Origin of the sequence: Alterinioella nitratireducens, assembly GCF_013155465.1 — a bacterium.
GTDB classification, from domain to species: Bacteria; Pseudomonadota; Alphaproteobacteria; order Rhodobacterales; family Rhodobacteraceae; genus Alterinioella; species Alterinioella nitratireducens.
On record NZ_JABJVX010000004.1, the window covers coordinates 276680 to 331482 of the forward strand.

The following is a 54803-nucleotide window of genomic DNA, read 5'->3' on the forward strand; positions in this document are numbered from 1 at the left end:
ATCTCTACATGGCGCAGGGCCTGATCGACACGATCGGCAAGGATCATGAGTTGCGGCTGGTGGCCCCCGAGGATGTGGCCGACGCGATCGGCGAGGATGTCGCCGCCGTCCTGCTGACCGAGGTCGATTTCCGCAGCGGGCGAAGGCATGACATGGGCGCGATCACGCGGCAGGCGCATGAGGCGGGCGCGGTGATGATCTGGGATCTCGCCCATAGCGCGGGCGCGGTGCCGGTGGACATCACCGCCAGCAACGCGGAATTCGCCGTCGGCTGCACTTATAAGTACCTCAATGGCGGCCCCGGCGCGCCGGCCTTCATCTATGCCAGGCCGGACATCGTCGAGGGCCTGCAACCGGCGCTGGCCGGGTGGCTCGGCCATGCCAGCCCGTTCGACATGGAACTGGCCTATCGTCCGGCCATGGCCACCGAACGTCTGCGCGTCGGTACCCCGCCGATCCTGCAACTGGCGGTGCTGCAACAGGCGCTGGAGGCCTGGGACGGGGTCGATATGGCCGATCTGCGCGCCGCCTCGGTGACGCTGTGCGAGAGGTTCATCAGGGAGGTCGAGGCGCGTTGCCCGCAATTGACGCTGGCCAGCCCCCGCGACCCCGAGGCGCGTGGCAGCCAGGTCTCGTTCGCCTTCGAGAACGGTTACCCGGTGATGCAGGCCCTGATCGCGCGCGGCGTGATCGGCGATTTCCGCGCGCCCGACATAATGCGCTTCGGCTTCACGCCGCTCTACCTGGACGAGGGCGACGTGATCCGCGCCGCCGAGATCATCGAGGAGGTGATGGTCAAGGAAATCTGGCGCGATCCTGAATATAACAGGCGTTCCCGCGTGACCTGAGTTTCACGCCCGCGTCGACGCAGCGCCCACCAGGATCAAATGCAGGCGCGCAACAAACCCGCCACGTTCTTCTCGGTCAATTCCACCGGGTTGCCGCCGCAGGAGGGGTCTTGGAGCGCCATCGCGGTCAACTCGTCGATCCGGTCATCGCCGACGCCCATATCGGCCAGCCTCCGCGGCACGCCGAGACGGTCGTTGAATTCCTGTACGAAATGCCGGAACCCGTCGAAGCCGCCCTCGATCCCCAGATAGGCCGCGACGCCCGCGAACTTCTCCGCGATCGCCGACGCGTTCATCTCCAGCACCGCAGGCATGCAGACCGCGTTCGTCGTGCCGTGGTGGGTGTTGTAGACCGCCCCGATGGGATGGCTGATCGCATGGATCGCGCCGAGCCCCTTCTGGAACGCGGTCGCCCCCATCAGGGCGGCGGCCATCATCTGGGCGCGCGCCTCGAGATCGGTGCCATCTTCATGGGCGCGCGGCAGATAGTCCTTGACCAGCCGCATCCCCTCCAGCGCGATGCCCTGGGACATGGGGTGGAAATGCGGGCTGGCATAGGCCTCGACGCAATGGGCGAAGGCATCGAGCCCGGTGCCCACGGTGATCGGCTGCGGCATCCCCACTGTCAGCTCAGGGTCGCAGATCACCACGCTGGGCAGCACGCGCGGGTGAAAGATGATCTTCTTCACATGGGTCTCAGAGTTGGTGATGACGCTGGCGCGCCCGACCTCGGACCCGGTCCCTGCCGTGGTCGGCACCGCCACGATGGGCGCGATGGCGGCGCTGTCGGCGCGCATCCACCAATCGCCGACATCCTCGAAATCCCAGAGCGGGCGCGTCTGGCCCGCCATGAAGGCCACCATCTTGCCCAGGTCCAGCCCCGAGCCGCCGCCGAAGGCGACCACCCCGTCATGCCCGCCCGCGCGGTAGGTCTCTACGCCCGCCGCAAGGTTCGCCTCGGTCGGATTCGCATCGACCTCGGCAAAGACCGCCCGGCCAAGCCCCGCGGCCTGCATCAGGTCCAGCGTGTCACGGGTGATCGCCATCTCGGCCAGGCCCCGGTCGGTGACCAGAAGCGGGTTGGTGATTCCCGCCTGCGCGCAGGCCTGCGGCAATTCGGCGATGCGGCCCGCGCCGAACTTGATCGCGGTGGGGTAGGACCAGTTGGCGGTCAGGGTCATGTCGTCACTTTCCTTTCGTCGCGCAGAGCCTCGAATTTCTCGCGCTCATGCCATCATCTTCGTTGCCCAAATACCTGCGCCGCAGGCATCCGAGCCTTGCCAGGGCGCCGAAGGGTCAGGCCCTCTCAAACCCCCGTGCGATCTCGTAATCCGTCACCACGCGGTCGAAATCCTCGATCTCCACCTCGGCGGCGCGAACGTAGTGATCGACCACCTCGTCGCCCATCGCCGCGCGCAGCATGGTCGAGCCCTTGAGTGTCTCGCGCGCGTCGCGCAGGGTGCCGGGGATCTCGGCCACGTCGCCATCATAGGCATCTCCCTTGAAAGGCGGGGCCAGCGCCAGCCCCTCCTCGATCCCGGCAATCCCCGCCGCGATCTGGGCGGCCATCGCCAGGTAGGGGTTCAGGTCCGATCCGCCGATCCGGCATTCGACGCGTACCGCCTTGCTGCCATCACCCACCAGCCGGAAGCCTGCCGTGCGGTTGTCCACCGACCAGACCGCGCGGGTGGGGGCGAAGGTGCCCTTCTGGAACCGCTTGTAGCTGTTGATGTAGGGCGCCAAGAAACAGGTGTAATCCGAGGCGTATCGGATCAGCCCGGCCATGTAGGATTTCATCACCTCCGACATCCCGAGCGCGTCGCCTTCGTCGACGAAGGCGTTCCCCCCGTCCTTCCAGAGCGACTGATGCACATGCGCCGAACTGCCGACGCGATCGCGGTGCCATTTCGGCAGGAAGCTGGCGGCGTGGCCCTTCGCATGGGCGATCTCCTTGACCGCCTGCTTGGCGATCGTGTGGTGATCGGCGCAATCCATCGCGGCGGCATAGGTGATGTTCAACTCGGATTGACCGGCCTCGGCCTCGCCCTTGGTGTTTTCGACCGGGATGCCCGCCGCGAAGAGTTGATTGCGCAGCGGCCGCATCACATGTTCTTCCTTGGTGGTCTGGAAGATGTTGTAATCCTCGTTATAGCCGCTCAGCGGGTGCAATTCGCGGTAGCCCTGCTTGCGGAGGGTCTCGAAGCTCTCCTCGAAGAGGAAGAACTCCAGCTCGGTCGCCATGCGCGCCTCGTATCCCATCTCGGCCAGCCGCGCGATCTGGCGTTTCAGAATCGCGCGGGGGGAATGGGCGATCTCGGCCTGCCCGTGATGATCCAGAACATCGCAAAGCACCATCACCGTGCCCTCCAGCCAGGGCACCGGGCGCAGCGTGGCCAGATCGGGGCGCATCGTGTAATCGCCATAGCCCGCCTGCCAACTGGTCGAGGCATAGCCCTCGGGCGTCGCCATCTCCAGATCCGTGGCCAAGAGGTAGTTGCAGCAATGCGTCTCGCGCCAGGCCGAGGCCACGAAATGCGCGGCGTGAAAGCGTTTGCCCATCAGGCGGCCCTGCATGTCGACCATGCAGACCAGGACCGTATCGACCGCGCCGGCGGCGGTCTGCTCTTTCAGGTCGTCGAAGGTGAGGGCAGCGGTCATGGGCAATGTCTTTCCGGGTCAGAGGGCGCGCGCCACCGGGGACAGCCCGAGGGCGATCAGGGCGGGCGTCAGCAATGTGTCGATCTCGCCCGCCAATCTGGCCTGATCGGCCGCGCTTGTCAGCAGGTCATTGCGAATCTCGATCATCACGTTGGGCAGGGCGCGAGCCAACCCGTGCAGGCGCAGGCTGTGGGTGACGCCATCCTGCGGCCCGTAGGGCGCGTTGCGGGCGATCTGGCGATGCGGCAGGGCCGGGGCGTTCTGCAGCATCAGGTCGGCCAGCCGCGTGTCCTGATCGTGCAACAGGCCGATCTCGACCGCGCGGGGCTGGCCGTTGAATACCGGCGTGAAGCTGTGGATCGTGACCAGAACGGTGCCGACCCTTGCCGCGCGGCGCGCCTCCAGCACGCGGGCCACCGCGGCACAGAACGGGCGGTAGACCGAGACCTCGCGTTCCGCGCGCGCGTCGGGCGAGAGGTTGCGGTTGCCCGGCACCTCGATGCGCTCCGCCCGTGCGGGCATGGCGCTGGCCGCATCGGGCGGGCGGTTGCAATCATAGACCAGCCGCGAGACCGCGCCCGCCACCAGCGGTGCGTCGTGACGATCCGACAAGGCCCGCGCGATGCCCAAGGCGCCGGGATCCCAGGCGGCGTGGCTGTCGCGCTCGGCCTCCGCCAGCCCCAGGCCGCCATAGCGCGCGGGGATATGGTTCGAGGCATGTTCGCAGACCAGCACCAGCGGCCCGCCGCCGTCCGGGTTCACGACCGCGACGGCACTGTCGCCTGGGGGAATCGGTGTGAAGGCCATGCGTTCTCCCGCGTCATTTGCCCGGACAGTTCCGCAATCGCGCGCGGGTTGCAATGCTTGACCCGGAGCGGTCCGGCCCCACCTTTTCATTATCAGGAATGCCAAGGCAATCCTTCATGGTTTTCAGGCCCGGTTTGCTATTGGAAAGCAGGCGGTTGCAGGGTCTGATGGCGGCCAGGTGCAATCGTAGGAGTCTGCCGATGTCAGGGCGTAGATATGTCGGTCCGCCGGGTGGGTTGCCGCCCCAAACGCAACTGCTGACGGACCGTGCGGTCTTTACCGATGCCTATGCCGTGATCCCGCGCGGCACGATGTCGGATATCGTCACCTCGCTGCTGCCCTTCTGGGACAAGGCCCGCTTCTGGGTCATCGCGCGGCCCATGACCGGCTTTGCCGAGACCTTTTCGCAATATGTGGGCGAGGTGGAACCGGGCGGTGGCAGCGACCGGCCCGAAACCGACGCATCGGCGCAGTCCGGTATCCTGGTGATGTCCGGCACGCTCAGCATCGCCATCGACGGCACCGCGCATGAGGTCGGCCCCGGCGGCTTTGCCTATATCCCCGCCGGCATGTCCTGGAGCCTGCGCAACAAAGGCGACGCGACAGCGCAGTTCAACTGGATCCGCAAGAGATACCAGGCGGTCGAGGGGCTCGGCACGCCCGAACCTTTCGTGGCCAACGATGCCGATATTGCGCCGAACGAGATGGTCGATACCGACGGGGCCTGGGCCACGACGCGCTTCATGGATCACGACGACCTGCGCCATGACATGCACATCACCATCGTCACGCTGCAACCCGGCGCGGTCATCCCCTTCGCCGAGACGCATGTGATGGAACACGGGCTATTCGTGCTGGAAGGCAAGGCGGTCTATCACCTCAACCAGGACTGGGTCGAGGTCGAGGCGGGCGATTTCATGTGGCTGCGCGCCTTCTGCCCGCAAGCCTGCTACGCGGGCGGTCCGGGGCCGTTCCGCTATCTGCTCTACAAGGACGTGAACCGGCATATGCCGTTTCTCTGACGCCCGGTCCGATCCGAAACCGTGACGCCCGGTGCCAGTGATGGCGTCGGGCGTTGTCGTACTGCGGGTCTAGGCCCTTCCGCGAACAGCCCAAGCGCGCGCGGCCAGCAGGATCATACCGTCGGGATCAGTCGGCAATGTCTCGATCAACCGGTCTTTCAGGGCCTGGCGCGCGGTGTCGTCCAAAGACGCACAATACCCCGGGGCAGGTCCAACACCGGACAGGAACGGCGACCAATAGTCATCGAAATCCGCAAACGGAGTCACGATGTCGATGGGTGCGGTCGAGACCTCGGTCAGCCCCGCCTCCGAGAACAGGGCCGCCAGCGGGTCCGGGCGGCAGACCGGGAACCTGACCCCCTCGTCATTGTCAGCGGCGGAAGGATCAAGCGCTGTGGCCGCATCCCAGAAATAGCGCATGAACTGGACATGGCCGGAATAGTCCCAGACATAGGCCGCAACGGTTCCGCCGTCCCGAACCGCGCGTTTGAGCTCGGCGATGGCTGCCGGCTTGTCGGGAATGAAGTTCAGGACCAGCCCCGACACCGCCACATCGAGCGAGCCATCCGCCACCGGGATGCTCTCACCCGTGCCTTGCACGAAACTGGCGCGATCATCGTCGGCGATCGCGCGCCGCGCCAGGGCCAGGAACCCTTCGGACGGCTCGACTCCCACCACGGAAACCGGATCGCATCCTGCAATATCCGCGACGTGAGCGCCCCGGTCCCGCAGCCGAGGTCAAGCCACCTGAACCGATGAGGCGCGTCTATCCAGGACAGGAAGCTTTTTCCGGTCTGCCTGCTCCAACGGCCGACATACATCTCGTAGGCATCGCCATCGGTCCATTTGTCTTGCATGATCCCATCCCGCTGCAGGGGGTGCAGACGTCGGACCCTAGCACATGTTTCGGGCCGTGTCCGATTGCCGCGACGGGGGGCTGTCCGGTTCGCCATGTCTGTCAAGAAAAGCCCCGCCAGCATGTCGCGGGCGGGGCCAGGGTCTTTGCTGTCGGCCCGCATTCTTGGCGGACCATCGGTGTCTTCAGTCCGGGTGCAACCTCCCGACACCATGACCAGCATGGCCGCCCGACACTTCCTCGGTCGCTTCCGCGGCGAGGTCTTCGGGCAGGATCAGGTTCAGAACGATGGCGATCAGCGCCGCGGGCAGCAGGCCCGAGGTCAGCAGGACACTGGCCGTCTGCGGCAGGTGCTGCAACGCGCCGGGCTCCAGTTGCAGGCCCAGGCCGATCGACAGCGAAATCGCGAAGATCACCATGTTGCGGCGGTTCCAGTCCACGTCCGACAGCATCGAGATACCGGCGGCCACGACCATGCCGAACATCACGATGACGCCGCCGCCGAGCACCTCGATGGGCACCGTGCGGATGACGCCGCCTACCTTGGGGATCAGGCCGCAGATGATCAGGAAGATCGCGCCGCAGGTCACGACGTGGCGGCTCATCACGCCGGTCATCGCGATCAGGCCCACGTTCTGGCTGAACGAGGTGTTGGGGAAGCCGCCGAAGACACCGGCCAGCGCGGTGCCGAGACCGTCGGCATAGGTCGCGCCCTGGATCTCTTCCTCGGTCGCTTCACGGCCCGCGCCGCCCTTGGTGATACCGGACACGTCGCCCACCGTTTCAATCGCCGAGATGAAGGCCATCAGGCAGAAGCCGATGACCGCGGCGGCCGAGAAGGTGAAGCCATAGCGGAACGGATCTGGCAGCGCGAATGCGGCGGAGTTGTTCCAGGAACCCGCGATGGATTCGAAGGACAACATGCCAACGCCGATGGCGTAGAAATAGCCCACGATGAGGCCGATCAGGACCGCCGAGATCGACAGCATTCCGCGCGTGAAGAACTTGAGGCCGAGCGTGACCACGATCACGACCAGGGCCGCCGACCAGTTCAGCAGGCTGCCATATTCCTCGGTCCCGATGGCCGGAACACCGCCCGCGGCATACTGGATGCCGACCTTGACCAGCGCCAGACCGATCATCGTGACCACAAGGCCCGTGACCAGCGGCGGCAGGGCAAAGCGGATCTTGCCGATGAACAGACCGATGCAGGCGTGGAAGAGACCGCCGATGATGACGCCGCCAAAGAGGGCCGCGAGCGCATCGACGCCTTGGCCCGCAACCAGCGGGATCATGATCGGCAGGAAAGCGAAACTGGTGCCCTGCACGATGGGCAGCGCCGCGCCGACAGGGCCGATCGTGATGGTCTGCAACAGCGTCGCAACGCCGGCAAACAGCATCGACATCTGGATCAGGTAAAGAAGCTCGGGGAAATCGGGCGAGTTTGACCCGAAGCCGAAGCCCGCCGCGCCGGCCACGATGATCGCGGGCGTGACGTTGGATACGAACATTGCCAGCACGTGCTGAATCCCGAGCGGGATCGCCTTGTGCAGCGGCGGAGTGAAATTCGGATCGCGCAGTTGTTCTGCGGTCCCAATCGAATGATCAGCCATTGGTTGTTGTCTTCCTTCGTTTGGATTTGAGTGTAGTGTCGATCCCCGCTCTTTTGCGGCGGGTTCGCTAATCCAACTGGCCGACCGATAGCGGCTGGTCGAACCAGTGTTCTTCGAGGTTGGGGCCGTCGCCGATCCGGTCGATGACGGCGTATTGGCCCGGCGCATCGAGGGGCCAGAGCACCCCGTGCCAGACATTGCGATGCAGGTTGATGGATTGGCCCGGCCGGGTGACGAAAGCGCGCGGGTTGATGGGCGTGCCGCCCGCGTCCTCGGCCACCAGCACCAGGAACGGCGTGCCGCTGATCGGGATGAAGGCCTGGCTTCCCTTGGGATGGCGCTCCATCATCTCGACCTGGCAGGGCAGGGACCGGGCCTTGGCGTCGAAAAGGCTTATGCCCGCGCGCCCGTCCGAGAAATCGAGCCGCGCCAGATCGTGGTGCCGCCCGCACATGCCCTGATTGATCAGCTTGTCGGGTGCGCCGCCGATCTCGATCACCTCGCCGAACGGCGCGAAATCCTCGGCATTCAGCGGCACGGGGATCAGGGGCGCGCTCACGGCAGAAGATCCTTCAGCCGGAACTCCGCGATGCGCTCGACCTGGCGGCAGGCCTCCGCGAACTCGGTCTCGGTGTCGTTGTCGATGCGCCGGGTGAAGGCGGCCATGATCGACGCCTTGTCATGGTCGCGCACCGCGATGATGAAGGGAAAGCCGTGCTTGGCGACGTAGTCCTCGTTCTGACGGGTCAGCGTCTCACGCTCCGCGTCGGTCAGCATGTCGAGGCCAGCGCCCGCCTGTTCCGCGGTAGATTCCGCCGTCAGCTTGCCAGCGGCGGCCAGTTTCCCCGCCAGGTCGGGATGCGCCGTCAACACGCCGAGCCGTTCCTCGCGGCTGGCGCTGCGGAACATCCGCGTCAGCGCATTGTGCAGCCCTATGGCGCTGTCATGGGCGGGCCCAAGCTCCAGATCATGGGCGCGCTCGGCGATCCAGGGGCTATGCTCGAAGATCGAACCGTATCGGGCCACGAAGGTCTCAAGATCCATCTCTGACGGACGCTCGACATGCTGCGGCGGGTGGTTCAGGATCCAGTGCTCGGCAATGTCGATGCGGCGGGCGAACCAGACATCCGTGTGCGACTGCGCGTAGTCCAGAAACCGCTTCAGCGCCATGACCCGGCCCGGACGGCCAATGAGGCGGCAGTGCAGGCCGATCGACAGCATCTTGGGCGCGCCTGCCGCGCCCTCGGCATAGAGCGCATCGAAGCTGTCCTTGAGATAGGCAAAAAACTGATCGCCCGAGTTGAAACCCTGCGGCGTCGCAAAGCGCATGTCGTTGCAATCCAGCGTGTAAGGAACAATCAGCTGGTCCTTGCTGCCGAAGCTCGTCCAGTAGGGCAGGTCGTCGGCATAGGTGTCGGCGACGTAGTCGAACCCGCCTTCTTCGGCGGCCAGCCGCACCGTGTTGTCCGAGCAACGCCCGGTATACCAGCCGCGCGGGCGTTCGCCCGTGACCTCGGTATGCAGGCGGATGGCTTCGGCCATGTCGGCGGCCTCGGCCATGGGGTCGGCATCCTTGTATTCGATCCATTTCAGCCCGTGGCTGGCGATCTCCCACCCGGCATCCTGCATGGCGCGGGTCTGTTGGGGGCTGCGCGCCAGCGCGCTGGCGACGCCGTAGACGGTCAGCGGGATCTTGTGCTCGGTGAACAGCCGATGCAGCCGCCAGAACCCGGCCCTTGCGCCGTATTCATAGATCGATTCCATGTTCCAGTGACGCTGCCCCGGCCAGGCCGCGGCCCCCACGATCTCCGACAGGAATGCCTCCGAGGCGGCATCGCCATGAAGGATGCAGTTCTCGCCGCCTTCCTCGTAGTTCAGGACGATCTGCACGGCGATCCTGGCCCCGTTGGGCCAATTCGCATTGGGGGGCGTGGGTCCATACCCGCGCATGTCTCGGATGTATCTTGTCACTGTGAACGCTCCTCTCCTTGGCGGCCACCTTAGGGCAATAAAATCTTTTTGACTTATCGGAGTTTTTTGAAACTGCTGTAGCGGGGAAGGACGTGCGGCGGCCCGGTTTGCCCGTATAAAGGGCAGGGACAACAGCAAGTGAGGGAATTATGGCCGGATATCTGACCACGCATGTTCTGGACACCGCGACCGGGCTGCCCGCCTCTGGGCTGCGCATCGTGCTCTACCGCCTCACGGGCGAGGCGCGTGACAAGATTGTCGAGATGGAAACCAATTCCGATGGCCGCACCGACAGCCCGATCCTGCCGCAAGACAGCTTTGAGACCGGGCAATATGAGCTGGTCTTTCACGCGGGCGACTACCTGCGCCGCACGGGGAATGGGGGCGAGGAGCCGCTGTTCCTCGACCAGATCCCGATCCGCTTCGGCATGGCGGATTCCGAGGCGCATTACCATGTGCCGCTGCTCCTGTCGCCCTACAGCTTCAGCACCTATCGGGGCAGTTGAGACCGAAAAATCTTGGCCAAGATTTTTGGCCCGGAAAACTTTTGACCAAAAGTTTTCGCGGGGTCACGGCAATTCCCGGCGGATATGCTCGGCCATGAAGTCGATCAGCAGGCGGGCCTTCGGGTCTTGCCTGCGCCGGTGCATGTAGAGGCAGGCCATCTGGATCGGCACTGGCGGCTCGTGCTCCAGCACCCGCACCAGCGCCCCCGAGGCCAGGTGATCCGCGACCTCGAATTCGGGCTTCAGGATCAGCCCGTGCCCGGCCAGCGCCCAGGCCGTCAGCACGTCGCCATCATCCGATTCAAACGGCCCCTTGACCGCGATGCGGGTGACCCCTTCGGGCATCTGCAGCGGCCATTGAAACTCGGGCGCGCCGGGATAGCGCAGGTTCAGGCAGTCATGCTTGCCCCCGGTCAGGTCACGTCCCGTTTGCGGCGTGCCCTTCTGCGCCAGGTAATCCGGCGCGGCGCAGATCACCCGCGGGCAATCGGCGATCTTGCGGATGCGCAGCGTGCTGTCCTCGGGCACGCCCAGGAAGAACGAGACATCCAGCCCCTCGGCGGCCATGTCCAGACGGCGATCGGACAGGCGCAGGCGAATGTCGATCAGCGGGTATTTGCGCTTGAAATCGGGCACCGCCGGGGCGATCAGCCTGCGGCCCACGCCTAGGGGCGCCGCGATATAGAGCGTGCCGCGCGGCGTGTCCGTGACATTGCTGATCTCGCCCTCGGCCTCTTCCACCGCCTCCAATATCTTGCAGGCCCCGCGATAGAAGATCTGGCCCTGCTCGGTCGGGTTCAACTGGCGCGTCGTGCGTTGAAAGAGGCGCACGCTCAGATGCTCCTCAAGCTGCGAGATGCGTGAGGACGCGACCGCCGCCGAAATCCGCTGATCCCGCGCCGCCGCCGACATCGAGCCAAGCTCATACACGCGCACGAACGTTCTGATGTTGTCGAGATAGGCCATGGGGCATTCTTAGCGGATTTTTGAAACAGCTGGGCAATTTCTTGCAATACCGACAAAAGCGCCTTTCAGATAGAAATGCCACAGCGATTTTCACGATTCCGAGGGGACCCGCGCGATGCAAGATTTTCTGATCATCTGGGATTGGCTGGGCTTCGCCGTGCGCTGGCTGCATGTCATCACCGCGATCGCCTGGATCGGCTCCAGCTTCTACTTCGTGGCGCTCGACCTGGGGCTGCAAAAGGCCCCCGACATGCCGGAAGGCGCGCATGGCGAGGAATGGCAGGTCCATGGCGGCGGCTTCTACCATATCCGCAAATACCTGGTGGCCCCGTCCGAGATGCCCGAGCATCTGACCTGGTTCAAATGGGAAAGCTACATGACGTGGCTCTCGGGTGCGGTGCTGCTCATGATCGTCTACTGGGCGGGGGCGGAGCTTTACCTGATCGACCCCAACAAGGCCGATCTCGCCACCTGGCAGGGCATCGTGATCTCCGCCGCGTCGCTGACCATCGGCTGGCTGGTCTATGACTTCCTGTGCAAGTCGAAACTGGGCGAAAGCCCGACCACCCTGATGCTGCTGCTGTTCGTCCTGCTGGTGATCATGGGCTGGGGCTATGACCAGATCTTCACCGGCCGCGCCATGCTGCTGCATCTGGGGGCCTTCACCGCCACGATCATGACCGCCAACGTGTTCTTCATCATCATGCCAAACCAGCGCATCGTGGTGAAGGATTTGCAGGAGGGCCGCACGCCCGACGCGAAATACGGCAAGATCGCCAAGCTGCGTTCGACCCATAACAACTACCTGACGTTGCCGGTCATCTTCCTGATGCTGTCCAACCACTACCCGCTGGCCTTCGCCACCGAGTATAACTGGATCATCGCGGCGCTGGTCTTCCTGATGGGCGTCACCATCCGCCACTTCTTCAACACCATGCACTCCCGCAAGGGCGAGCCCTACTGGACCTGGGCCGTGACCGCCGCCCTCTTCATCGTGATCATGTGGCTCTCGACCGCCGGGATCCAGCAAGACAGCTGGGAGGAAAGCGAGGCCCGCGACCTGACCGCCCGCGAGGAGGTGCTGGTCGCCGCCGCCGGTTTCGAGGATGTGTCGGCCATCGTTCCGGGCCGCTGCGCCATGTGCCACGCGCGCGAGCCCTCCTGGCCCGGTATCCGCCGCGCGCCGCGCGATATCTTGCTGGAAACCCCCGCCGACATTGCCCGCGCGGCGCAGGTGATCTACCTTCAGGCGGGGCTGACCGACGCGATGCCGCCCGCGAACGTGTCCTACATGGAACCCGAGGAGCGCGCGATCATTCGCAGCTGGTATCGCGCCGCGGGCGAGGAGGCGGCGCTTGGCATGGCGATGCTGGACAGCCTGGTCTCAGGCGCGGCCAGCCAGTGAATCGCGGATCGCGCGGATGTTCTCGCCATAGGGCGCGGGGTTGGAGACCGAGCCGCCCCTGAACACCGCCGATCCGGCAACCAGCACGTCGGCCCCGGCCTCGACCACCATCGGGGCGGTGTTCGGATCGACGCCGCCATCGACCTCGATATGCACGGGCCGGTCACCGATCATCTTGCGCAATTTCCTGATCTGCTCCACCTGGGTGCGGATGAATTTCTGCCCGCCGAAACCGGGATTCACCGTCATCACGCACACCAGATCGCAGAGATCCAGCAAGGGTGCCGCCGCCTCGACCGGCGTGCCGGGGTTGAGCGCCAGCCCCGCCTTGACGCCCGCGCCGCGAATGGCCTGAAGCGTGCGATGCGTATGTGCGCCCGCCTCGAGATGCGCGGTCAGGATGTCAGCACCCGCATCGGCAAAGGCGTCGATATAAGGGTCCACCGGCGCGATCATCAGATGCACATCCATCACCGTCTTGATATGGGGCCGGATCGCCTTGCAGAGCGCCGGGCCGAAGGTGAGGTTGGGTACGAAATGCCCGTCCATCACATCGACATGGACCCAATCGGCGCCCTCAGCCTCCACGGCCTCGATCTCGGCCCCGAAATTGGCGAAATCGGCGGAGAGGATGGAGGGCGCGATCTTGACGGTGCGGTCAATGGGCATGGGATGATCCTTGGATGCTAGAGTAGGGCGGAGTTACCCCTCCACACCGGTTTGTTCAAGCGGCCCAAGCTCTTTCGAAAGAGCTTGCACGCGATTTGGAAATCGCGTTCCCGCGCGGCGTCGACGCCGCGCTTACCCGTGCCAGGCCGCAACCGTCTTCAACACAGAGAACCCGTAAAGCGCCTCGAACCCCTTTTCGCGCCCATGCCCCGAATGGCCGACCCCGCCAAAGGGCAGTTCCACACCGCCGCCCGCGCCGTAATTGTTCAGGAAAACCTGGCCCGCGCGCAGGCGTTTGGCCAGCCGCATCTGCCGCCCGCCATCCGCCGACCAGACCGAGGCGACCAGCCCGTAGGCGGTGCCATTGGCGATCTCGACGGCATGCTCCTCGTCGCGGAAGGGGAGGATCACCTGCACAGGCCCGAAGATCTCGTCCTGCGCCAGCGCGTGATCCGGGCCAATACCGGAAATCAGGGTCGGCGCGACGTAGTGGCCACCACCCGGCGCATTATCGACGATGCGCCCCCGGCTCAGCACGTGGTTGTCGTCGGTCTTCGACAGGAACCCCTCGACGATTTTCTTCTGTTTCGCCGAGATCAGCGGCCCGACCCGGTGATCCTCAATCGCGGGGCCGACCGTCAGCCCGTCATAGGCCGCCGCCATATGGGTGCAGAGCTCGTCATAGATGCTCTCATGGACCAGGATGCGCGACGAAGCCGAACAGGTCTGCCCGGCATTCTGGATCCCCGCGTTGACCAGGAAGGGCAGGGCGCGGTCGAGGTCGGCATCGGCGAAGACCAGTTGCGGCGACTTGCCGCCAAGCTCCAGCGTGACCGGCACGATATTGTCGGACGCCGCCCGCTGCACCAGCTTGCCGACGCCCACCGATCCGGTAAACGAGATATGGTTGACGCCGGGATGCGCGGTCAGCGCCGCGCCCGCCTCCTCGCCCAGACCCGGCACCACATTCAGCGCCCCATCAGGCAGCCCCGCCTGCCGCGCCAGATCGGCGAAGGCCAGCGCCGACAGGCACGCCTCCTCGGCCGGTTTCAGTACACACGCATTGCCCATCGCCAGCGCCGCGCCGACCGAGCGCCCGATGATCTGCATCGGGTAGTTCCACGGCACGATATGGCCCGTGACGCCATGCGGCTCGCGCAGGGTGTAGACGGTGAACCCGTCCTGAAACGGGATCGTCTCGCCCATCAACTTGTCGGCGGCCCCGCCATAGAATTCCATGTAGCGGGCCAGCGCGACGGCGTCGCTCTTCGCCTGCGCCAGTGGCTTGCCTACATCGGTCGCCTCAATCTCGGCCAGCGCGTCGATCTTCTGGCTGATCAGCCAGGAGAGCCGCATCATCACCCGGCCCCGTTCTGCGGCTGTCATCGCGCCCCATTCGCCCGCCAGCGCCTCCCGCGCGGCCTGCACCGCGGCGTCGATATCGGCGGCCTGCCCGCGCGCGATGCGCCCGATCTCCTCTCCGGTCGAGGGGTTCTCAAGGGGCAGCGTCTCGCCGCTTTCGGGCAAGTACCAGCGCCCGCCAATGAACACCTCCGCTGAATCGAACCAAAGCTGCATCTCAGGACTCCTTTCGGGAAAACGCGGGCAGGCGCGGGGCAGCGGCCAGAAGCGCCTGCGTATAGGGGTGCCCAGGCGAGTCGAAGACGGTTTCGGTGGCGCCTTCCTCGACGATCTCGCCGGATTTCATCACCAGCACCCGGTCGGTGATGGCGCGCACCACGGTCAGGTCATGGCTGATGAAGAGGTAGCTTAGGTCGAGACGCGTCTGCAAATCCGCCAGCAGATCGAGGATCTGCGCCCGGATCGAGACGTCCAGCGCCGAGACCGCCTCGTCCAGCACAAGGATACGCGGGTTGGTGATGAGGGCGCGGGCAATGGCGATGCGCTGGCGTTGCCCGCCGGAAAACTCATGCGGGTATTTCTCCATATCGCTGGCCGACAGCCCGACCTCCTCCAGCGCGCGCCCGACCTGTTCGCGCCGCTCAGATGCCTGCGGCTTGTCGCTGATCAGGTGAAAGGGCTCGGCCACCAGATGCTCGACCTTCCAGCGCGGGTTGAAGCTGCCGTAAGGGTCTTGAAACACCACCTGGATACCTGCGCGCATGGCATGCGGCATGGTCGGGCTGACCGCATTGCCGAAGGCGCGGATCCCGCCGCCCTGGATCGGGTCGAGCCCCAGGATCGCGCGGGTCAACGTCGATTTCCCGCAGCCGCTTTCGCCGACAAGCCCCAGGCTTTCGCCCTCATGCAGGGTCAGGCTGACCTGGTTGACGGCCTTCACCGGCGGGCCACGCCGGACCCCCTTGCGCGGGCCGGGATATTCGCGGGTTGCCTGTCTCACCTCCAGCAGGGCCTGCCCGTGCGGGGCGGAGCGGCGGGTCGGCTGGTGGCGCGATGCCTCGAACAGCGACCGTGTATAGGGGTGGCGTTGCTCGCGCAGAACCACATCCGTCGCGCCATGTTCCACCAGCACGCCGCGTTGCATGACCCCGATATGGTCGGCCATGTCGGCGACAACGGCCAGGTCATGCGTGATGAGCAGCAGCGCCATATCCTCATCATCCACCAGATCGCGCAACAGCGTCAGGATTTGCGCCTGCGTGGTCACGTCCAGCGCTGTCGTCGGCTCATCCGCGATCAGGAGGCGCGGGCGCAGCGCAATGGCGGTGGCGATGCAGACGCGCTGCCGCTGGCCACCCGACAGCTCATGCGGAAAGCGGTCCAGATCAATCTGGGAAAGCCCGACCCGGTCGAGCTTTTCGCGCGCCAGGTCCAGCGCCTCGCGCCGCCCTGCCGCGCCGTGGATACGCAGGGTCTCGGCCACCTGGTCGCCGATGCTGCGCACGGGGTTGAGCGCGGTCATCGGCTCCTGGAAGATCATGCCGATATCATTGCCGCGCAAACCGCACATATCGCGCTCGGACAGCGTCAGCAGGTCGCGCCCATCCAGCCGCGCCGCGCCGCTGGTCCGCGCCCCCTGCGGCAGAAGCTGCATCAGGCTGAGCGCCGTCATCGACTTGCCCGAGCCGCTTTCGCCGACCAGCCCGAACACCTCGCCCGCGCGCATCTCGAAAGTCACGCCCTTCAGGATCTCCATCCCGTAGATATCGAGCGAGAGCCGGTCGATCCCGATCATGCGCGCACCCGCCTCAGGCGCGGGTCCAGCATGTCGCGCAAGCCGTCGCCCATCAGGTTGAGGCCAAGCACCATGAAGACGATGGCCAGCCCCGGCAGCACCGCCAGCATCGGGTGGCTGTAGATCATCGTCTGCGCATCGGCCAGCATCCGGCCCCAGCTTGGCACCGGTGGCTGCACCGAGAGGCCGACATAGGACAGCGCCGCCTCGGCCAGGATGCCGAGCGAGAACTGGATCGTGGCCTGCACGATCAGCAGGCTGGAGATATTGGGCAGGATATGCTCGGCGCTGATCCGCGTCTTGTTCTTGCCCGCCACCCGTGCGGCGAGGACGTAATCGAGCGTCCAGAGGCTCAGCGCGCCACCCCGCGCGACACGGGCGAAGACGGGGATGTTGAAGATGCCGATGGCGATGATCGCGTTGAAGGCGGAGGGGCCGAACACGGCGGTGATCAGGATGGCGATGACGAGGCTGGGGAAGGCAAAGATCAGGTCATTGCCGCGCATGATCACTTCATCCAGCAGGCTGCCCCGGTTGGCGGCGGCCGCCAGGCCAAGCGGCACGCCAAGCGCCACGCCGATCCCCACCGCGACCAGCGCCACCGCGATGGAAATGCGGGCGCCCACCATCAGCATCGACACCATGTCGCGCCCGAACTGGTCGGTGCCAAGCCAGTATTCCGCCCCCGCCGGGCGCAGCCGGTCGGCGATGATGAGGGTCTCGACGTCATGCGGCGTCCAGACCAGGCTGAGCAGCGCGATGACAAGGAAGAGCACCGACAGCACGGCTCCGATGACCAGCGAGAGGGGGAGGCGGGTCATGACGCGCTATCCTTTACCGCAGGCAGCAGATCCCGATGCCGCAGAACTTCGAGGCGTTGGGTGACACGCGACTGAAACCCCCTGCGCAGGGCCGGGGTCGGGGTTTCCTCCCAGTGCCTCATGCAGGCCCGCGAGATCCAGCGCGGCACCGGGGCGGGCCGATGCGTCAGGCAACGGGTTTCCCCGGCCTCGCGGATGCCCTGCTGGTCGGCAGGATCGGACAGATGCCCCAGCCCAAGCGCCGTCAGATGAACGCAATGCGTCATCCAGGCCGCCGCGACATTGGCGTCCGGGGTCTTCTTCCATTCCGTGTGGGTGTTGGCGCCGTGATAGTGCTTGCGGTAGAGCGGGCGCGGCACGGCGATCATCGGCCCCAGCACGGCCTGCTGCATGATCCAGGTGCTGTCGACGAACAGATCCCCCATCGGGTTCGGCTGCAACGCCAGCGCGCGCCAGCAGGGGGGCGTGCGGTTGACGGCGCGAATGCTGACGCCCGGATAGTCATCCGTGATCACATCCATGATCCGCTGCCGCAGCGTGCCGGTATGTGCCTTGGCGGCGATCCTGACCCCCTCCCGGTCCTGCAACCCGGCCAAGGAGATGTCGCTATAGGCGGCCGAGGCACCGGGGTTGTCCTGCAACGTGCCGACCAAGGTGGCGTAGTAGGTGGGGGCGGGCTCGTCATCATGCGGCAGGATGGCGAAATAGGGCGAACTGGCCAGCGCGACCAGCCGGGTCTTGTTGCGCACCCATCCAAGTCGGGCCGTCTGATGGATCACCCGGATTCCGGGATCGGCGCAGAGCCGGTCGATCTCGGGCGCGTAATGGCCGCCGTCATTGGACAGGATCACCTGGAAATCCCGAAAGGTCTGGCGGCGCAAGGCGTTCAGTGTGCGATCCAGGAACGGCGTTGCGCGGTAGGCGGGAATACAGATCGTCAGCGCCGGTCGTGCACGGTAGCCGATCGGACCGGTTGGGGCGACGGCGGGCGGGCTGCGGTCAGATTGCGGCATGGATCACCTTGCGGGGCAGGAGCGCATCGGCGGTGGCCAGGGCCAGGGCGGGGGCGGTCGTGTACTTGCCGGTGTCCAGCGTGAAATAGCCGGGGGCCAACCGGTGCAGCCCTATGGCATGGCGTTCGTGCAACTGGCTTTTCGTGTCGTCGATATCGGATGTGCCGCGTGCCACGATGAACCCGCCGCTGACCGTGTAGGGCCTGTCGAAATCCGGCACCGGCAGGTCCGACAGCGCGGGATAGAGGCGCGACAGGTTGGCGACGGTCTGGCGATGCAACCTGCGGGTTTGCGCCGCGGAGGGCTGCGGCGGTCGCATCTCGGGGCCGGTCGTCGCCGAGACCATTCCCGCCGGGTACCAGGACAGGTAGACCCGACCGCCAGGATAGGCGACCACATCGCCATAGGTGCCGAGAAAGGCGGTCATGTTGCGCAGATCCTTGCCCCCGGGGCCGGTCTCGATATTGACGCTGAACTTGAAGCGCGTGAACCAGTCGGCCCCGTCGTCAAAGCCCGAATCCCGGTCGATCTGCCTGCGTCCGGCCCAGGCCGCGTTCACGACCTGGCGAAACGGCCCATGGTCGGTGACAGCCGAGCCGTCGCATTGGATCGACCAGCCGCCCTTCCGGGGCGAACACCGGCGCACCCGGCTGTTCAGACGGATGCAAATGCGCGGATGCCGATGGATGGCCGCCGCGATCGCATCGGCCAGCGCGAAGGTATCGACCGCCCGCTCCGGCGTCGTGTAGGCCGCCACGACATCCCGAGGGCCCATACGGTAGGGCGACGGATCGAGCCGCTGCCAGGGTTCCAGCCGGTCCTCGCCCAGATAGCGCCGCGAGCCGTCCGACGCCTCCGCGATCAGTCGATCGACGGCGCTCAGATGTGCCTCCAATTGCTCGGGCGACAATTGGCTGTCATGGGGCACCAGGTAGTCGAACGGATCGGTAAGGGCCGCGTCGAATGCCCTTGCGCCGACCCACCGCTCGATGATTGGGCGAAACGCCAGCGCGCCCTCGATCATCCGGCGCGCCGTCTGACCGGTGGAATCGGCGGCGTAGACGTAACCGAGGTGGATCTTGCCCTCGTTCACGCGCGACGCGTGGCGCAGCACGTGGCTATCGGCCTCGAACAGCACGACCGAAGCGCCCCGGTCGGCGGTCTCTAGCGCCACCAGCGCACCGGCCATGCCGCCGCCGATCACGGCGATGGTCTCGTCCGCTCGTGCGGCGTGTTGGCCGGGAGGAAGGACAGTCATGACCGCCTCCGCAATCTCGGATCGGCCAGCGCATAGGCGATATCGACCAGGAAAGTGACCAGGATCACGGCGAAGACCAGCAGCATGGTGACAGATTCCACCACCACCAGGTCGCGCTGCGTGATGCCCTGAAAGATCAGCCGCCCGAGGCCGGGCAGGAAAAACACGTTCTCGATGATGATCGCGCCCGCCAGCAGGAACGAGAATTGCAGCCCGATGATCGTCAGCACCGGGATCAGCGCGTTGCGGAGCGCGTGGCGCAGCGTCACCTGGCGGCGTGTCAGCCCCTTGGCCCGCGCGGTGCGGATGTAATCCTGCCCCATGGTCTCGATCAGGGCGGAGCGCATCACGCGCGCCAGGATCGCGGCTTGCGGCAGGGCAAGGGCCACGGCGGGTAGCAGCAGGGATTTCAGCGCCGCGCCGGGCGCCTCCCAGCCCGGAAAGCCGCCCGCGTTGAACCAGCGCAGGTTGACCGCGAAGACCAGCACCAGAAGCATGGCGAACCAGAAATTCGGCACCGCGATGCCCAGTTGCGTGCCGCCCATGATGGAATAATCCGCCGCCGTGCCGCGCTTTGACGCCGCGATCAGGCCGATGGGAAACGCGATCAGGGTGGACAGGATCAACGCGAACCCCGCCAGAGGCAAGGACACCCAGAGCCGTTGCAGGATCAACTCCGACACCGGCACGCGGTAGGTGTATGAGGTGCCGAAATCGCCCTGCACCAGTCCGGTGATCCAGGTGATGTAGCGGCTGACCTTGCTGCCTGTCAGGCCCAGGTCTTCGCGCAGGGCCTGCACTGTCTCCTCGTTGGCGTTGAGGCCGAGCATGAAGGCCGCCGGATCGCCCGGAACCACCTCGATCACCACGAAGATGACAAGGCTTGCGGCAATCAGGCTGAGGCCGAGCGAGACAAGACGCCCGAGGATAAAGCGCAGCATGGGCGCGACGTTAGAGGGCGGCGCGCGCGAGGGCCAGAGGCTTGTTGAGCGCGCAGGCGAAGATTGCGTATCGCCGTGATTTCGGATACCGATCGGCGCGAGACTCAGGGCGATGGCGTCGCCCCGGCAGGTGGGTTCAGTCTGCCGCAGCATCCGCCCTGAACGCCGGGGCCTTTCTGAAAGGGAGGGTCCGCGATGTCCAACACGCGCCCGGAATTCTATCGTTTTCACAATGGCGACAAGCCCGCACTGCAATTCGCGCAGACCGAATATGACGCCCGCCTGATGGGGCTGCGCGCGATCATGGACGCAAACGGCGTCGATGCGGTCGTGCTCAGCTCCATGCACAACATCGCCTATTACTCGGGCTTCCTCTATTGCGCCTTCGGGCGCGCTTACGCGCTGGTCGTGACGGCGCGCGAGGCGGTGACGATCTCGGCGGGCATCGACGCGGGCCAGCCCTGGCGGCGGGGGGCGACCGACAACATCACCTATACCGACTGGCAGCGGGACAATTACTGGCGCGCGATTGTCCATGTCGCGGGCAAGGGCAAATCCGTGGGGATCGAGGGCGATCACCTGACCCTGGCGCAGAGCGAGAAGATGCGCGCCTTCATGCAGCCGTCCTCGGTCACCGACATCGCGCCGATGACGATGCAGCAGCGGATGCGCAAATCGCCCGCCGAGCTGGAGATCATCCGGGCGGGCGCAAACACGGCCGATGTCGGCGGCTACGCGATCCGCGATGCGGTGAAAATCGGCGCGCGCGAGATCGACATTGCCATGGCGGGCCGCGATGCGATGGAACTGGAGATCGCCAGGCGCTTCCCCGATGCCGAATATCGCGACACCTGGGTCTGGTTCCAGTCGGGCCTGAACACCGACGGCGCGCATAACCCGGTGACGGCGCGCAAGCTGGAACGGGGCGATATCCTGAGCCTCAATACATTTCCCATGATTTCAGGCTATTACACGGCGCTGGAGCGCACCATGTTCGCGGGCGAGGCCGACGCGGCGTCGCTCAAGATCTGGGAGGCGAATGTGGCCGCGCATGAATATGGCATGAGCCTGCTGAAACCGGGTGCCAGCTGTGCCGAGGTGACGCTGAAGATCAACGATTTCTTCGCCGAGCGCGACCTGCTGCAATACCGCACCTTCGGCTATGGCCATTCCTTCGGGGTGCTGTCGCATTACTACGGGCGCGAGGCCGGACTGGAACTGCGCGAGGATATCGACACGGTGCTGGAACCCGGCATGGTGATCTCGATGGAGCCGATGCTGACGATTCCCGAGGGCCAGCCGGGGGCGGGTGGCTACCGCGAGCATGACATCCTGTTCATCACGGAAGGTGGCAACGAGAACGTCACGGGCTACCCCTACGGGCCGGAGTTCAACGTCGTCGGATAGGCCAAAACGGCCGTGCACCCTGCGTACACCCCCCGATACACCCCCCGTGCATACCGGGGATCGCAGGGCGTGGCTTGGGCGCCGTCTTGTCGGGCGGCGCCCATGTGGTGTCTCGGCGCTTGCGCGCCGACCGGCGGGCGGCCCGCGTCAGGCCCCCTTCGGGAGCCCTCCTTGGGCCGCATTGCCATGCGCGTGGGGCAGGGGACGGTATTCGGGTTGGGACCGTTCCAGCGCGGGTCAGGGGGCGGAGCCTTCCCTTTCAGCGGCATATGCCGCCTATCGGGCACTGGGCGGAGGTATTTATCGGCAAAATGAAAGCAGAATCAGCCGAGGAGCGCCCGGCACCGGGGGCGAGGAGGCCCCCGCGTTCGGGCGGGGGCCCCAAAGGCCGTGTCAGTCGGTCCAGCGCACATCCGTCAGGTCATTGGCCTGGGTCGGAGAGTTTTCCCACAGACCTTCGATATCGGCATTCGCGACGCCGATCTTGGCCAGCTGGAACAGGAACCCGTTGACGTAATCGGCGGCGATCATCTCCTGCGCCTGTTGCAGGAGGGCCGAGCGCTCCTCGGGATCGGTGGTCAGGGTCAGCGTGTCCATCAGCGCATTGAACTCGGGGTTGTCATACTGGAAATAGTAATCCTCCCGCGCGTAGATGCCGATATCCATGGGTTCGGTATGGCTGACGATGGTCAGGTCATAGTCATGGCCCCGGAACACCTGTTCCAGCCATTGCGCCCATTCCAGGTTGGTGATCTCGATATCGAGCCCCACGTCACGCAGTTGCGCTGCCACGATCTGGCCGCCCTGCCGCGCATAGGAGGGCGGCGGCAGCATCAGGCGCAGGGTGATGCCCTCGGCCCCTGCCTCGGCCAGCAGGGCGCGGGCGGCGTCGGGATCATATGGAGAGTTGCCGGTGAGGTCGACATAATCGGGGTGGTGCGGCGCGAAATGGCTGCCGATGGGGGTGCCATAGCCGAACATCGCCCCGTCGATGATGTCCTGCCGGTTGATCGCATGGGCAATGGCCTGGCGCACGCGGATGTCGCTGAGATACTCGGCCTGGTTGTTGGTCGAGAGGATGGTTTCCCCTTCCGTAGAGCCGACGATGACGTTGAAGCGGGGGTCGGCCTCGAACTGGCCCAGGGTCTCGGGCGCGGGGAAGTTGGGGAAGGCATCGACATCGCCCGCCATCATCGCGGCAAAGGCCGCGTTGGGGTCCGAGATGAAGCGGAAGGTGGCCGCCTCCAGCGCCGGGGCCTCGCCCCAGTAATCGGCGTAGCGGGTCAGTTCCACCCGGTCGCCCTGCACCCATTCCGAGAAGGCGAAGGGACCGGTGCCGATGGGGTTGGTCTCAAGGCTGTCGGCGCTTTCCGGCGCGACCATCACGGCATCGCCCCAGGCCATGTTGAACAGGAAGGAGCCGTTCGGATCGGAGAGCGTCACCACCAGCGTGGTGTCATCCGCGGCTTCGACGCTTTCGATCCCCGCGAAAAGCGCGGGCTGCGCATTGGTGGAGCCTTCCGCGCGGGCGCGGTCGAGGCTGAAGACGGCATCTTCCGCCGTGAAATCACTGCCGTCATGGAAGGTCACACCCTCGCGCAGGTGGAAGGTGTAGGTCAGCCCGTCCTCGGAGATATCCCAGGATTCAGCCAGCCCCGGCACCACGGCGCCATCCGAGGCGAAGCGGGTCAGCCCTTCGAAGACATTGGCATAGACCACTTCGTCGATGGCGGCGGCGGCCCCGCCGGTCGGGTCGAGGTTTGGCGGTTCAAGCACCATGCCGACGGTGATATCGGTGGTGGTGGCAAAGGCGGCACCCGCGCCGAGCAAAAGCGCCAGCGCGGTGCTGTGCAGAAGTTTCATGTCCCATCTCCCTGTCTTGCCCGAGGATGTCGCGGGCCCGGGGCACATCAAACGCGGGCAGCGCCGCCAGATCAAGTATCGTGGTGAAAAAAGCGGCAAAATACCGGGCCCGCCGCACCGCGGATGGTCACCTGCCATCGGGTCGGCGCTTTCATGCCGATGGCGGCTTCATCGCCTTGTAAAAAAGGGGCGCGCGGCCCATATCAAAGGCATGACGATGCTCCGCTTGAATATGAGGCCCCCGCTTTTCGCGGGGGGTCTGCTGAACCGCCGGTAACCCCGGGCGGGCTTGATCGCTATTGCCGATCGCCTGCCTCGGGGATTGTCCGATCTTTCCTAAGATCACCCTGAAATGATGCAAGACCCCGTGCGCATGCGGGCCAGTGCCCTCCGGCCTGGGCCGGACTTTGCGCATGGCCTCTGCGTCAATGCCACAATTCGACTTATCAGGAGAATGATATGCACCCTGTTTACCTGCACCGAGACTTCATGACCTACCGCAACCACGCCGCCAATCGCAACACCGCCCCCCGCGAGGGGATTTTGCGCCGCTGGTTGCGCGCCCGGATCCGGGCCTGGCAGAGGCGCAAGATGATCTCTGCGCTGCATGCGATGGATGACCGGCTGTTGCACGATATCGGCATCGAGCGCAGCCGGATTTCCGACGTGGTCGACGGCCTCAATGACCGCGAATTGCGGATGCGACCCGTCGAGAAGCGTGCCGTTTCCGGCATCGACCGGGTGCGCGGCGCCGCGCTGCCCCTCAATCGCGCGGCGTAAGCCCCCGGTCGTCAGCGGCGCGCGCCCAATCCCCCAACTCGGGGCGCGCGCCGCATCTTGAAGATTTCCATGTGAGAGGAGTGAGACAATGATCAGCGCAGCCGATTTCGAAGAGCTGTTCCCCGATCTGTTCGGCCCCGAGGCGGCAAGAGACGGCAAGAGCGACAAGCCCTCACCCGCCTGCCTGTTGCGATGGGAAGGTGAGGGTGGCCAGATTCGCCAGGGGCCCCATCCGGATGACAGGTCAAGGACGACGGCAGTTTCGGCCCTGGTCTGAGCGACCCGGACGCCTCGGCTGGAAACGGAAGCGTCCCCTTTGAATGCCAAAAGCCCGGCAGAGGATCCGCGATGGATGCTCTGCCGGGCTCTTCTGTTTCCTGCTGCGCGTCAGGTGACGCGGCGGCCTGGATCAGGCCTCGTCGCGGCGGCTCAGATATTCGGTCCAGTGCGGGATCGTCCTGGGCGCGGCGGGCTTGGGCGCAGCGTCGCTATCTGCCGCGGGGCGCAGGCGCAGCCCGGACAGAAGCAGGGCATAGGGGGAGGTGTGCAATGCGAGGGCCATCTGGCGTCTCCGTTTCTTGATGTCGATGCCCCGTCGGGGCCGGTCGAGCGGGATATAGGGCGTGCCGCCCACCCTTCGCCACAGATCATTCGGCATTGCCGGATTGCGCCAGGCGCAAGGCTCGCCTCCGGCGGAAACGGTTTGCGGTCAGAGATTTGGCCCGCGTGATCCTCAGACCAGCAATTCTTCCAGCGTCAGCGCCATCACCTTGGCGCTGTCCAGCATGTCCCGCACGCCGATCCATTCATCGGGCTGATGCGCGAGGTCCAATATGCCCGGCCCATAGGCGATGCAGTTCTTCAGCTTGCCGATCCGGTCGATATGCTTCTGGTCATAGGTGCCGGGCGAGACGACGAATTCGGCCTCCTTCTCCAGCACTTTCGCAATCGCGCCCTGCACGGTGCGCACGACCGGCGCATCCTCCTCGGTCATGCTCGGCTGCACCTCGAACAGGTCGCGGATCTCGTAGTGGAAATTCGGTCGGCTCGCCTTGATCCCCTCCAGCATCTTCCGCATCTCGGCCTTCACCTCCGCAATCTCCTCCTCCATCAGGAAACGGCGGTCCAGCACGATACGGCAGCGGTCGGCGACGCAAGGCGAGGGCAGGCCGGTATAGTCGATCTCCTGTTCCGGCTCACCGCCATGGATCGAGTTGATGTTCAGCGTCGATTGCTTCGCGCCTTCGGGCACCACCGGCATGGCGGTGCGCTTGGAGGCCAGGAGGGGGTAGAGGCTCGCCTCCATCTCCTCCAGCACCGCGCCCATGTGGCGGATGGCGCTGTCGCCCAGGAACGGCATCGAGCCATGCGCGATGCGGCCATGGGTCTCGACCTCGGCCCACCAGACGCCGCGATGGCCCAGGCAGATGCGATCCTTGTTGAGCGGCTCGGGGATGATGACGTGCTGGACCCTTTCGGGACTGAACCAGCCATGTTCGGCCAGGTAGGCCACCCCGCCATAGCCCCCCGATTCCTCATCCGCCGTGGCGCTGATCTCGATGGCGCCGGAATAATCGGGGAAACAGGCGATAAACGCCTCGGCGGCGATGACCGAGGTGGCGAGCCCACCCTTCATGTCGCAGGTGCCGCGCCCGTAGATGCGCCCGTCCTTCAACTCGGCCCCGAAGGGATCGAAACTCCAGCCATGGCCGACCTCGACCACGTCGTGATGGCTGTTGAAATGCACGCACTCACCGGGGCCGCCCGATCCGTGATGGCGCGCGACCATGTTCCAGCGCTGGTATTTCTCGCTGTCGGCGGGCGCCCCCTTGGCGCGGATCATGTCGACATGGAAGCCCTTGCGCGCCAGCCGGTCGCTCAGGAAATCGCAGATCTGGTGGTAATGCCGCCCCGGCGGGTTCAGCGTGGCGATGCGCACGAGATCCTGGGTGAGGGCGATCAGATCGGCCTCGCGGGCGGCGATCTCGGCGAAGAGGCGGGTGGGGGTCGGGTTGGTCATGCCCCATACTCTGCGCGCCGCGTGACCGGCCCGCAAGCCCCCGCATTTGGGTTGGAGCGGGCGCGCGAACGCGCTAAGACCTTGGACGAGTTCGGATATGGGGTGATGCCGCGATGAGATGGGCCCGCTGGATAATTCTGCTGCTGATCGCGGCCGCGATCGGGGCCGTGCTGCATTACAACCTGCCGCAGCGCGACGTGGTGCGGGTGGTGGAGACGACCGAGATCCGGATCGACTTCTCGGCCTGGAACCGGCCCTTCTATACCTCGGGCGACTCGGGCGGCGGCACCAACCTGGACCAGCGCGACATCCGCTTCATCCGCACCATCCGCCCCGATGGCCGCCCGTCGGTCTATCGCAACGAGGATACCGGCTGGTTCGGCTGGCCGCCCTATTTCAAGACCGACAGCGAGGATCTGCAGACCGAGGCGGGGGCGCTGGTTTCGGATGCGGACAGCCCCGACTGGGTGCTGGTGACGCATTACGGCTGGCGGTCGAACCCGCTCTCGATCTATCCCAACGCGATCTCGATCCGGCCCGTGGACGGCCCGGATGACAAGCCCTTCCCCTGGTCCAACATCATCGTCCTGGCGCTGCTGGTGCTGGCGGGTTTCGCGCTCTGGCGGCTTTGGGAGCGGTTCGAGGAGCGGGTTGTCGTGCCGATTGTCGATGGCGTGTTGGTGCGCTGGGCCAAGCTCAAGGACTGGGTCCGGGGCCGCTGACCGGTCCGCGTCAGGCCCCCTCGCGGGAGCCCTCCTTGAACCGGATTGCCATGGATGGGTGCGCGGGGGGCGGTCTTCGCGAAGAGGCCGGGTCGCAAGCCCATGCGTCAGGGCTCAGGTATTTGGACGAAGAAGATGACGGCAATCGGGCTCAGATCTTCCATCACCGCCCGAAACGACGTCGAAGGCGTCGCAACCCGCAGGTGAACATCGCCTCAGTCGAATTTCCGCGACGGGGCCAGCACCACGGCCTCACCCTTGAGCACCGGTTTGCCGTCGATGCTGCATTCGGTCACCATCACAACCTTGCGCTTGGCGATATCCATGTCGGTCACGCGGACCTCGGCGCGCACGATGTCGCCGGGGCGCACGGGCGCGAGGAATTTCAGCGTCTGGCCGAGATAGACGGTGCCATGGCCCGGCAACTGTTCCCCGATCACGGCCGAGATCAATCCCGCCGTCAGCATCCCATGCGCGATGCGGCCCTCGAAGATTGTGTCCTGCGCATAGGCGTCGTCCAGATGCACCGGGTTGTGATCGGTGGAGACCTCGGCGAACAGTTCGATATCCCGATCCGTCACTTCTTTTACAAGATGTCGGGTCATGCCGATCTCGATATCTTCGATGCAGATCGTGCCGCGGGGGAAGTTGTCCAGCATATCCGGGATCCTGTCAGCCATTTGGCAAGATCATAGACCAGAATCGAAAATGCTGCAATGCAGAAGTAATATAAAGTCAAGTGAATGGCCGTTTGGTGAAATTAAATTACGAGAACCCTATCGCAGATAGCCGATCGACCAGCGGGCCGAAAGCTGCGCCTCGTCCAGATAGGCCGCCAGTTTCTCCGGGTCGGGCTGGCCGGATGTGCCGGTTTCGCCCCGTGCCAGGCCGCCAGTGATGAAGAGCGCGTCGATCCCCTCGCCAAGCGCGCCCTGGATGTCGGTGCGGATGCCGTCGCCCACGGCCAGCACGCGCTCGGGCGCAAAATCGACCTGCAACTGCGCCAGCCGCATCCGGGCCAGTTCATAGATCGGGGCGTGCGGCTTGCCGAAATAGAGGCTCTCGCCGCCCATCTCGGTGTAGAGCGCGGCAATCGCGCCGGCGCACCATTCCCGTGCCTCGCCGCGATCGACCACGATATCGGGATTGGCGCAGAGCAGCTTGAGCCCGCGCGCCTTGGCGGAGAGCAGTTGCGGGCGCAAGGTTGACGGGTCGGCCTTCGGGTCGAAGGGGCCGGTGCAGACGATGCCCTCGGCCTGTTCCAGGTCGACTCGCTCGATCTCGACCGCGTCGCCGACGATCTCCATGGGCGCGAAGAAGCCTTCGTCATGCGCCTCGCCGATATGCCAGACCTTGTGGCCCACCATGCCGCGCAGCATCGCGGCCCGCGCGCTGTCGCCCGAGGAGGCGATGATGTCCCAACAGTCGCGCGGCACGCCCAACTTGCCCAATTGCCGCTCGACGCTGGCGCGCGGGCGGGGCGAGTTGGTCAGTAGCAGCACGGTGCCGCCGCCTGCCTTGAAGCCGCGCAAAGCCGCGACCGCGTCGGGAAAGGCGGTCAACCCGTCATGCAGGCAGCCCCAGAGATCGCAATAGAGCACGTCATAGCGGTCGGAGACCTCGGAGAGGGCGGAGATGATCTGGGTCATGGCGGGCCTCCTGGGTTGCGGGTCGCACCCATGAATAGGGGCGCGGTGCAGGATTTGGAAGGGGTAGGCGGGCCCGCCCGCCCACCCCTTTTTCGGGGCGCTGCCCGTCGCCATTGTCGCTCGGACCAATGGTGCAACAATGACGACCCCCGAGGTATTTCCGGCAAAATGAAAGGGGTCCGGGGGCCTGGCGTCAGAGCGTGATGCGGAAGCGGGCGAAGCCATCGGGGCCGTCGCCCGCCGGTTCGATCTCGACCCCCGGAACGCCGTCGGCATAGGGGGCCGCATCGGGGCCGGTATCGAACAGCACCGTGGTGTCCGCGAGCGGGGCGAAGGACCAGTTGCCATCCGCCGCCGGGTTGATGGTGCCCTGTTCCACGATATAGCGCACGATCACGTCGCGGTTGGTGTCGGGGCCCTCGAACACGGTGGTTTCCGGCGAGGCGCCGGGGAAGTCGCCGCCGCCGCCCGCGCGGTAGTTGTTGGTGGCCACGATGAACTCCATGTCCGGTGTCACCGGCGCACCGTTATAGGTCAAGTTGACGATCCGCTGCGCATCGGGGTTGAGCGGCTCGCCGCGCGCGGTGAAGCGCGAGGGCTGGCTCAGGTCGATCTGGTAGTCCACCCCGTCGATCACGTCGAAATTGTAGGAGGGGAATTCGTCGTTCAGCAACACCTGGTCCTGTTCGCCCGGCGTGATCTGGTTGAAGATACCGGCGGAGCGTTCCAGCCAGGCCTGCAATTGTTCCCCATTGATGCGCACTGCGCGCACCGTGTTGGGGTAGAGGTAGAGGTCGGCCACGTTGCGGATCGCTACGTCGCCCACGGGCACGTCGGTATAGTATTGCGGCCCGCCCCGGCCCCCGGCCTTGAAGGGCGCGGCGGCCGACAGGATCGGCAGGCCCTCATGCTCGGTGCCCGCCATCATCTGCTCGATATACCAGATCTGCGCGATCGAGACGATCTGCACCGAAGGGTCATCGGCGACCAGCGCGAAATAGCTGTGCAGCGGCGCCTCGGTCCGGCCCACGGCGCGGCGGACATAATCCAGCGTCGCCTCATGTTCCTCTTGCGCGGCGGCCTCGACCTCCTCAACGCTCTCGACCAGGGCCGTGATCGAGCGGTCCTCGTTGCGCATCGAGATGGGGCGGGCCTCGGTCTCATGCGCGACGATGCGCCAGGCGCCGCCCTCGCGCGCCAGCATCAGGTCGATGAGGCCCATATGGCTGCCCCAGAAGCCGCCCATCGTGGCGGGCTTGCCCATGATCGTGCCGGTATCGGCATCGACCCCGGCGGCCTCTGCGTAATCCGGGCCGGGGAAGACGCGGTGATGGTGGCCGGTCAGGATCGCGTCGATGCCTTCGACGGCGGCCAGCGGGATCGAGGCGTTTTCCTGGCCATCGACATGATCCGCCTCGCCGATGCCGGAATGCGATAGCGCGATGATCAGGTCGGCGCCTTCCTCGCGCATTTGCGGAACATAGGCGCGCGCGGTTTCCACGATGTCGCGGGCCTGCACGTTGCCCTCCAGGTGCTGGCGGTCCCAGTTCATGATCTGCGGCGGCACGAAGCCGATGAGCCCGATCCGGATGTCATGCGTCTCGCCCGCGCCATCGGTCATCTGGTGGTCGAAGATCGCGTAGGGCGGCACAAGCGTCACGTCTTCGCGCGGGCCTGCCCCCATCTCGCGGACGACATTGGCCGAGATCACGGGGAAATTCGCGCCCGAGACCGTGTTCATCAGGAAATCCAGCCCGTAATTGAACTCGTGATTGCCGAGCGTCGAGCCCTGGTAGCCAAGCACGTTCATCGCCGAGATGATCGGGTGCATGTCACCCTCGGACATGCCGCGCTCATAGGCGATGTAATCGCCCATCGGGTTGCCTTGCAGGAAATCGCCATTGTCGAGCAGGAGCGAATTGGTGCTTTCGTCGCGCACCGCCTGGATCAGCGCCGCGGTGCGGCTGAGGCCCACGGTATCGACGGGGCGGTCGCCGTAATAATCATAGGGGAAGACATGCACATGCAGGTCGGTCGTCTCCATGATCCGCAGATGCGCCTGGTTGGCCTGCGCATTGGCGGAAAACGGGTGCAGGGCGATGAAGCTGGCAGAGCCTGCAAGGAACGTGCGGCGGTCGATGATGAATGCCATGGGGGAACCCTCCTGTCGGTATCGGCTTGTTATCCGTATGCCCCGATCATGACGGTTTTTTACCAACCGGTCAGTGATTCCTTGCCTCGCCCGCCGAACGCGCAAAAAAAGGGGCGGCCCGTTCGGAACCGCCCCTCGCAATATCACCGCATCGCAGGGTTTTCGGGTTACATCGCCAGGTTCGGGATGATCTGTTTCTTGCGGCTGACGACACCCGGCAGCACCACGGTGTCGGCGTCGCCGCAGACGGTGGCAAAGCTCTTCTCTGCCACCTGCCGGGTCAGCGCGTTGGGGATCAGCATGGTGCTTTCCTCGTTCAGGATGTCGACGACGAAGAGAAGAACCTGATCGACGCCATCTTCTTCCGCGACGGCCTTCATGCTCTCCATCAGGCTGGCCTTGCGGTCCAGAACCGTGTCGGGCGAGGTGGTCTCCAGGACCGAGACGCGGAACTTGGTCTCGCCGACGGCATATTCCTTGCTGTCCATGCGCAGCAATTCGGCATCCGAGAAGCGCGAGACATCGGATTTGGCGGCGAACATCTCGGCGGCGTAGTCGCCCACGTCGATCCCCAGATCCCCGGCCAGCGCCGCCACGACATCGCGGTCGGCCTGGGTCGTGGTGGGCGAGCGGAATTCCAGCGTGTCCGAGAGGATGCAGGACAGCATCGCGCCCTTGATCGCCTCGGGCATCTTGGCGGCATCCGCGCCCATCAGGTCATGCATGATGGTGGCGGTGCAGGCGACGGGGCGGATGGTGATGTCGATCGGGCCTTTCGTTTCCAGACCGCCGACCAGCTTGTGATGGTCGATGATGGCCTGGATGTCGGTGGCGTTGATCCCCTCGGGCAGTTCGGCGGGGTTGTTGGTGTCCACGATGACCACGGGCGTGCCGGGTGCCACCTCCGAGATGATCTCGGGCTTGTCGAGGTTCCAGCGCTCCAGCACGAAGGCGGCTTCGGTGTTGGGCTCACCAAGCAGGCGGGCGCTGGCGGTCTCGCCCATCACCTCGTTCAGATACCAGGCCCAGATCAGGGGCGAGCCGGTGGAATCGGTGTCGGGGGATTTGTGGCCGAATACGAGTGTGGTCATGGGTCAGGGTCCGTCAATCATGTGCGAAATCTGGCGTCTTATAGGGGCGCGGGGCGGGCTTGTCATGGGGCGATTGCACGCGGGCGGCTTTGCAGCGGGCGCAAGGGGCGGTGGGCGCGCGATTTGTTTCGGCGCGGTTGTTGACAGGCGCGGGGCCGCCGCATATCTACCCTCCGTTATCACTCGACAGGGATGAGTGCTAACGACAGGTATAACACGAACCGAAGGAGAGTTCGACAGATGGCATTTGCACCTCTGCATGACCGGGTTCTGGTCGAGCGCATTGAAAGCGACGAAAAGACCGCAGGCGGCCTGATCATCCCCGACAGCGCGAAAGAGAAACCCGCCGAAGGCAAAGTGGTTGCCGTTGGCGCCGGTGCCAAGGACGAGGATGGCGACCGCATCGCCATGGACGTCAAGGAAGGCGACAAGGTCCTGTTCGGCAAGTGGTCCGGCACCGAGATCACGCTTGACGGCAAGGAACTGCTGATCATGAAGGAAAGCGACATCCTCGGGATCATTTCCTGAGCGCTCGCTGACCTCCAACCCGAATTTCAAGAGATAGGAGCAAGCTGACATGGCTGCCAAGGACGTCAAATTTGACACCGATGCCCGCAACCGCATGCTGAAAGGCGTGAACATCCTCGCCGATGCGGTCAAAGTTACCCTCGGCCCCAAGGGCCGCAACGTGATCCTCGACAAATCCTTCGGTGCGCCCCGCATCACCAAGGACGGCGTCACCGTCGCCAAGGAAATCGAGCTGGACGACAAGTTCGAGAACATGGGCGCGCAGATGGTGAAGGAAGTCGCTTCCCGCACCAATGACGAAGCCGGCGACGGCACCACGACCGCCACCGTGCTGGCCCAGGCCATCGTCAAGGAAGGCCTCAAGCAGGTTGCCGCCGGCCTGAACCCGATGGACCTCAAGCGCGGCATCGACATGGCCGTGACCAAGGTCATCGCGCATATCAAATCCTCTGCCCGCGACGTGTCCGACAGCGCCGAAGTGGCCCAGGTCGGCACCATTTCCGCCAATGGCGAAGCCGAGATCGGCCGCCAGATCGCCGACGCGATGCAGAAGGTCGGCAATGACGGCGTCATCACCGTCGAGGAAAACAAGGGCCTGGAGACCGAAACCGAAGTCGTCGAAGGTATGCAGTTCGACCGCGGTTACCTCAGCCCCTATTTCGTCACCAACCCCGACAAGATGATCGTGGACCTGGAAGACGCCGTGATCCTGCTGCACGAGAAGAAGCTCTCCTCGCTGCAATCCATGGTTCCGCTGCTCGAATCCGTGATCCAGAGCCAGAAGCCGCTGCTGATCATCGCCGAGGACGTGGAAGGCGAAGCGCTGGCCACCCTCGTGGTCAACAAGCTGCGCGGCGGTCTGAAGATCGCGGCCGTCAAGGCACCGGGCTTCGGCGATCGCCGCAAGGCCATGCTGCAGGACATCGCGATCCTGACCGGCGGCCAGGTGATCTCGGAAGACCTGGGCATGAAGCTGGAAAATGTCACCATGGACATGCTCGGCTCGGCCAAGAAGATCTCGATCACCAAGGACGAGACCACCATCGTGGACGGGGCCGGCGAGAAGGCGGAGATCGAAGCGCGCGTCGCCCAGATCCGCACCCAGATCGAGGAAACCACCAGCGATTACGACAAGGAAAAGCTGCAAGAGCGCGTGGCCAAGCTGGCCGGCGGTGTTGCCGTGATCCGCGTCGGTGGCATGACCGAAGTGGAAGTGAAAGAGCGCAAGGACCGCGTTGACGATGCGCTGAACGCCACCCGTGCGGCGGTTCAGGAAGGGATCGTTGTCGGTGGCGGCGTTGCCCTCGTGCAGGGCGCCAAGGCGCTTGACGGCCTGACGGGTGCGAACTCGGATCAGGATGCCGGTATCGCCATCGTGCGCCGCGCGCTGGAGGCCCCGCTGCGCCAGATCGCGGAAAACGCCGGTGTCGACGGCGCCGTCGTCGCGGGCAAGATCCGCGAAAGCGATGACCTCAAGTTCGGCTTCAACGCGCAGACCGAGGAATATGGCGACATGTTCAAGTTCGGCGTGATCGACCCGGCCAAGGTTGTCCGCACCGCACTGGAAGATGCAGCATCCGTTGCGTCGCTCCTGATCACCACCGAGGCGATGGTCGCTGACCGTCCCGCCAAGGAAGGTGCTGGCGGCGGCGGCATGCCCGACATGGGCGGCATGGGCGGCATGGGCGGCATGATGTAAGACGGATTTCCCCAAGGAAATCCGGCTGGTTGCGGCAGTCGCTTGCCCTCTGGGGGGCAAGCGATGAAAGCAACACCGCCAGTTTATTCAGAAGAAGGGGCTGCCAACCGGCGGCCCCTTTTTTCTTTCCTCACCGTTCCGCGGCGACCAGCCTCGGCTCAACCAGTCGCCCGGCCTCGTCGTTCAGCGCACTGTAGGTGTCGATCACGATCTTCCTGATCCAGACCGAGGCCGGATCACTGGCCAGCCGCGAGGACCAGAAGAACCTTGTCCGGAACGGCGGCAGGTCGATCTGCGGGACCAGCGGAACAAGGCCATATCTCTGCATGTCCCAGGCCATCTGGATGCGGGGAAACGTGCCGATCATGTCACTATTGGCCAGAAGCGGCCCGACGCTGGAGAACTCGGAAATCAGCGCCCCGATGCGCCGGTCGGGCGCGGGCGTCGCACTGCGCTTGTCGAAAGGGCTCGGCGCGTCATTGGCGATCGCCACCTGCACATGCGGATAGGTCGACCACGCCTCCGGCCCCCAATGGGCCAGTGCCGGATGCCCCGCCCGCACGAAGCTGGTCCAGATGAAGCTTGGAACCTCGACCTCCTCCAGACCATCGGGCAGCCGTGTCTCGCCCGCCAGGTGGGCCAGGTCCACCAGCCCCTCGGCGACGGCGGCATAGACCGCGCGCGGGGCCAACAGCCATTCGAGCTTGGCCTTGGGTGCGGCTGCGTGAAGCGTGTTCATGACCTCCGACAGCACCCGCCCCGAGATCGGGCAGGCGATGCGGAACACCCGGTCGCTGGTCGCCGGATCAAAGGGCTCGGGCGGCGCAAGAACACGCCTGATACCGCGCAGGATCGGGCGCACATCCTCGATCAGCGCGACGGCGAAGGGGCTGGCCAGCATCTGCCCGCCGACCTTCACCAACACGGGATCGTCCAGTTGCTCGCGCAGCCGCGCCAGCGCGTGACTGACCGCCGAGGGGGTCTTTCCAAGCACCTGCGCCGCGCCGGCAACGCTGCCCTCGCTCATCAGCGCCTCGAAAACCACGAGCAAATTCAAGTCGATCCGGTGAAGCTGAATTTCCTTCATGACCGCTGAAAACCTTTCGTTTGAGCGCCGCCCCATCTTCGCGCAAGCTGCCCTCACCGCACAATCAATTTCCGAAACCTTCCTGAAAGGACCCATGCCATGGGACTGCAAATTATTGGCTCCGGCTTTGGCCGCACCGGCACGATGTCGACGAAAATCGCGCTTGAGCAACTGGGCTTCGGCCCCTGTCACCACATGACCGAAGTGATGGCCAACCCCGACCAGCCGCCGCATTGGGATGCGCTGGCAGAGGGCCGCGAGGTCGATTGGGCCGACGTCTTCGCGGGCTACAGCTCGCAGGTCGATTTCCCCGGTGCCGCCGTCTGGCACCAGCTTTCCATCGCTTTCCCCGACGCCAAGGTGATCCACACCGAGCGCCCGGAGGAGGAGTGGTGGGCGAGTTACTCCAAGACCATCGGCAAGTTCTTCGCCCTGCGTGAAACCATGCCCCTGCCGCCCCCCATCGCGGCGATTTTCGAGACCATGGACAAGCTCTTGATCAAGGACGTGTTCGGCGGGCTCGACCGCGAAAGCTCAATCAAGGCCTACCGGCGCAACAATGCAAAAGTGCGCGAGGTCATCCCCGCCGACCGCCTGCTGGTCTTCACGCCCGCCGATGGCTGGGAACCGCTCTGCCGGTTCCTTGGCGTGGCGACGCCTGCGGGCGATTTCCCGCGCAGCAATGCCCGCGACGAGTTCTGGCAGCATTTCGGCGGCGAACCGGCGATGCCCGCCGCCGAGTGATCCCGGCAAACCTGCCCCCCCTGAGCCGACGCCCCCGCACAGACCTGCGGGGGCGTCTGGCGTGATTTTCTGCCGTCATGGGGCTTTCCTTTCGGCGCCGCTTTCGGCACTGCTTTGCCCCATGACGCTGCCGCCCCTGACCTTCACCAATGCCCGCGTGCTGACGCCGGATGGCCTTGGCGCGGCCCCGCTCTGCGTCGTCAAGGGCCAGATCGCTCCCGCTCCGGGCCGCGCGGGCCGCGAGATCGACCTCTCGGGCTTTCTCATCCTGCCCGGCATCGTCGATCCGCATGGCGACGGGTTCGAACATCACATGGCCCCCCGACGCGGCGCGGCGACCGATATGGGGCAGGGCTTGCAGGCGGTCGAGGCCGAGCTGGCCGCCAACGGCATCACCACCGCGATGCTGGCCCAGTTCTGGAGTTGGGAGGGCGGGATGCGCAGCCCCGATTTCGCGCGCGCCCTCGTCGCGGCGCTGCGCGACCACGACGCGCGGGCCGACCTGCGGGTGCAGTTGCGGCTTGAGATCGGCCTGCATGAGGAGTTCGACGCGGTGCTGGATTTCGTCGCGGCCAACCGCATCGGCCATGTCGTCTTCAACGATCACCTGCCGCATCGCCAACTGGCCGCGGGCAAGCGCGTGCCGCGCCTGGAGGGGCAGGCGCTGAAATCGGGCCGCTCGCCTGCCGCGCATCAGGCGCTGTTGCAGGCTTTGCATGACGGGATGGGCACGGCCCGCGCCCGTCTGCCCGCCCTCTGCGCCGGGATGCAATCGCAAGGCGTGATCCTGGGCAGCCATGACGATGCAACGGCAGCGGCGCGCGAGACCTGGCGCGGGCTTGGCGCGCGCATTGCCGAGTTTCCCACCACGCGCGAGGCCGCCGACGCGGCGCGGGACGCGGGCGATCCCATCGTCATGGGGGCGCCCAATGTCGTGCGCGGCGGCAGCCACGACAAACGCCTGCCCGCGCGCGAATTGCTCGACGCCGGGGCCTGCACCGCGCTGGCCTCGGATTACCACTACCCCGCGCCTCTGGGGGCCGCGCGCAGGTTGGTGGCCGAGGGCTGGCCGCTGGAACGGGCCTGGCCGCTGGTCTCCGAAACCCCCGCGCGCCTGTTGGGGCTGACCGACCGGGGCGTGCTGTCGCCCGGCAAGCGCGCCGATCTTGTCGTGCTGGACCCCGGTTTGAGCCGCGTCCAGATGACCATGGCGGGCGGCGCCGTCACCTATCTGGCGGGGCCGATCCTGAGCCGGGTGCTGGCATGAGCGGCCCCCGCCTGGCGCTGCTGACCGCGCTTACCATGCTGGCCTTTGCGGCCAATTCCATCCTCAACCGGCTGGCCGTGGGGGCGGAGCTGATCGACCCGATGGGCTTCGCGCTGGTGCGGGTCGTGTCCGGCGCGCTGATACTGGTCCTGCTGGCCGTGGCGCAGCACCGCGCCCTGCCGATGCTGGCGCGCGGTCGGGGTGTGGGCGCGCTGTCGCTGAGCCTCTACCTGATCGGGTTCTCCATCGCCTATGTGCATCTCGATGCCGGGATCGGGGCGTTGATCCTGTTCGGCCTGGTTCAGATCACGATGTTCGCGGGCGCCGTGATCGGCGGAGAGCGGGTAACGCCCCTGCGCTGGACCGGGGCGGGCGTGGCCTTTGCAGGTCTGGCCTGGCTGCTCTGGCCTGCGGGCAGCCTTCAGGTGCCATGGGTGGGCGCGGGCGCGATGGCGCTGGCGGGGGTCGGATGGGGGCTTTATTCGCTGGCCGGGCGGAAGTCCGCGGACCCGCTGAGCGCGACGGCGGCGAGTTTCCTCTGGGCGGTGCCCATCTGTGCCGTGGTCCCGATGCTGCTGCCCGCGCAGATCGACGGCGTGCCGATGACGGGCGCGGGGATTGCGCTGGCGGTCCTCTCGGGCGCGGTCACATCCGGGCTTGGCTACGCGCTCTGGTATCACGTGCTGCCGCGGTTGCAGGCGGCGGTGGCGGGGCTGGTGCAGCTCTCGGTGCCGGTGATCGCGGTCCTGGGCGGCGCGGTTCTGCTGGCCGAGCCCGCCAGCCTGCGCACACTCGGCGCGGGCGCGGTGGTTCTGGGGGGCATCGCGCTTGGCCTCTGGCCGCGTCAGCGCAGGATCGGCTCCAGCGGATCGTAGAGGATGCCTTGCCCCCAGGCGGCTGCGGCAAGGCTGTCGGGCTTGGCTTTCAGCCCCGCCATTTCAGCCCGCGAGAACAGCCTGCGATGCGTCACCACGCCCTCCGGGTCGCGCCAGCTGTCGTCGATCCGGCCCGCAAGCAATGTGCAGCGGAAATAGAGATCGACCTGGTGGAACGAGCTTTTCGGATCGTGAAACTCGTTGATCAGGCAGGGGTCGCCGACCGATACGGTCAGGCCGGTTTCCTCGTGAAACTCGCGCGCCAGGTTCTCGGGCAGGGACCTGCCCCGATCCACCCCGCCGCCGGGTGCACACCAAAGGCCGCCGCGATGCCCCGGCCAGGCATTGACCAGAAGCAGGCAGTCGTCGATCAGGAGGAGGCCGCGGGCGGCAAGGCGGGGGCAGGGCATGGGCGGGATGCTGCACCCCGCACGCGCCGGATGCAAGCCGGGGCTTGGCGGGGGGGTGCAAAAGCCCTAGATGCGACGGCATGACACGCCGACTGCCCCCCGTGCTGGCCCTCATCGCGGCCGTGATCCTGCCCGGCTCCGCGCGGGCCGATTGCGTCATCCTGCTGCACGGCCTGGCGCGCAGTTCCATGTCGCTCTGGGTACTGGAGGAGGTGCTGGAGCGCGAAGGCTACCAGGTGGTCAACCGCGACTACCCCTCGACCCGCGCGCCGATCGAGGAGTTGGCCCCGCAGGCGATAATCCCCGCGCTGGAGGAATGCGGCGACCAGCCGACCCATTTCGTGACCCATTCGATGGGCGGCATCCTGCTGCGCTATTGGGTGCAGCAAGACCGGCCCGAGAACCTGGGCCGCGTCGTCATGCTGGCGCCGCCCAACCAGGGCTCGGAACTGGTCGACCGCCTCGGCACGTTCGAGCCGTTCGAGTGGATCCACGGGCCCGCCGGACTGGAGCTGACCACCGGCACCGACAGCCTGATCAGCAGCCTGCCGCCGGTCGATTTCGAACTGGGCGTGATCGCGGGCTACGTGACGCTGAACCCGATCACCTCGGCCCTGATCGAGGGCGCGGATGACGGCAAGGTTTCGGTCGAGAGCACGCAGGTGGCGGGGATGTCGGATTTCCTGGCGCTGCCGGTCAGCCATACCTTCATGATGAACAACCCGACCGTGGTGCTGGAGGTGCTGACCTTCCTTCAGACGGGCGCCTTCAACCCCGAGCCGACCCTGCTGGACCATATCGAGGTGCTGTCGCCCTGACGGGCGGGCGCGGGCGGCGCGGCTCGGGCCCCCTGGCGGGAGCCCTCGCCGCGCCGCATTGCCATGGGAAAGGCGGGAGGTCGGTTTTCCGGGTTGGGCGTGGGCGCTGGTGGTGGCAGCGGAATTGAGTATTTGGACCAAGAAGATGGGGAAGGTTCGTGTCAGGTGGCGGGGCCGGTGACGCGGTTCAGGTGGCCCATCTTGCGGCCCGCGCGGGTCTCGGATTTGCCGTAGAGATGGACCTGGGTGCCCGGGGTGGCGGCGGCCTGTGCGGCGCGGGCGACATCTTCGCCGATCAGGTTCTCCATCACCACATTGGCATGCCGCGTGCCGTCGCCCAGGGGCCAGCCCGCGATGGCGCGGATATGCTGCTCGAACTGATCGACGGCGCATCCCGCCTGCGTCCAGTGGCCGGAATTATGCACGCGCGGCGCGATCTCGTTGACGATGAGGCCCGAGGGCGTCACGAAGAGCTCCACCCCCATCACGCCGACATAGTCCAGCGCGGTCAGGATCCGCGCGGCCAGCAGGACGGCATCGGTGCGCAGGCTGGCGGGGATCGTGGCAGGCACGGTGGTGGTGGCGAGGATGCCGTCCTTGTGGACGTTCTGGCCGGGATCGTAGCAGGCGATCGCGCCGTCGCGCCCACGCGCGGCGATCACGGAGATCTCCATCGAGAAGTCGACAAAGCCTTCCAGGATCGCGGGCGCGCCATTGAGGCTGGCCAGCGCCCGGCCCGTGTCCTCGGGCGTCATGATCCGGGCCTGCCCCTTGCCGTCATAGCCGAAGCGGCGGGTTTTCAGGATCGCGGGCGTGCCGATGCGGGCGAGGGCGGCGTCGAGATCCGCGGCACTGTCCACGGGCGCGAAGGGCGCGGTGGCAAGGCCCAGATCGGCCAGGAAGGTCTTCTCAGTCAGCCGGTCCTGGCTGGTCTCCAGCGCCGCGCGCGAGGGATAGAGCGGTTTCGCGGCCGAGAGCACATCCAGCGCGTCGGCGGGGATGTTCTCGAATTCGAAACTGATGAGGTCGACCGCATCGGCGAAGCGGCGGAGCGCGTCGAGATCGTCGTATCCCGCTTGCGTGACCTCAGCCGCGACATCGGCCGCGGGTGCGGCCCCGGGTTCATAGATATGCGTCTTGTAGCCGAGCCGCGAGGCCGCGACCGAGAGCATCCGGCCAAGCTGCCCGCCGCCGAGGATACCGATGGTCTTGCCGGAGGCAAGCGGTGTGTCGGTCTTGCCGGAGGGCAGGGGGTCAGTCATCGCGGGGCTCCTCGGGGATCGAGGCGGAGAGGGCGGCGCGCCAATCATCCAGCCGTTGCGCCAGCGCGGGATCGCCAAGCGCCAGGATGCCCGCCGCCATCAGCCCCGCATTCTTCGCGCCCGCCGCCCCGATCGCCATGGTCGCCACCGGGTAGCCGCGCGGCATCTGCAAGATGGAATAGAGGCTGTCGACACCCGAGAGCGCCTGCGTCCGCACCGGCACGCCGATCACCGGCAGCCGCGTCTTGGAGGCCATCATGCCAGGCAGATGCGCCGCCCCGCCCGCGCCCGCGATGATCACCTTCAGACCGCGCCCGACCGCGCCCTTGCCGTAGTCCCAAAGCCGGTCCGGCGTGCGATGCGCCGAGACGATGCGCGCCTCGAACGCCACGTCCAGTTCCGCCAGCACATCGGCGGCCTCGCGCATGGTGGCCCAGTCGGACTGGCTGCCCATGATGATGCCGACCTCTACCCTGTCCATGCGATGCAACCCCTTGCTGGCCCGTCATAAAGAAGCGCGCACTATAGCCATGGCAGGCGGTTACGCAATGATGTCCGGGGTCAGTTCATCCTCGATGCGCGCGATCCGGTCCTTCAGCGCCAGCTTCTGCTTTTTCAGCCGCCTCAGCGTCAGCTGATCGGGCCGCCGGTTGTCCTCCAGCGCCGCGATGGCATCATCGAGGTCGCGATGTTCGCGCATCAAGACGCGCAGTTTGACGCGCAGCACGTCCTCATGGCTCATATCGGCGGGTGTGGTCATCTGTCGGGCAGGCCCCCTGGGGGTTGAGTCGGGCAGGTCGCGAGCCCGGAGGATAGCGGATTTGCCCTGCATGGCAAAGCGCCCGGAGCCTTGCAGCGCCCCCTTTGCGCCCCCATATCATGACCCAGAGGCCGCCGAAACGGGGCCGCAGCACGCAGATCGCTTAGCAAAGGATGTGCCCGATGACGAAACTGACCCTGGGATCGCACCCCTTCCTGTTGGGGTTTGACCAGCTGGAGCGGCTGGTAGAACGCACTGCCAAATCCGGCAATGATGGCTACCCCCCTTATAATATTGAACAAAAAGACGAGAATACCTACCGGATCACGCTGGCCGTGGCAGGCTTTGCCGAAGGCGACCTGAGTATCACGGTCGAGGATCGGCAACTGGTCGTCCGGGGTCGCAGCCGCGACGACGCGGAAGACCGGGTCTTCCTGCACCGCGGCATAGCGGCGCGGCAGTTCCAGCGCAGCTTCGTGCTGGCTGAAGGGGTCGATGTGGCCGGGGCGGCATTGGAGCATGGCCTCCTGCATATCGACCTGAAACGGTCGGTTCCCGAGAACGTGATCCAGACCATTCAGATCAACAGCGGAGGGCCTTCCAATGGATGAGCTTAGACCCATCGCGAAACCGGGCCAGCGGCCCATCGTCTATATTCGCAAGGTCGAGGTCGATGACCTGCCCGAGGATATTCGCGCGCAGGCGCAGGGCGCGGGCCTGTCCGAGCTTTACGCCATCGGCAACGAGAATGGCGAGCAACTGGCGCTGGTGCGCGACCGCAAGCTGGCCTTCACGGTCGCGCGGCAAAACGACATGAAGCCGGTCAGCGTCCACTGATCCGGCAGATGCGCGCCTGCGACAAGCCGCGGGCGCGCCCGGTCCAAGACAGCGGCGCCAGGCGCGCCTAGCCTTCGGGGCAATGTTCCCCCTGTTCCCGAAGGATTATTCAAATGACATTCCGCCATGCCCTTGCCGCCGCCGTCCTGACGGCGCTGGCCCTGCCCGCCGCCGCGCAGGATTATGAGAACTGCCAGTGGCAGAGCAACGAAGGCCGGATCGCGCAAAGCTATGAGCTTGTCGGCCCCGCCGCCTGCGAGGCGTTATGCACCGAGACCGAAGGCTGCTCCTCGTGGTATTACATCCCCCACAATTTCAACCCGACCGGAGGTCCGGGCGAATGCGGGCTCTATGGCGCGGCATCGGACGCGCAGCCCCATGACCGCGAATATTGCGGCACCGTCGGATCGGAGTGATGCGGGGCCTGCTCCTGGCCGCGCTGATCGCGGCACCGGGCGTGGCGCTGGCGCAGGACGACCATGAGATGTGTTTCATGTCCGCCGTCACCGTCATGCTGCCCGCGCCCGACGATGCGCTGACCACCGAGGACTGCATCGCCGCCTGTCAGGCCAATACCGATTGCGTCGCCTGGACCTATCGCCCGCACGGTTTCGCGGCGGGCGAGATGCCGGGCACCTGCCGCCTGATGCCCGATGTCTACGAGACAACCGCGTCCGACAGCGCATTTTGCGGGCGCATCGGGCGCTGACAAGATCCGGCGCGCGGGGCCGCAATCGGAGCTGGCCCCGGCACATCATACAGCCGGTGTTTTTCATGAAGAATTGACAGATGGTCCGATAATTTGGCCAAATCCTCCCGCGCTGTCCCGGCGCGGGAGGGTTTGTCGTGGAAGATGTGCCGCCTCCGACCAGCATGAGGTTTTCGGCAGCGGCCCTGCCCGAGGCCGACCGGCTGGCCATCTGGCGCGAGGAATTCGGGCGCAAGTTCGTGCATCTCGACATCGCGCCGCTGCAGGACGATCCGCTGCGCTATGACGCCAGTTTCCAGTTGCTGGACACGGCCTCGGCAGGGCTCGGCACCATGTCGGCGGTGCGTTGTGAACGCTCGCGCCGGATGATCGCCGATTGCAACGATGACATCTTGATGCTGGTGCCGCTGACCGGGCGATTGCAGGTCGACCAGGCGGGGCAGGAGGCGACGCTTGGCCCCGGCGATGCGCTGGTGCGGCGGTCGGACGATCCCGGCTGCACCTGGTCCGAGGCCGGTCATTTCCTGACGCTGAGCCTGCCGCAGGCGGTCCTTGGCGCGAAGCTCGCGGATGCGGACCGGTTGCGGATGACCGTGCTGCCGGGGGGCAGCGGGGCGCTGCAACTGCTGGTGGGCTATGCGCGGCTGCTGTTCGAGGCACCCGGCGGGGCCGACCCGGCGCTCGGGCGGCTGGCGCGCGATCACCTGCTGGACCTTGCCGCCATGGCCATCGGGGCCAATCGCGATGCCTGGGTGCTGGCGCAGGAGGGCGGGGCGCGCGCGGCGCATCTGGCCGCGATCGACGCGAGCATCGCGCGCGGCCACCGCGATCCGGGCTTCGGGATGGCGCAGGTCTCGCGCGCGCTTGGGCTTTCACCGGGGCATATCCGCAAGTTGCTGGCCGCGCGCGGGGCCAGCCTGTCGGATCTTGTGATGGCGGCGCGGCTGGCCTCGGTGCGCGCCGACCTGACCGACCCGCGCCGCGCGGGCCTCCCGGTCAGCCAACTGGCCTACGCCGCGGGCTTCAACGACATCTCGTATTTCAACCGCGCCTTCCGCCGCCGCTACGATTGCACGCCCACGGATATGCGGGCGCGTAGCAGGGGCGCGTGATTACAGCGGGATGGTCAGCCGCAGGAAGGCCTGGAACCCGTCATCCTCGATCTCGCCGTAATCGAACAGACGATAGGAAATGCCGGGGCTCAGCATCATGCCGCCTGCCAGCGGGATCGCCATATAGGCATCGGCCCGACCATAGATCCCGCTGCCATCGGCCTGGAAACCGCCGCCGAACCCGTCCACATCGGCCCATCCATAGCCCAAATTCAGCGCCGCGCCGAAGGTGGGCACCGCGATGGAACTGCTGGAATAGCCGCCGCCGATCGGGGTCTCGAAGCCGAAGCCCACGAAGACGCCGGTGAAGGTCGAGGAGCCACTGGTCGGAAACACCGCGCCGCTGGCCTGCCGGAACGCCTCGACGCCGTTATTCTCATGCTCGACCCCGAAGGAATAGGTCAGGACCGGGGCCGAGGAATAGGCCGAGGAGGTGCCCCCCCCGGTGCTGAGCCAGGTCAGCGCCAGAAGCAGCCCCAGGCCGTTGCCAATGATGATATCCTCGGGGTTGCCGAAGCTTTGCACGGTGCGGCTGTCATCGGGAAACGGGATCCCGAAGCCAAGCGTGACCCGGTCAGGCCCCCGCGCCAGGCTGCTCGGCCCCCCGAAGCTGAAGGGCAGGCTCTGCGCGGTCGCGCCCGTTGCAAGTGTCGCGGAAATGATCAGGCCCGCGGCTGTTCTGAGGATCCGTTTCATGGCGTCTGTCCCTTGGATGTCTGTCCCGGGGATCAGCGTTCTCCCGATCCGCGCGGTTTTCAAGACGGCATGATTCGGAACCCGGACGCGCGGCAATCGGCTGTTTGCCCCTACACGCGTGGCGCGAAGGTCAAATCCCGGCTATCGTATGACGTGTGGGGCGGGATATTTTCCTTTGCGGCGAAGCTCATGCTTACGCAGCGTCAATCATGGGCGGTCAATCGCTTGCCCGCCCGCCGACGCCCCCCGCGCCCCCAAGGCGATGCAATTCTGCACCACAAAAGCGCATCGACCGGACGCGAGGGTGTCGCGCGCCCGGCCAATTCCTTCGCATATCACGCCCGGATCAGGCGGTGATCAGCCCCATCGATTCGAGCTTCAGCAGCACCTGTTGCGCGCAGTAATCCACGTCGGTGCCTTCGGTATCGACCACCAGTTCGGCATTGGTCGGCTCTTCATAGGGGTCCGAGATGCCGGTGAATTCCTTGATCTTGCCCTCGCGCGCCAGTTTGTAGAGGCCCTTGCGGTCGCGGCGTTCGCATTCCTCCAGGGAGGTCGCGACATGCACTTCGATGAAGGCGCCAAATTCCTCGATCATCTCGCGCACGGCGCGCCGGGTTGCGGTATAGGGCGCAATCGGTGCGCAAATCGCAATGCCGCCATTCTTGGTGATCTCGGAGGCGACATAACCGATGCGGCGGATGTTGATGTCGCGGTGCTCCTTCGAGAAGCCAAGCTCGCTCGACAGATGCTTGCGCACGACGTCGCCGTCCAGCAGCGTCACGGGGCGCCCGCCCTGTTCCATCAGCTTGACCATCATCGCGTTGGCGATGGTCGACTTGCCGGACCCGGAGAGGCCGGTGAAGAACACGGTAAAGCCCTGGTTGGACCGCGGCGGGCGGGTGCGGCGTAGCTCCTTGACCACTTCGGGGAACGAGAACCAATCGGGGATCTCCAGCCCCTCGGCCAGCCGACGGCGCAGTTCGGTGCCCGAGATATTGAGGACGGTGACGCCTTCCTCGATCTCGTCGGCGGGCTCATACTGGGCGCGTTCCTGGACATAGACCATGTGCTTGAAATCGACCATCTCGATGCCGATCTCGGCCTCATGCTCGCGCACCAGATCCTGGGCGTCGTAAGGTCCGTAGAAATCGACGCCCTGGCTGTTCTTGCCGGGGCCGGCATGGTCGCGCCCGACGATGAAATGGGTGCAGCCGTGGTTCTTGCGAATGAGCGCGTGCCACACCGCCTCACGCGGGCCGGCCATGCGCATGGCAAGGTTCAGCAGGCTCATCGTCGTGGTCGCCGCCGGGTATTTGTCCAGCACCGCCTCGTAGCAGCGCACGCGGGTGAAGTGATCGACGTCGCCCGGCTTGGTCATGCCGACGACGGGGTGGATCAGCAGGTTGGCCTGCGCCTCCTTGGCGGCGCGGAAGGTCAGTTCCTGATGCGCGCGGTGCAGGGGATTGCGGGTCTGGAAGGCGACGATCTTGCGCCAGCCAAGCTTGCGGAAATAGGCGCGCAGCTCGTTCGGCGTGTCGCGGCGGGCGCGGAAATCATAATGCGTGGGGGGCGTGATGCCGGTGATCGCGCCGCCCAGATAGACCGGACCGGCCACGTTGTGCAGGTAGTTCACCGACGGATGCGCGATGTCATCGGCCCCGAACACCATCTCGGCCTCGCGCGCCTTGTTCGGCACCCATTTGTCCGAGATCGACAGGATCGCCAGGATCACGCCTTCCTGATCGCGCAACGCGATGTCCTGGCCAGGCTCGACCCTTTTGGCGAACTCTTCCGACACGTCCAGCGTGATCGGCATCGGCCAGAGCGACCCATCGGCCATGCGCATGTTTTCCACGACGCCGTTGTAATCTTCCTCGGTCATGAAGCCCTTGAGCGGGTTGAAGCCGCCATTCATCAACAGCTCGATATCGCAGGTCTGGCGCGGCGTCAGATCCCAGGAGGTCAGGTCACCGGCCTCCAGTTTCAGCTTCTGGGCCGAATCGTAGGAGACATAGAGCTCCGGGATGGGGGCGTGTTGGGTCTGCATGGTCGTGGTCCTTTTCGGAAGGGAATTGGGTCCGCTGGAAACGCCGGTCAGTTCGGCGTGCAGGGCGTGATATTCGGCGCGTTTTCGGGCCAGGAATTGATCGGTGAGGCGGGATTTCACGGCCGCCCCGCGCGGGGTCAGCGCATAGGCATAGCGCTGGCGCTTGTCGGGGCCGGGCCGGGCGCCAATGCGCACCAGCCCCGCCGCCGTCACCGCCCGCAACTGCGCGTTGAGCCGCCCGAGCGAGACGCCAAGCGCCTGCGCCGTTGCGCGCTGCGACGCGTCCGGCGCGGCATCAAGCTGGCGCAGGAGCAAGAAGAGCTGATCGTCTTCCGGCAGGGCGGGGGCGGTTTCGGTCGTCATCGGGCGTCTCGGCCAAGTGTGTTCACGGGTGAACACATGTCACAGGATGCAGGTGCAGAAAAGGGGGAATATGCACCATAGCTCAATGCAAGGTGACTGTTGCGAACCCATCACAATTCTTGCTGAAGCTGCCAAGTCATCGCGGCTGTCCAATAGCTTAAGATGCAGTCCTAAGACCGGTTCTTGAGCGTGATCCAAGCAGCGAAGGCGCGTCGGTCCTTTATCGGTTCTGTGCGAAAGCCTCTGATGACTTGCTCAGCCCGATCAATTTCGGCCTTCACCTCTGAGCGTACAAGCCTATGAAGCGGATCGTAATCCGCCGCGTGTCGGGCAATCTGAAGTTCTACAAAAGCGTTGGCCAAATCCTGAACTGCCTGGGGAAATCTGTTCATCACATTGGAATTACGACACTGCGTCTTCGCGAAGCCGTGGTCGATTGACCGGTAGGCTTGTCTCCAAGCAGGTGTGCTGCGCTCCGCGCTTTTCCCGCCTATAAAGGAATCGGCAACTGTCCAGCACAGTTGGTGAAAAACCGCATAATATGCCGTGCTCATGGCACGCTTCAAGTCGGATTGGCGTGGACGACGTTTGCCGGAATTGCCCAATGTCCTTCGTGCTGTAGCAATCAGGTCAGGGGGCGTCATCAGCCAGATCGCGTGCTGTCAAGAAGCGAAAAACCGGAAAAGTATTGGGTAGTCGGGTATCAAGCCACGGCCGGATATGACGCGCCAAGGCTGACATGCGACTGGCACGCGGCTCACCTTCAGCCTCATCGTAGACGATCTGAAGCCGCAGAATAGGGTCGCCATCATGGTCCAAGTCTGATTGCGCTTGAAAATCCGTGATCTTTATACCCGACATCTCTTTCTCGATCTGCTCACGCAGTTTCGCGATAAAATCATCTGAAAGGACATCTGACATCTTACACCTCCTGAAAGTGAAGATAGGGCACAGATTAGCGCACCGCAACGTCCATACAAGGCACTTCGTGGAACTCACACGGCTGCCTCGTGCCACGTGCGCGAGTTGGAGATTAGCCGCGTAAGGTGCGTTACTCCGCCGTTTCGCTCGGCGCTTCGGTCGGGTCATCCAACGGCGCGGCATAGGCCCCGGCCTCGGTCACCAGTTCATCCTCCTGCTCGGCCAGGAATTTCTCGGCATCCAGCGCCGCCATGCAGCCCATCCCGGCGCTGGTCACGGCCTGGCGGTAGATGTGGTCGGTCAGGTCGCCCGCGGCGAAGACACCGGGGACCGAGGTGCGGGTGGAGCCGGCTTCCACCTTCACATAGCCGCCATTGTGCATTTCCAGCGTGTCCTTCACCAATTCATTGGCGGGCGCGTGGCCGATGGCAATGAAGACGCCCTTGCAGGGGATCTCGCTGATCTCGCCGGTCTCGACATGTTTCACACGCACGCCCTCGACGCCCTTGGGGTTGTCGCTGCCGACGACCTCCTCCAGCACGTGATGCCAGAGCGTCTCGATCTTGGGGTGTTTCAACAGCCGGTTTTGCAGGATCTTCTCGGCGCGCAACTCATCGCGGCGATGCACCAGCGTCACCTTCGAGGCGAAATTGGTCAGGAACAGCGCCTCTTCCACCGCCGTGTTGCCACCGCCGATCACCACGATCTCCTGGCCACGATAGAAGAACCCGTCGCAGGTGGCGCAGGCCGAGACGCCGAAGCCCTTGAACGCCTCTTCGGACGGCAGCCCAAGCCACTTGGCCCGCGCGCCGGTGGCCAGGATGACCGCGTCGGCGGTATAGGTCGTGCCGCTGTCGCCCTTCGCCGTGAATGGGCGGCCCGCCACATCCAGCGAGGTGATGATATCGCCGATGATCTCGCAACCCATCGCCTTGGCATGGGCCTCCATCCGCACCATCAGGTCGGGCCCCTGCACCTCGGTGTCGCCGGGCCAGTTCTCGACCTCTGTGGTGGTGGTCAACTGGCCACCCGGCTCGATCCCCTGCACCAGCACGGGCTCCAGCATCGCGCGGCTGGCATAGACGGCGGCGGTGTAGCCCGCGGGGCCGGAGCCGATGATCAGAACGCGGGTGTGGCGGGTGTCGGACATGTCGGGCAGACCTCGGCAGAATGGAAAATTGCTACGTCCCGGCGATATAGAGATGTGAGGGGGGCAAGGAAAGGGGGGCCATTGTCAGGCTTGCAATCTGCCCCGTTCCATTTCATATGTTGCGCGAGTGCGAAATATTCTTGCGCGCGGCACGTGGCGCGCGGCAGGAAAATTAATGAACCCGTAGTGAAGGAGGGCCGCCGCCCATGCCCGGGACCAAGCTCGACCAGACCGACCGAATGATCCTGGCCCAGTTGCAGGGCGATGGCCGCATGACCAACGTGGAGCTTGCCAGCCGCGTCGGCATCTCCGCGCCGCCCTGCCTGCGCCGGGTCCGCACGCTGGAGGAGCAGGGCTATATCCGCGGCTATCACGCCGATGTCGACCCGCGCCTGTTAGGCTTCGAGGTGCAGGTCTTCGCCATGGTCGGGCTGCACAGCCAGGCCGAGGCCGATCTGGTGGCCTTCGAGAATCTCTGCCGCGCCTGGCCCCTGGTGCGCGAATGCCACATGCTGAACGGCGAGATCGACTTCATCCTGAAATGCGTCGCCCCCGACCTTTCCAGTTTCCAGAGCTTCCTGACCGAACACCTGACGGCAGCGGCGAATGTCGCCTCGGTGCGCACCTCGCTGGTCATCCGGCCTGCCAAGGACGATCCCGGCGTGCCCTTCGACGTGCTGGAAGACCGGCTGGCGAAGGAGGGCTAGGCGCGATGCTGCCCAATGATCCCGCCCGGCTGAAAGCCGCCTTTCAACAGGGACTGGCGGCGCAGAAGGCGGGGCAGTTCGACGCGGCGCTGGCGCAGTTCCGGCAGGTTCTGGCCGTGCGCCCCGACCTGGCCGAGGCACAATTCCAGATCGGCCGCATCCACGCCGCGCAGGGCGACATGGCCAAGGCCGAAACCGCGTTGCGCAAGGCGCTGAAGCTGCGCCCGAAGGAACCCGCGATCTGGGCGGCCCTGGCCGGGATCCTCACGGGCGGCAAGCTGAAGAAGCTGCATGCCGAGGCCGCCCGCGCCGGTGTCCCGCTGTCGGGCGAGCCCGATATCAGCGCGCTCATCGCCCGTATCGCGCGCGGGCCCACGCAGGCGGCGGGGGCCGAGGCCGACGCGCTCGACCTCGTGCGCCGCTACCCCGATGCCGCCCATCCCGCCCTGGCCCTGGGCGCCGCCCGCGCCGCGCAGAAGAAGTGGAGCTTTGCCCTGCCGGCGCTGGAAAAGGCCACCGAGCGCGACCCCACCAGCCCGATGGCGCATGTCCTGCTCGGTGAGGTTCTGTTGAAACTGGGCCAGCTTTCGCGCAGCGAGGCGGCGTTGGAGAAGGCGCGCGGGCTCGGCGCGGATGTCTCTGTCCCCTGGGCGCATCTGATGCACGAGACCTGCCGCGACGCCGAGGCCGAGGAGGTGCTGGCGCGTGCCGTGAAAGCCGCGCCGCGCGATCCGCGCCTGGCGGGCGAACATGCGCAGGCGCTGGTGGCCCTGCGCCGCCCGCAAGACGCCCTGAAGGTGGCCCGCAAGGCCATCGCCTCGGGGGCCACGCGCACCAACCTGTTGCAATTGGCCAATGCCATGCTGAACGAGGGTGATACCGGCCCCGCGCTGAAGATCACCGGCGAGGTTCTGGAAAAATCCCCCGACAGCGTTCCGGCCCTGACACTGCGTGGCCAGCTTCTGCAAACCACCGGCGAGTTGGAGGAGGGGCAGGCGATGCTGCTGCGCGCGGCGGAAATCTCGCCCGACGGGGCCGAGGCGATCCGCTCCTATGTCGGCGGCGCCAAACTGGCCGAGGGCGACCCGATCCTGCCGATCCTTGAGGCGCGGATGGGCGACGCCGCCCTGCCCATCGCCTCGCGCCGCACGTTGGCCTTCGCGATGGCCAAGGCGCAGGAGGATCTGGGGCATTACAGCGACGTCTTCCCCCATCTGCATCGCGCCAACCGGCTGATGAAGCAGGAGTTTCCCTACCGCTTCGAGAATGAGCGCACCCATGTGCAGGCGATCCTCGCCGCCTATCGTGCGCTCAAGAACCGGACACCCGCGACTGACGCGCCCCAGGACGCACCGATCTTCGTCACCGGCATGGCGCGCTCCGGCACGACGCTGGTGGAAACCATCCTGTCGGCGCATGACCGGGTGACGGCGGGGGGCGAGTTGCCCTATCTCTCGCGCGCGCTGGCCCCCTTCATCGAGGCGGCGAACACCGCGCCCGACCGCCTGCCCGACCTGATGATCCCCGGCGCGCAACGCTACCTTCAGGCCGCCCGCCGCCGCGTCGGCACAGACGGTATCTTCACCGACAAGGCGATCTCGACCTATGCCCGGATCGGCCTGATCGCGCAGGCCCTGCCCAATGCGCGCTTCCTGATCCTGAAACGCGACCCGCGCGATGTGGGCCTGTCGATCTACCGCAACATGTTCCCGCCGGGCAGCCACCTCTATTCGACCGACCTGGCCGATATCGGGCGCTTCATCCGCCAGCATGATGCCTTCGTCGAATTCTGGCAGGCCGAGATGCCCGACCGGGTGCATGTGGTGGATTACGAAGCCCTGACCGCCGAGCCCGAACCGCATATCCGCGCGCTGGTCGCGGCTGCCGGTCTGGACTGGCAGGACGCCTGCCTTGCGCCGCAGAATGCCCGCCGCGATGTCGCCACGCTCAGCTTTTCGCAGGTGCGCCAGCCGATCTACCGCGCCTCGGTCGCGGCGTGGAAACGGTATCAGGAGGAACTGGCCCCGCTTATTGACGCGCTCGAACAGCCGGTAACGCTTTGAGATCAGGACAAGAAAAAAGCGGCCCCCAAAGGCCGCCTTTTCATTGGGTCTGCCGTCTGCCGCCGACTTACCCGAACCGCTTGGCTTTTGCCGCCTGACGGGCGCGATTGCGCTTTGCGCGGGCCCAGGGCATTTCGATCTGGTCCTTCTTGCTCTCTTGCAGAACCTTTTCCATCCAGCGCCGTTTTGTCATTGTCCGTTGTCCTTGTCTCTGGCCCGTATCGGGCGATGCCTGTCCGGTTCTTCCGGGTTGAGGACACTCTGGCGGGCAACTCGGGCCCCGTTGCGGCATGGGCGGCAGTTTTGTGCAAAAACCTCGGGGCGGGAATGTGGCGGGGCGGGGCCAGTGAAAATTGGCGGATGGGTGCCTGCCATGGGCGAAAATCGGCGCGAATGGGGCGGGGGGCGCCCAAGCCTTGCCCCATTCGCGGGCAGGTGCGGCCCGAATCTGGCGAGGTTGCCCAATCTGTCAGAGACGAATCGCCGAGATCAGCCGCCCGTAATCGACCTCGCCGCGATGTGTGGCGCGGCGGTAGGAATAAAACCGCGCCTCGTCCGAATAGGTGCAATGGCCGGTCCATTCCGCATCGCCCACCCCCGCCGCGCGCAGCCGTGACAGGCCATAGCCCGGCAGATCGAACAGATACCGGTCGCCCGCGCCATTCACGAAGAAACGCGCGTTTTCGGGCGCCTCGTCCAGGAACGGCTCGATGAAGTCCGGCCCGACCTCATAGGCGCGCTGGCTGATCGAGGGGCCGATCGCGGCGTGGATGTCCCCCCGCGTGGCCCCGAGCGCCTCCATTTCCGCAAGCGTGCGTTCCAGGATCCCGTCAAGCGCCCCGCGCCACCCGGCATGGGCGGCCCCGATCACGCCCGCCTTCGTGTCGGCCAGCAGCACCGGCTGGCAATCGGCGGTCAGGATGGCGATGGCGGTGCCGGGCGTGGCGCTGACGATACCGTCGGCCTCGGGGCGGGGCAGGGGTTGGGTGTCACCAACCGCGACGGCCCGGTCGCCATGGGTCTGGTGGACGGTAACCAGCCGCTCGACAGGCACTTCCATTGCATGCGCAACGCGGGCGCGGTTCATGTCGACCACGGCGGATTGATCCGAGGATCCCTGGCCGCAATTGAGGCCCCGGAAGATGCCCGAGGACGCGCCCCCGGCCCGCGTGAAGAACCCGTGCCGCACCCCTTTCAGGAGGTCGGAGGTCAGACATTCAAGCTGCGGTGTCGCGGTCATCGCTCAGGCGGGCTCCAATCCCGGAGGTGCGGGGCAGTGCGTCGGGGTCAACGCCAGCACTTTGAAGAGCGTTCCCATTTCCGAGGGATGCGTCAACCGTCTGTGTGCCGCGATATGGCTGTCCAGCGCCGCGCCCTGCAGCTTCGCCGCCAGCGCCTCGGCCCGCGCGGTGATGCCGAGCCGTTCCAGGAACACGCCCTGCGGCGTGAGGCGTGAGGCCCGCGCGCGGCTGGCCGAGGCCAGCGGCCCGAACGCCACATGCGCGGTCAGATCGGCCGCGCCGGGGCTGGCCAGCGCATCGACAGGGGCATGGCCCCGCACCGCCTGCAACGTGTCTCCGATGCTGACCTCATCGCCATAATCGAGGATCAGCGCCGCGCCGCCAAGCGCCTCGATCCGGTTCCCGAAATCGGCGGCCAGCGCCTGCGCGGAGGCGTTCCATTCCGCGATTTGTCCCTCTTGGGTGTCGGCAACCCGATCCGCCAGGGCCTCCATCGGCGCCTCGGGGGCCAGGCCCCAGGCAAGCTGCCCGTCGACCACGCCGATCATGCGCTCATGCCAGCCGGTCTTGGCCCGCTGGAACTGGCGGATGGGCAGGGCGTCGAAAAACTCGTTGGCGATCAGGTAGGTGGGCAGGTCCGGCAGGCTTGCGGGATGGTCGTGGAACGTGACCTCATGGCCCTGCAATGCCGCTTCCTGCCGCGCGCGCAGGGCGGGCGAGGCCTCGACCAGGTGCAGCCGTAGGCCCGCGTGAAACCCCGGCACGCGCGCGGTTGCCCGCAGCGCGTCGGCCATCAGAGTGCCGCGCCCCGGCCCAAGCTCGACCAGCGCGAATTCCTCCGGCGCGCCCTGATCCATCCAGACCTGCGCCAGCCACAGGCCGATCATCTCGCCGAACATCTGGGAGATCTCCGGCGCGGTGGTGAAATCGCCCGCGGCCCCAAGCGGATCGCGGGTGGTGTAGTAGCCATGCGTGGGGTGCAGCAGGCATTCGGTCATGTAATCCGCCACGCTGATCGGCCCGGTCCGCGCGATCCGGGCGACAAGCGCGCCGTGCAGCGCCGTCATCGCGCGCGCCTGGGCACCAACACCATGATGAACAGCCCGGCAACGATCATCGGCAGCGACAGGATCTGCCCCATGCTCAGCCCCATATCGCCCATCTGCACGACATAGCCCATCGGGTTTTCCGCGCTGATGAAGAGGTCGTCTGCCTGCCGGAAGAACTCCACGATGAATCGCGCGAGGCCGTATCCCGCGATGAACAGCCCCAGGATAAGCCCCGGCCGTTTCAGCGCCCCGCGGGCCCA

General features: G+C 65.8%; 56 protein-coding genes (2 of these 56 running past the window's edge). 21 read left to right on the forward strand and 35 right to left on the reverse strand.

The annotated features are described in order from the left end of the window. Positions 1 to 848 carry the 3' portion of a kynureninase gene (kynU, locus tag HNS34_RS09125; RefSeq protein WP_172319742.1) on the forward strand. It extends 340 nt beyond the left edge of the window, so 848 of the gene's 1188 nt are visible here — the last part of the coding sequence; its start codon lies off the left edge, out of view; it ends in the stop codon at positions 846 to 848. A gap of 35 nt (positions 849 to 883) precedes the next feature. Here the strand turns inward: kynU and HNS34_RS09130 are convergent, their stop codons facing one another. The 3 genes from HNS34_RS09130 to HNS34_RS09140 form a co-directional block, all read right to left on the reverse strand. Next, positions 884 to 2029, reverse strand: a complete 1146-nt coding sequence (locus HNS34_RS09130) for an iron-containing alcohol dehydrogenase (RefSeq protein WP_172319743.1) — start codon at positions 2027 to 2029, stop codon at positions 884 to 886. 115 nt (positions 2030 to 2144) lie between these two features. Continuing rightward, positions 2145 to 3506: a glutamine synthetase family protein gene (locus HNS34_RS09135; RefSeq protein ID WP_172319744.1), complete on the reverse strand. Its 1362-nt coding sequence runs from the start codon at positions 3504 to 3506 to the stop codon at positions 2145 to 2147. Positions 3507 to 3524: 18 nt separating this feature from the next. Beyond that, positions 3525 to 4313, reverse strand: a complete 789-nt coding sequence (locus HNS34_RS09140) for an N-formylglutamate amidohydrolase (protein WP_172319745.1) — start codon at positions 4311 to 4313, stop codon at positions 3525 to 3527. A 200-nt stretch (positions 4314 to 4513) separates the two neighbouring features. On the opposite strand from HNS34_RS09140, the gene HNS34_RS09145 reads away from it, so the two are divergent. Further along, positions 4514 to 5335, forward strand: coding sequence for a bifunctional allantoicase/(S)-ureidoglycine aminohydrolase (locus tag HNS34_RS09145; protein WP_172319746.1), 822 nt, complete (start codon positions 4514 to 4516; stop codon positions 5333 to 5335). 69 nt (positions 5336 to 5404) lie between these two features. On the opposite strand, the gene HNS34_RS09150 is transcribed toward HNS34_RS09145, so the two are convergent. The 4 genes from HNS34_RS09150 to puuE all read right to left on the reverse strand — a co-directional run bounded on the left by HNS34_RS09150 (position 5405) and on the right by puuE (position 9775). Continuing rightward, positions 5405 to 6013: a class I SAM-dependent methyltransferase gene (locus tag HNS34_RS09150; RefSeq protein ID WP_214647456.1), complete on the reverse strand. Its 609-nt coding sequence runs from the start codon at positions 6011 to 6013 to the stop codon at positions 5405 to 5407. Between the two features lie 363 nt (positions 6014 to 6376). After that, positions 6377 to 7804, reverse strand: a complete 1428-nt coding sequence (locus tag HNS34_RS09155; RefSeq protein ID WP_172319747.1) for a uracil-xanthine permease family protein — start codon at positions 7802 to 7804, stop codon at positions 6377 to 6379. Positions 7805 to 7871: 67 nt separating this feature from the next. Continuing rightward, the gene (locus tag HNS34_RS09160; RefSeq protein ID WP_172319748.1) at positions 7872 to 8363 is read right to left on the reverse strand and encodes an ureidoglycolate lyase; all 492 of its coding nucleotides are present in this window, start codon (positions 8361 to 8363) and stop codon (positions 7872 to 7874) included. Further along, positions 8360 to 9775 carry an allantoinase PuuE gene (gene puuE, locus HNS34_RS09165; protein ID WP_172319749.1) on the reverse strand — a complete coding sequence of 472 codons (1416 nt, stop codon included), beginning with the start codon at positions 9773 to 9775 and terminating at the stop codon, positions 8360 to 8362. The genes HNS34_RS09160 and puuE overlap by 4 nt, the downstream gene beginning before the upstream one ends. A gap of 149 nt (positions 9776 to 9924) precedes the next feature. Here puuE and uraH point away from each other — a divergent pair, with 149 nt between their 5' ends. Continuing rightward, a complete protein-coding gene (gene uraH / locus HNS34_RS09170) occupies positions 9925 to 10281 on the forward strand; it encodes a hydroxyisourate hydrolase (RefSeq protein WP_172319750.1) in 357 nt (118 codons plus the stop codon). Between the two features lie 63 nt (positions 10282 to 10344). Here the strand turns inward: uraH and HNS34_RS09175 are convergent, their stop codons facing one another. Beyond that, positions 10345 to 11247: a LysR family transcriptional regulator gene (locus tag HNS34_RS09175; RefSeq protein WP_172319751.1), complete on the reverse strand. Its 903-nt coding sequence runs from the start codon at positions 11245 to 11247 to the stop codon at positions 10345 to 10347. Positions 11248 to 11362: 115 nt separating this feature from the next. Between HNS34_RS09175 and HNS34_RS09180 the strand changes: the two genes are divergently transcribed. Then, the gene (locus HNS34_RS09180; protein ID WP_172319752.1) at positions 11363 to 12652 is read left to right on the forward strand and encodes a urate hydroxylase PuuD; all 1290 of its coding nucleotides are present in this window, start codon (positions 11363 to 11365) and stop codon (positions 12650 to 12652) included. Here the strand turns inward: HNS34_RS09180 and rpe are convergent. From rpe to HNS34_RS09215, 7 genes are all read right to left on the reverse strand, one after another. Further along, on the reverse strand, positions 12632 to 13321 hold the full coding sequence (gene rpe, locus HNS34_RS09185; RefSeq protein ID WP_172319753.1) for a ribulose-phosphate 3-epimerase: 690 nt from the start codon (positions 13319 to 13321) through the stop codon (positions 12632 to 12634). The two genes, HNS34_RS09180 and rpe, sit on opposite strands and share 21 nt — an antisense overlap. 132 nt (positions 13322 to 13453) lie before the next feature. Then, on the reverse strand, positions 13454 to 14899 hold the full coding sequence (locus HNS34_RS09190) for an aldehyde dehydrogenase family protein (protein ID WP_172319754.1): 1446 nt from the start codon (positions 14897 to 14899) through the stop codon (positions 13454 to 13456). 1 nt (position 14900) lies between these two features. Further along, positions 14901 to 16478, reverse strand: coding sequence for an ABC transporter ATP-binding protein (locus HNS34_RS09195; RefSeq protein WP_172319755.1), 1578 nt, complete (start codon positions 16476 to 16478; stop codon positions 14901 to 14903). Beyond that, positions 16475 to 17299, reverse strand: coding sequence for an ABC transporter permease (locus HNS34_RS09200; protein ID WP_172319756.1), 825 nt, complete (start codon positions 17297 to 17299; stop codon positions 16475 to 16477). Before HNS34_RS09200 ends, HNS34_RS09195 begins: the two co-directional genes overlap by 4 nt. Next, the gene (locus tag HNS34_RS09205; RefSeq protein WP_172319757.1) at positions 17296 to 18312 is read right to left on the reverse strand and encodes a glycosyltransferase family 2 protein; all 1017 of its coding nucleotides are present in this window, start codon (positions 18310 to 18312) and stop codon (positions 17296 to 17298) included. The genes HNS34_RS09200 and HNS34_RS09205 overlap by 4 nt, the downstream gene beginning before the upstream one ends. Then, positions 18299 to 19570 (reverse strand): FAD-dependent oxidoreductase, encoded by a 1272-nt coding sequence (locus tag HNS34_RS09210; protein ID WP_172319758.1) that lies wholly within the window; start codon positions 19568 to 19570, stop codon positions 18299 to 18301. The genes HNS34_RS09205 and HNS34_RS09210 overlap by 14 nt, the downstream gene beginning before the upstream one ends. Next, on the reverse strand, positions 19567 to 20511 hold the full coding sequence (locus HNS34_RS09215; RefSeq protein ID WP_172319759.1) for an ABC transporter permease: 945 nt from the start codon (positions 20509 to 20511) through the stop codon (positions 19567 to 19569). Before HNS34_RS09215 ends, HNS34_RS09210 begins: the two co-directional genes overlap by 4 nt. A 195-nt stretch (positions 20512 to 20706) precedes the next feature. Here HNS34_RS09215 and HNS34_RS09220 point away from each other — a divergent pair, with 195 nt between their 5' ends. Next, entirely contained in the window at positions 20707 to 21918 is a 1212-nt protein-coding gene (locus tag HNS34_RS09220) for an aminopeptidase P family protein (RefSeq protein WP_172319760.1), read from the forward strand. 393 nt (positions 21919 to 22311) lie between these two features. Here the strand turns inward: HNS34_RS09220 and HNS34_RS09225 are convergent, their stop codons facing one another. Next, positions 22312 to 23781, reverse strand: coding sequence for an ABC transporter substrate-binding protein (locus HNS34_RS09225; RefSeq protein ID WP_172319761.1), 1470 nt, complete (start codon positions 23779 to 23781; stop codon positions 22312 to 22314). 459 nt (positions 23782 to 24240) lie between these two features. Here HNS34_RS09225 and HNS34_RS09230 point away from each other — a divergent pair, with 459 nt between their 5' ends. Together HNS34_RS09230 and HNS34_RS09235 are read left to right on the forward strand one after the other, a co-directional pair. Beyond that, entirely contained in the window at positions 24241 to 24561 is a 321-nt protein-coding gene (locus tag HNS34_RS09230) for a DUF1127 domain-containing protein (protein ID WP_172319762.1), read from the forward strand. Between the two features lie 88 nt (positions 24562 to 24649). Next, a complete protein-coding gene (locus HNS34_RS09235) occupies positions 24650 to 24838 on the forward strand; it encodes a hypothetical protein (RefSeq protein ID WP_172319763.1) in 189 nt (62 codons plus the stop codon). 132 nt (positions 24839 to 24970) lie between these two features. Here HNS34_RS09235 and HNS34_RS09240 read toward each other — a convergent pair whose 3' ends face one another. Together HNS34_RS09240 and HNS34_RS09245 are read right to left on the reverse strand one after the other, a co-directional pair. Next, the gene (locus HNS34_RS09240) at positions 24971 to 25219 is read right to left on the reverse strand and encodes a hypothetical protein (RefSeq protein ID WP_172319764.1); all 249 of its coding nucleotides are present in this window, start codon (positions 25217 to 25219) and stop codon (positions 24971 to 24973) included. Between the two features lie 75 nt (positions 25220 to 25294). Further along, positions 25295 to 26581: an acetylornithine deacetylase/succinyl-diaminopimelate desuccinylase family protein gene (locus tag HNS34_RS09245; RefSeq protein WP_172319765.1), complete on the reverse strand. Its 1287-nt coding sequence runs from the start codon at positions 26579 to 26581 to the stop codon at positions 25295 to 25297. Positions 26582 to 26694: 113 nt separating this feature from the next. Here HNS34_RS09245 and HNS34_RS09250 point away from each other — a divergent pair, with 113 nt between their 5' ends. Next, positions 26695 to 27303: a DUF1523 family protein gene (locus HNS34_RS09250; RefSeq protein WP_172319766.1), complete on the forward strand. Its 609-nt coding sequence runs from the start codon at positions 26695 to 26697 to the stop codon at positions 27301 to 27303. 215 nt (positions 27304 to 27518) lie between these two features. On the opposite strand, the gene HNS34_RS09255 is transcribed toward HNS34_RS09250, so the two are convergent. From HNS34_RS09255 to HNS34_RS09270, 4 genes are all read right to left on the reverse strand, one after another. After that, positions 27519 to 27962: a MaoC family dehydratase gene (locus HNS34_RS09255; protein WP_172319868.1), complete on the reverse strand. Its 444-nt coding sequence runs from the start codon at positions 27960 to 27962 to the stop codon at positions 27519 to 27521. 117 nt (positions 27963 to 28079) lie between these two features. Next, a complete protein-coding gene (locus tag HNS34_RS09260) occupies positions 28080 to 28952 on the reverse strand; it encodes a TIGR01459 family HAD-type hydrolase (RefSeq protein ID WP_172319767.1) in 873 nt (290 codons plus the stop codon). A 193-nt stretch (positions 28953 to 29145) separates the two neighbouring features. Then, a complete protein-coding gene (locus tag HNS34_RS09265; protein ID WP_172319768.1) occupies positions 29146 to 31104 on the reverse strand; it encodes a bifunctional 2',3'-cyclic-nucleotide 2'-phosphodiesterase/3'-nucleotidase in 1959 nt (652 codons plus the stop codon). A 167-nt stretch (positions 31105 to 31271) separates the two neighbouring features. After that, positions 31272 to 32195 (reverse strand): manganese-dependent inorganic pyrophosphatase, encoded by a 924-nt coding sequence (locus HNS34_RS09270; protein ID WP_172319769.1) that lies wholly within the window; start codon positions 32193 to 32195, stop codon positions 31272 to 31274. A gap of 240 nt (positions 32196 to 32435) precedes the next feature. On the opposite strand from HNS34_RS09270, the gene groES reads away from it, so the two are divergent. Further along, positions 32436 to 32723, forward strand: coding sequence for a co-chaperone GroES (gene groES, locus HNS34_RS09275; protein ID WP_172319770.1), 288 nt, complete (start codon positions 32436 to 32438; stop codon positions 32721 to 32723). Between the two features lie 49 nt (positions 32724 to 32772). Continuing rightward, positions 32773 to 34422: a chaperonin GroEL gene (gene groL, locus HNS34_RS09280; protein ID WP_172319771.1), complete on the forward strand. Its 1650-nt coding sequence runs from the start codon at positions 32773 to 32775 to the stop codon at positions 34420 to 34422. A gap of 130 nt (positions 34423 to 34552) precedes the next feature. Here the strand turns inward: groL and HNS34_RS09285 are convergent, their stop codons facing one another. Beyond that, positions 34553 to 35509, reverse strand: a complete 957-nt coding sequence (locus HNS34_RS09285) for a LysR family transcriptional regulator (protein ID WP_172319772.1) — start codon at positions 35507 to 35509, stop codon at positions 34553 to 34555. Between the two features lie 99 nt (positions 35510 to 35608). Between HNS34_RS09285 and HNS34_RS09290 the strand changes: the two genes are divergently transcribed. The 3 genes from HNS34_RS09290 (at position 35609) to HNS34_RS09300 (ending at position 38395) form a co-directional block, all read left to right on the forward strand. Next, a complete protein-coding gene (locus HNS34_RS09290; protein WP_172319773.1) occupies positions 35609 to 36253 on the forward strand; it encodes a sulfotransferase family protein in 645 nt (214 codons plus the stop codon). 121 nt (positions 36254 to 36374) lie between these two features. Continuing rightward, positions 36375 to 37520, forward strand: coding sequence for an alpha-D-ribose 1-methylphosphonate 5-triphosphate diphosphatase (locus tag HNS34_RS09295; RefSeq protein WP_172319774.1), 1146 nt, complete (start codon positions 36375 to 36377; stop codon positions 37518 to 37520). Then, complete coding sequence (locus HNS34_RS09300; protein ID WP_172319775.1) at positions 37517 to 38395, forward strand: DMT family transporter; 879 nt, start codon at positions 37517 to 37519, stop codon at positions 38393 to 38395. The genes HNS34_RS09295 and HNS34_RS09300 overlap by 4 nt, the downstream gene beginning before the upstream one ends. Here HNS34_RS09300 and HNS34_RS09305 read toward each other — a convergent pair. Further along, positions 38365 to 38805, reverse strand: a complete 441-nt coding sequence (locus tag HNS34_RS09305; protein WP_172319776.1) for an NUDIX domain-containing protein — start codon at positions 38803 to 38805, stop codon at positions 38365 to 38367. The genes HNS34_RS09300 and HNS34_RS09305 overlap by 31 nt on opposite strands. Positions 38806 to 38885: 80 nt before the next feature. Between HNS34_RS09305 and HNS34_RS09310 the strand changes: the two genes are divergently transcribed. Beyond that, on the forward strand, positions 38886 to 39623 hold the full coding sequence (locus HNS34_RS09310) for an esterase/lipase family protein (RefSeq protein WP_172319777.1): 738 nt from the start codon (positions 38886 to 38888) through the stop codon (positions 39621 to 39623). A 161-nt stretch (positions 39624 to 39784) separates the two neighbouring features. On the opposite strand, the gene HNS34_RS09315 is transcribed toward HNS34_RS09310, so the two are convergent. Genes HNS34_RS09315 through HNS34_RS09325 form a run of 3 tightly spaced genes read right to left on the reverse strand, consistent with a single transcriptional unit; the run spans position 39785 to position 41645 of the window. Then, positions 39785 to 40885, reverse strand: a complete 1101-nt coding sequence (locus tag HNS34_RS09315; RefSeq protein WP_172319778.1) for a 5-(carboxyamino)imidazole ribonucleotide synthase — start codon at positions 40883 to 40885, stop codon at positions 39785 to 39787. After that, the gene (gene purE / locus HNS34_RS09320; RefSeq protein ID WP_172319779.1) at positions 40878 to 41366 is read right to left on the reverse strand and encodes a 5-(carboxyamino)imidazole ribonucleotide mutase; all 489 of its coding nucleotides are present in this window, start codon (positions 41364 to 41366) and stop codon (positions 40878 to 40880) included. Before purE ends, HNS34_RS09315 begins: the two co-directional genes overlap by 8 nt. Before the next feature lie 60 nt (positions 41367 to 41426). Further along, the gene (locus HNS34_RS09325) at positions 41427 to 41645 is read right to left on the reverse strand and encodes a YdcH family protein (RefSeq protein WP_172319780.1); all 219 of its coding nucleotides are present in this window, start codon (positions 41643 to 41645) and stop codon (positions 41427 to 41429) included. Positions 41646 to 41827: 182 nt separating this feature from the next. On the opposite strand from HNS34_RS09325, the gene HNS34_RS09330 reads away from it, so the two are divergent. The 5 genes from HNS34_RS09330 to HNS34_RS09350 all read left to right on the forward strand — a co-directional run bounded on the left by HNS34_RS09330 (position 41828) and on the right by HNS34_RS09350 (position 44303). After that, positions 41828 to 42256: an Hsp20 family protein gene (locus tag HNS34_RS09330; protein ID WP_172319781.1), complete on the forward strand. Its 429-nt coding sequence runs from the start codon at positions 41828 to 41830 to the stop codon at positions 42254 to 42256. Further along, positions 42249 to 42482 (forward strand): DUF1150 family protein, encoded by a 234-nt coding sequence (locus HNS34_RS09335; protein ID WP_172319782.1) that lies wholly within the window; start codon positions 42249 to 42251, stop codon positions 42480 to 42482. The genes HNS34_RS09330 and HNS34_RS09335 overlap by 8 nt, the downstream gene beginning before the upstream one ends. Before the next feature lie 113 nt (positions 42483 to 42595). Continuing rightward, positions 42596 to 42898, forward strand: a complete 303-nt coding sequence (locus HNS34_RS09340; protein WP_172319783.1) for a hypothetical protein — start codon at positions 42596 to 42598, stop codon at positions 42896 to 42898. Beyond that, positions 42898 to 43191 (forward strand): PAN domain-containing protein, encoded by a 294-nt coding sequence (locus tag HNS34_RS09345; RefSeq protein ID WP_172319784.1) that lies wholly within the window; start codon positions 42898 to 42900, stop codon positions 43189 to 43191. Before HNS34_RS09340 ends, HNS34_RS09345 begins: the two co-directional genes overlap by 1 nt. Positions 43192 to 43355: 164 nt before the next feature. Continuing rightward, positions 43356 to 44303: an AraC family transcriptional regulator gene (locus HNS34_RS09350; RefSeq protein WP_172319785.1), complete on the forward strand. Its 948-nt coding sequence runs from the start codon at positions 43356 to 43358 to the stop codon at positions 44301 to 44303. On the opposite strand, the gene HNS34_RS09355 is transcribed toward HNS34_RS09350, so the two are convergent. The 5 genes from HNS34_RS09355 to trxB form a co-directional block, all read right to left on the reverse strand. Further along, positions 44304 to 44999, reverse strand: a complete 696-nt coding sequence (locus HNS34_RS09355; RefSeq protein WP_172319786.1) for a hypothetical protein — start codon at positions 44997 to 44999, stop codon at positions 44304 to 44306. A 346-nt stretch (positions 45000 to 45345) separates the two neighbouring features. Then, positions 45346 to 47412, reverse strand: coding sequence for a bifunctional sulfate adenylyltransferase/adenylylsulfate kinase (locus HNS34_RS09360; protein ID WP_172319787.1), 2067 nt, complete (start codon positions 47410 to 47412; stop codon positions 45346 to 45348). A gap of 170 nt (positions 47413 to 47582) precedes the next feature. After that, positions 47583 to 48056: a hypothetical protein gene (locus tag HNS34_RS09365; protein ID WP_172319788.1), complete on the reverse strand. Its 474-nt coding sequence runs from the start codon at positions 48054 to 48056 to the stop codon at positions 47583 to 47585. Further along, positions 48043 to 48333, reverse strand: a complete 291-nt coding sequence (locus HNS34_RS09370; RefSeq protein ID WP_172319789.1) for a hypothetical protein — start codon at positions 48331 to 48333, stop codon at positions 48043 to 48045. Before HNS34_RS09370 ends, HNS34_RS09365 begins: the two co-directional genes overlap by 14 nt. 130 nt (positions 48334 to 48463) lie before the next feature. After that, positions 48464 to 49483 (reverse strand): thioredoxin-disulfide reductase, encoded by a 1020-nt coding sequence (trxB, locus tag HNS34_RS09375; RefSeq protein WP_172319790.1) that lies wholly within the window; start codon positions 49481 to 49483, stop codon positions 48464 to 48466. 206 nt (positions 49484 to 49689) lie between these two features. Here trxB and HNS34_RS09380 point away from each other — a divergent pair, with 206 nt between their 5' ends. Both HNS34_RS09380 and HNS34_RS09385 read left to right on the forward strand, forming a co-directional pair. Beyond that, positions 49690 to 50190, forward strand: coding sequence for an Lrp/AsnC family transcriptional regulator (locus tag HNS34_RS09380; RefSeq protein ID WP_172319791.1), 501 nt, complete (start codon positions 49690 to 49692; stop codon positions 50188 to 50190). Between the two features lie 5 nt (positions 50191 to 50195). After that, a complete protein-coding gene (locus HNS34_RS09385; protein ID WP_172319792.1) occupies positions 50196 to 52253 on the forward strand; it encodes a tetratricopeptide repeat-containing sulfotransferase family protein in 2058 nt (685 codons plus the stop codon). A gap of 469 nt (positions 52254 to 52722) precedes the next feature. On the opposite strand, the gene pgeF is transcribed toward HNS34_RS09385, so the two are convergent. The 3 genes in view from pgeF to lgt are tightly spaced (at most 3 nt apart) and all read right to left on the reverse strand, a layout consistent with a single transcriptional unit that may run on beyond the window. After that, complete coding sequence (gene pgeF / locus HNS34_RS09390; protein WP_172319793.1) at positions 52723 to 53493, reverse strand: peptidoglycan editing factor PgeF; 771 nt, start codon at positions 53491 to 53493, stop codon at positions 52723 to 52725. Between the two features lie 3 nt (positions 53494 to 53496). Next, positions 53497 to 54561: a class I SAM-dependent methyltransferase gene (locus HNS34_RS09395; protein WP_172319794.1), complete on the reverse strand. Its 1065-nt coding sequence runs from the start codon at positions 54559 to 54561 to the stop codon at positions 53497 to 53499. Beyond that, positions 54558 to 54803: the 3' portion of a prolipoprotein diacylglyceryl transferase gene (lgt, locus tag HNS34_RS09400; RefSeq protein WP_172319795.1), read on the reverse strand. 669 nt of this gene lie beyond the right edge of the window; the window shows 246 of its 915 coding nt (coding positions 670–915); its start codon lies off the right edge, out of view; the stop codon is at positions 54558 to 54560. Before lgt ends, HNS34_RS09395 begins: the two co-directional genes overlap by 4 nt.

Bases quoted from the DNA above. Each gene is read 5' to 3' on its own strand.
- HNS34_RS09385 (WP_172319792.1), top strand. From the start codon at position 50,196: ATGCTGCCCAATGATCCCGCCCGGCTGAAAGCCGCCTTTCAACAGGGA.
- HNS34_RS09315 (WP_172319778.1), bottom strand. From the start codon at position 40,885: ATGACTGACCCCCTGCCCTCCGGCAAGACCGACACACCGCTTGCCTCC.
- HNS34_RS09140 (WP_172319745.1), bottom strand. From the start codon at position 4,313: ATGGCCTTCACACCGATTCCCCCAGGCGACAGTGCCGTCGCGGTCGTG.
- HNS34_RS09235 (WP_172319763.1), top strand. From the start codon at position 24,650: ATGATCAGCGCAGCCGATTTCGAAGAGCTGTTCCCCGATCTGTTCGGC.
- HNS34_RS09240 (WP_172319764.1), bottom strand. From the start codon at position 25,219: ATGCCGAATGATCTGTGGCGAAGGGTGGGCGGCACGCCCTATATCCCG.
- HNS34_RS09355 (WP_172319786.1), bottom strand. From the start codon at position 44,999: ATGAAACGGATCCTCAGAACAGCCGCGGGCCTGATCATTTCCGCGACA.
- HNS34_RS09190 (WP_172319754.1), bottom strand. From the start codon at position 14,899: ATGCAGCTTTGGTTCGATTCAGCGGAGGTGTTCATTGGCGGGCGCTGG.
- HNS34_RS09145 (WP_172319746.1), top strand. From the start codon at position 4,514: ATGTCAGGGCGTAGATATGTCGGTCCGCCGGGTGGGTTGCCGCCCCAA.
- trxB (WP_172319790.1), bottom strand. From the start codon at position 49,483: ATGTCCGACACCCGCCACACCCGCGTTCTGATCATCGGCTCCGGCCCC.
- HNS34_RS09360 (WP_172319787.1), bottom strand. From the start codon at position 47,412: ATGACGACCGAAACCGCCCCCGCCCTGCCGGAAGACGATCAGCTCTTC.
- groES (WP_172319770.1), top strand. From the start codon at position 32,436: ATGGCATTTGCACCTCTGCATGACCGGGTTCTGGTCGAGCGCATTGAA.
- HNS34_RS09310 (WP_172319777.1), top strand. From the start codon at position 38,886: ATGACACGCCGACTGCCCCCCGTGCTGGCCCTCATCGCGGCCGTGATC.
- HNS34_RS09380 (WP_172319791.1), top strand. From the start codon at position 49,690: ATGCCCGGGACCAAGCTCGACCAGACCGACCGAATGATCCTGGCCCAG.
- HNS34_RS09285 (WP_172319772.1), bottom strand. From the start codon at position 35,509: ATGAAGGAAATTCAGCTTCACCGGATCGACTTGAATTTGCTCGTGGTT.
- HNS34_RS09225 (WP_172319761.1), bottom strand. From the start codon at position 23,781: ATGAAACTTCTGCACAGCACCGCGCTGGCGCTTTTGCTCGGCGCGGGT.
- HNS34_RS09180 (WP_172319752.1), top strand. From the start codon at position 11,363: ATGCAAGATTTTCTGATCATCTGGGATTGGCTGGGCTTCGCCGTGCGC.
- HNS34_RS09345 (WP_172319784.1), top strand. From the start codon at position 42,898: ATGCGGGGCCTGCTCCTGGCCGCGCTGATCGCGGCACCGGGCGTGGCG.
- HNS34_RS09305 (WP_172319776.1), bottom strand. From the start codon at position 38,805: ATGCCCTGCCCCCGCCTTGCCGCCCGCGGCCTCCTCCTGATCGACGAC.
- HNS34_RS09205 (WP_172319757.1), bottom strand. From the start codon at position 18,312: ATGCCGCAATCTGACCGCAGCCCGCCCGCCGTCGCCCCAACCGGTCCG.
- HNS34_RS09265 (WP_172319768.1), bottom strand. From the start codon at position 31,104: ATGGCATTCATCATCGACCGCCGCACGTTCCTTGCAGGCTCTGCCAGC.
- HNS34_RS09395 (WP_172319794.1), bottom strand. From the start codon at position 54,561: ATGACGGCGCTGCACGGCGCGCTTGTCGCCCGGATCGCGCGGACCGGG.
- HNS34_RS09295 (WP_172319774.1), top strand. From the start codon at position 36,375: ATGACGCTGCCGCCCCTGACCTTCACCAATGCCCGCGTGCTGACGCCG.
- HNS34_RS09335 (WP_172319782.1), top strand. From the start codon at position 42,249: ATGGATGAGCTTAGACCCATCGCGAAACCGGGCCAGCGGCCCATCGTC.
- HNS34_RS09325 (WP_172319780.1), bottom strand. From the start codon at position 41,645: ATGACCACACCCGCCGATATGAGCCATGAGGACGTGCTGCGCGTCAAA.
- rpe (WP_172319753.1), bottom strand. From the start codon at position 13,321: ATGCCCATTGACCGCACCGTCAAGATCGCGCCCTCCATCCTCTCCGCC.
- HNS34_RS09270 (WP_172319769.1), bottom strand. From the start codon at position 32,195: ATGACCACACTCGTATTCGGCCACAAATCCCCCGACACCGATTCCACC.
- HNS34_RS09175 (WP_172319751.1), bottom strand. From the start codon at position 11,247: ATGGCCTATCTCGACAACATCAGAACGTTCGTGCGCGTGTATGAGCTT.
- HNS34_RS09130 (WP_172319743.1), bottom strand. From the start codon at position 2,029: ATGACCCTGACCGCCAACTGGTCCTACCCCACCGCGATCAAGTTCGGC.
- HNS34_RS09370 (WP_172319789.1), bottom strand. From the start codon at position 48,333: ATGTCAGATGTCCTTTCAGATGATTTTATCGCGAAACTGCGTGAGCAG.
- groL (WP_172319771.1), top strand. From the start codon at position 32,773: ATGGCTGCCAAGGACGTCAAATTTGACACCGATGCCCGCAACCGCATG.
- HNS34_RS09200 (WP_172319756.1), bottom strand. From the start codon at position 17,299: ATGACCCGCCTCCCCCTCTCGCTGGTCATCGGAGCCGTGCTGTCGGTG.
- HNS34_RS09220 (WP_172319760.1), top strand. From the start codon at position 20,707: ATGTCCAACACGCGCCCGGAATTCTATCGTTTTCACAATGGCGACAAG.
- HNS34_RS09135 (WP_172319744.1), bottom strand. From the start codon at position 3,506: ATGACCGCTGCCCTCACCTTCGACGACCTGAAAGAGCAGACCGCCGCC.
- HNS34_RS09250 (WP_172319766.1), top strand. From the start codon at position 26,695: ATGAGATGGGCCCGCTGGATAATTCTGCTGCTGATCGCGGCCGCGATC.
- HNS34_RS09215 (WP_172319759.1), bottom strand. From the start codon at position 20,511: ATGCTGCGCTTTATCCTCGGGCGTCTTGTCTCGCTCGGCCTCAGCCTG.
- HNS34_RS09330 (WP_172319781.1), top strand. From the start codon at position 41,828: ATGACGAAACTGACCCTGGGATCGCACCCCTTCCTGTTGGGGTTTGAC.
- HNS34_RS09230 (WP_172319762.1), top strand. From the start codon at position 24,241: ATGCACCCTGTTTACCTGCACCGAGACTTCATGACCTACCGCAACCAC.
- HNS34_RS09290 (WP_172319773.1), top strand. From the start codon at position 35,609: ATGGGACTGCAAATTATTGGCTCCGGCTTTGGCCGCACCGGCACGATG.
- HNS34_RS09195 (WP_172319755.1), bottom strand. From the start codon at position 16,478: ATGATCGGGATCGACCGGCTCTCGCTCGATATCTACGGGATGGAGATC.
- uraH (WP_172319750.1), top strand. From the start codon at position 9,925: ATGGCCGGATATCTGACCACGCATGTTCTGGACACCGCGACCGGGCTG.
- pgeF (WP_172319793.1), bottom strand. From the start codon at position 53,493: ATGACCGCGACACCGCAGCTTGAATGTCTGACCTCCGACCTCCTGAAA.
- HNS34_RS09210 (WP_172319758.1), bottom strand. From the start codon at position 19,570: ATGACTGTCCTTCCTCCCGGCCAACACGCCGCACGAGCGGACGAGACC.
- HNS34_RS09260 (WP_172319767.1), bottom strand. From the start codon at position 28,952: ATGACCCAGATCATCTCCGCCCTCTCCGAGGTCTCCGACCGCTATGAC.
- HNS34_RS09300 (WP_172319775.1), top strand. From the start codon at position 37,517: ATGAGCGGCCCCCGCCTGGCGCTGCTGACCGCGCTTACCATGCTGGCC.
- HNS34_RS09155 (WP_172319747.1), bottom strand. From the start codon at position 7,804: ATGGCTGATCATTCGATTGGGACCGCAGAACAACTGCGCGATCCGAAT.
- purE (WP_172319779.1), bottom strand. From the start codon at position 41,366: ATGGACAGGGTAGAGGTCGGCATCATCATGGGCAGCCAGTCCGACTGG.
- HNS34_RS09255 (WP_172319868.1), bottom strand. From the start codon at position 27,962: ATGCTGGACAACTTCCCCCGCGGCACGATCTGCATCGAAGATATCGAG.
- HNS34_RS09245 (WP_172319765.1), bottom strand. From the start codon at position 26,581: ATGACCAACCCGACCCCCACCCGCCTCTTCGCCGAGATCGCCGCCCGC.
- HNS34_RS09365 (WP_172319788.1), bottom strand. From the start codon at position 48,056: ATGACGCCCCCTGACCTGATTGCTACAGCACGAAGGACATTGGGCAAT.
- HNS34_RS09340 (WP_172319783.1), top strand. From the start codon at position 42,596: ATGACATTCCGCCATGCCCTTGCCGCCGCCGTCCTGACGGCGCTGGCC.
- HNS34_RS09350 (WP_172319785.1), top strand. From the start codon at position 43,356: ATGAGGTTTTCGGCAGCGGCCCTGCCCGAGGCCGACCGGCTGGCCATC.